Annotated in this window: 46 protein-coding genes (2 of these 46 cut by a window edge); 23 read left to right on the top strand and 23 right to left on the bottom strand. The window is 72.3% G+C overall.

The annotated features are described in order from the left end of the window. The 7 genes from araB to ACFZBB_RS00690 form a co-directional block, all read left to right on the top strand. On the top strand, window positions 1–1,535 hold the 3' portion of the coding sequence (gene araB / locus ACFZBB_RS00720; RefSeq protein ID WP_391116432.1) for a ribulokinase. The gene continues 142 nt to the left of window position 1, outside the view; only the last 1,535 of its 1,677 coding nucleotides appear in the window; the start codon falls outside the window, past its left edge; it ends in the stop codon at window positions 1,533–1,535. A gap of 75 nt (window positions 1,536–1,610) precedes the next feature. Then, window positions 1,611–2,450, top strand: a complete 840-nt coding sequence (locus ACFZBB_RS00715) for an L-ribulose-5-phosphate 4-epimerase (protein ID WP_391116430.1) — start codon at window positions 1,611–1,613, stop codon at window positions 2,448–2,450. Beyond that, a complete protein-coding gene (gene araA / locus ACFZBB_RS00710) occupies window positions 2,447–3,952 on the top strand; it encodes an L-arabinose isomerase (RefSeq protein WP_391116428.1) in 1,506 nt (501 codons plus the stop codon). The genes ACFZBB_RS00715 and araA overlap by 4 nt, the downstream gene beginning before the upstream one ends. A gap of 452 nt (window positions 3,953–4,404) precedes the next feature. After that, entirely contained in the window at window positions 4,405–5,556 is a 1,152-nt protein-coding gene (locus tag ACFZBB_RS00705; protein ID WP_391116426.1) for a substrate-binding domain-containing protein, read from the top strand. Then, window positions 5,556–7,280, top strand: coding sequence for an ATP-binding cassette domain-containing protein (locus ACFZBB_RS00700; RefSeq protein ID WP_391116424.1), 1,725 nt, complete (start codon window positions 5,556–5,558; stop codon window positions 7,278–7,280). Before ACFZBB_RS00705 ends, ACFZBB_RS00700 begins: the two co-directional genes overlap by 1 nt. A 61-nt stretch (window positions 7,281–7,341) precedes the next feature. Beyond that, a complete protein-coding gene (locus ACFZBB_RS00695; protein ID WP_355334606.1) occupies window positions 7,342–8,358 on the top strand; it encodes an ABC transporter permease in 1,017 nt (338 codons plus the stop codon). A gap of 366 nt (window positions 8,359–8,724) precedes the next feature. Continuing rightward, window positions 8,725–12,867 carry a beta-galactosidase gene (locus ACFZBB_RS00690; RefSeq protein ID WP_391116422.1) on the top strand — a complete coding sequence of 1,381 codons (4,143 nt, stop codon included), beginning with the start codon at window positions 8,725–8,727 and terminating at the stop codon, window positions 12,865–12,867. A gap of 184 nt (window positions 12,868–13,051) precedes the next feature. Here the strand turns inward: ACFZBB_RS00690 and ACFZBB_RS00685 are convergent, their stop codons facing one another. Together ACFZBB_RS00685 and ACFZBB_RS00680 are read right to left on the bottom strand one after the other, a co-directional pair. Further along, window positions 13,052–14,047: an acetylxylan esterase gene (locus tag ACFZBB_RS00685; RefSeq protein ID WP_391116420.1), complete on the bottom strand. Its 996-nt coding sequence runs from the start codon at window positions 14,045–14,047 to the stop codon at window positions 13,052–13,054. Window positions 14,048–14,100: 53 nt separating this feature from the next. Further along, window positions 14,101–14,940 (bottom strand): polysaccharide deacetylase family protein, encoded by an 840-nt coding sequence (locus ACFZBB_RS00680; protein WP_391116417.1) that lies wholly within the window; start codon window positions 14,938–14,940, stop codon window positions 14,101–14,103. Window positions 14,941–15,149: 209 nt separating this feature from the next. Between ACFZBB_RS00680 and ACFZBB_RS00675 the strand changes: the two genes are divergently transcribed. After that, window positions 15,150–15,968, top strand: coding sequence for a methyltransferase domain-containing protein (locus ACFZBB_RS00675; RefSeq protein WP_391116414.1), 819 nt, complete (start codon window positions 15,150–15,152; stop codon window positions 15,966–15,968). Between the two features lie 18 nt (window positions 15,969–15,986). Here the strand turns inward: ACFZBB_RS00675 and ACFZBB_RS00670 are convergent, their stop codons facing one another. Continuing rightward, window positions 15,987–16,847: a PhzF family phenazine biosynthesis isomerase gene (locus tag ACFZBB_RS00670; RefSeq protein WP_391116412.1), complete on the bottom strand. Its 861-nt coding sequence runs from the start codon at window positions 16,845–16,847 to the stop codon at window positions 15,987–15,989. A 67-nt stretch (window positions 16,848–16,914) separates the two neighbouring features. Next, a complete protein-coding gene (locus tag ACFZBB_RS00665) occupies window positions 16,915–17,670 on the bottom strand; it encodes an SDR family NAD(P)-dependent oxidoreductase (RefSeq protein WP_391116410.1) in 756 nt (251 codons plus the stop codon). 78 nt (window positions 17,671–17,748) lie between these two features. Between ACFZBB_RS00665 and ACFZBB_RS00660 the strand changes: the two genes are divergently transcribed. Continuing rightward, window positions 17,749–18,078, top strand: coding sequence for a 4a-hydroxytetrahydrobiopterin dehydratase (locus tag ACFZBB_RS00660; protein WP_391116408.1), 330 nt, complete (start codon window positions 17,749–17,751; stop codon window positions 18,076–18,078). 97 nt (window positions 18,079–18,175) lie between these two features. Here ACFZBB_RS00660 and ACFZBB_RS00655 read toward each other — a convergent pair whose 3' ends face one another. Then, window positions 18,176–19,192 carry a Gfo/Idh/MocA family oxidoreductase gene (locus ACFZBB_RS00655; RefSeq protein WP_391116406.1) on the bottom strand — a complete coding sequence of 339 codons (1,017 nt, stop codon included), beginning with the start codon at window positions 19,190–19,192 and terminating at the stop codon, window positions 18,176–18,178. Between the two features lie 145 nt (window positions 19,193–19,337). Here ACFZBB_RS00655 and ACFZBB_RS00650 point away from each other — a divergent pair, with 145 nt between their 5' ends. The 3 genes from ACFZBB_RS00650 to ACFZBB_RS00640 all read left to right on the top strand — a co-directional run bounded on the left by ACFZBB_RS00650 (window position 19,338) and on the right by ACFZBB_RS00640 (window position 22,007). Next, the gene (locus tag ACFZBB_RS00650; RefSeq protein ID WP_391117445.1) at window positions 19,338–20,600 is read left to right on the top strand and encodes a Bcr/CflA family efflux MFS transporter; all 1,263 of its coding nucleotides are present in this window, start codon (window positions 19,338–19,340) and stop codon (window positions 20,598–20,600) included. A 71-nt stretch (window positions 20,601–20,671) separates the two neighbouring features. After that, window positions 20,672–20,941 (top strand): hypothetical protein, encoded by a 270-nt coding sequence (locus ACFZBB_RS00645; RefSeq protein ID WP_391116404.1) that lies wholly within the window; start codon window positions 20,672–20,674, stop codon window positions 20,939–20,941. Next, window positions 20,907–22,007 carry a serine hydrolase gene (locus ACFZBB_RS00640; RefSeq protein ID WP_391116402.1) on the top strand — a complete coding sequence of 367 codons (1,101 nt, stop codon included), beginning with the start codon at window positions 20,907–20,909 and terminating at the stop codon, window positions 22,005–22,007. Before ACFZBB_RS00645 ends, ACFZBB_RS00640 begins: the two co-directional genes overlap by 35 nt. Before the next feature lie 112 nt (window positions 22,008–22,119). Here the strand turns inward: ACFZBB_RS00640 and ACFZBB_RS00635 are convergent, their stop codons facing one another. Continuing rightward, window positions 22,120–23,397 (bottom strand): hypothetical protein, encoded by a 1,278-nt coding sequence (locus ACFZBB_RS00635; RefSeq protein WP_391116400.1) that lies wholly within the window; start codon window positions 23,395–23,397, stop codon window positions 22,120–22,122. Beyond that, on the bottom strand, window positions 23,397–24,218 hold the full coding sequence (locus ACFZBB_RS00630) for a polysaccharide deacetylase family protein (protein ID WP_391116398.1): 822 nt from the start codon (window positions 24,216–24,218) through the stop codon (window positions 23,397–23,399). The genes ACFZBB_RS00635 and ACFZBB_RS00630 overlap by 1 nt, the downstream gene beginning before the upstream one ends. A gap of 634 nt (window positions 24,219–24,852) precedes the next feature. Here ACFZBB_RS00630 and ACFZBB_RS00625 point away from each other — a divergent pair. Then, window positions 24,853–25,548 carry a CDP-alcohol phosphatidyltransferase family protein gene (locus tag ACFZBB_RS00625; RefSeq protein WP_391117443.1) on the top strand — a complete coding sequence of 232 codons (696 nt, stop codon included), beginning with the start codon at window positions 24,853–24,855 and terminating at the stop codon, window positions 25,546–25,548. Here ACFZBB_RS00625 and ACFZBB_RS00620 read toward each other — a convergent pair. Next, window positions 25,526–25,984 (bottom strand): adenylyltransferase/cytidyltransferase family protein, encoded by a 459-nt coding sequence (locus ACFZBB_RS00620; RefSeq protein ID WP_355334575.1) that lies wholly within the window; start codon window positions 25,982–25,984, stop codon window positions 25,526–25,528. The two genes, ACFZBB_RS00625 and ACFZBB_RS00620, sit on opposite strands and share 23 nt — an antisense overlap. A gap of 218 nt (window positions 25,985–26,202) precedes the next feature. On the opposite strand from ACFZBB_RS00620, the gene ACFZBB_RS00615 reads away from it, so the two are divergent. The 3 genes from ACFZBB_RS00615 to ACFZBB_RS00605 all read left to right on the top strand — a co-directional run bounded on the left by ACFZBB_RS00615 (window position 26,203) and on the right by ACFZBB_RS00605 (window position 30,814). Beyond that, entirely contained in the window at window positions 26,203–27,519 is a 1,317-nt protein-coding gene (locus ACFZBB_RS00615; protein ID WP_391116396.1) for a glycosyltransferase, read from the top strand. Then, entirely contained in the window at window positions 27,516–29,231 is a 1,716-nt protein-coding gene (locus tag ACFZBB_RS00610) for a lipopolysaccharide biosynthesis protein (RefSeq protein WP_391116394.1), read from the top strand. The genes ACFZBB_RS00615 and ACFZBB_RS00610 overlap by 4 nt, the downstream gene beginning before the upstream one ends. A 221-nt stretch (window positions 29,232–29,452) precedes the next feature. Beyond that, window positions 29,453–30,814 (top strand): hypothetical protein, encoded by a 1,362-nt coding sequence (locus tag ACFZBB_RS00605; RefSeq protein ID WP_391117441.1) that lies wholly within the window; start codon window positions 29,453–29,455, stop codon window positions 30,812–30,814. A 5-nt stretch (window positions 30,815–30,819) separates the two neighbouring features. Here the strand turns inward: ACFZBB_RS00605 and ACFZBB_RS00600 are convergent, their stop codons facing one another. Next, the gene (locus ACFZBB_RS00600; RefSeq protein ID WP_391116392.1) at window positions 30,820–32,334 is read right to left on the bottom strand and encodes an O-antigen polymerase; all 1,515 of its coding nucleotides are present in this window, start codon (window positions 32,332–32,334) and stop codon (window positions 30,820–30,822) included. Between the two features lie 152 nt (window positions 32,335–32,486). On the opposite strand from ACFZBB_RS00600, the gene ACFZBB_RS00595 reads away from it, so the two are divergent. Then, entirely contained in the window at window positions 32,487–33,632 is a 1,146-nt protein-coding gene (locus ACFZBB_RS00595) for a glycosyltransferase (protein WP_391116390.1), read from the top strand. A 104-nt stretch (window positions 33,633–33,736) separates the two neighbouring features. Here ACFZBB_RS00595 and ACFZBB_RS00590 read toward each other — a convergent pair whose 3' ends face one another. From ACFZBB_RS00590 to gmd, 4 genes are all read right to left on the bottom strand, one after another. Beyond that, window positions 33,737–34,561 (bottom strand): glycosyltransferase, encoded by an 825-nt coding sequence (locus ACFZBB_RS00590; RefSeq protein WP_391116388.1) that lies wholly within the window; start codon window positions 34,559–34,561, stop codon window positions 33,737–33,739. A 50-nt stretch (window positions 34,562–34,611) separates the two neighbouring features. Next, window positions 34,612–35,364: a hypothetical protein gene (locus ACFZBB_RS00585; protein WP_391116386.1), complete on the bottom strand. Its 753-nt coding sequence runs from the start codon at window positions 35,362–35,364 to the stop codon at window positions 34,612–34,614. Then, the gene (locus tag ACFZBB_RS00580; protein WP_391116383.1) at window positions 35,361–37,583 is read right to left on the bottom strand and encodes a LamG-like jellyroll fold domain-containing protein; all 2,223 of its coding nucleotides are present in this window, start codon (window positions 37,581–37,583) and stop codon (window positions 35,361–35,363) included. The genes ACFZBB_RS00585 and ACFZBB_RS00580 overlap by 4 nt, the downstream gene beginning before the upstream one ends. A gap of 119 nt (window positions 37,584–37,702) precedes the next feature. After that, a complete protein-coding gene (gene gmd, locus ACFZBB_RS00575) occupies window positions 37,703–38,716 on the bottom strand; it encodes a GDP-mannose 4,6-dehydratase (RefSeq protein WP_188285703.1) in 1,014 nt (337 codons plus the stop codon). A 95-nt stretch (window positions 38,717–38,811) separates the two neighbouring features. Between gmd and ACFZBB_RS00570 the strand changes: the two genes are divergently transcribed. Beyond that, window positions 38,812–39,774, top strand: coding sequence for an NAD-dependent epimerase/dehydratase family protein (locus ACFZBB_RS00570; protein WP_391116381.1), 963 nt, complete (start codon window positions 38,812–38,814; stop codon window positions 39,772–39,774). Here ACFZBB_RS00570 and ACFZBB_RS00565 read toward each other — a convergent pair. Further along, on the bottom strand, window positions 39,771–41,267 hold the full coding sequence (locus tag ACFZBB_RS00565; protein ID WP_391116379.1) for an exopolysaccharide biosynthesis polyprenyl glycosylphosphotransferase: 1,497 nt from the start codon (window positions 41,265–41,267) through the stop codon (window positions 39,771–39,773). The genes ACFZBB_RS00570 and ACFZBB_RS00565 overlap by 4 nt on opposite strands. A 286-nt stretch (window positions 41,268–41,553) precedes the next feature. Here ACFZBB_RS00565 and ACFZBB_RS00560 point away from each other — a divergent pair, with 286 nt between their 5' ends. Beyond that, window positions 41,554–42,549: a small ribosomal subunit Rsm22 family protein gene (locus ACFZBB_RS00560; protein ID WP_391116377.1), complete on the top strand. Its 996-nt coding sequence runs from the start codon at window positions 41,554–41,556 to the stop codon at window positions 42,547–42,549. Between the two features lie 57 nt (window positions 42,550–42,606). Here ACFZBB_RS00560 and corA read toward each other — a convergent pair whose 3' ends face one another. The 6 genes from corA to ACFZBB_RS00530 all read right to left on the bottom strand — a co-directional run bounded on the left by corA (window position 42,607) and on the right by ACFZBB_RS00530 (window position 49,914). Then, window positions 42,607–43,770, bottom strand: a complete 1,164-nt coding sequence (gene corA, locus ACFZBB_RS00555) for a magnesium/cobalt transporter CorA (RefSeq protein ID WP_391116375.1) — start codon at window positions 43,768–43,770, stop codon at window positions 42,607–42,609. After that, complete coding sequence (locus ACFZBB_RS00550) at window positions 43,767–45,344, bottom strand: FAD-dependent oxidoreductase (RefSeq protein WP_391116373.1); 1,578 nt, start codon at window positions 45,342–45,344, stop codon at window positions 43,767–43,769. Before ACFZBB_RS00550 ends, corA begins: the two co-directional genes overlap by 4 nt. A gap of 147 nt (window positions 45,345–45,491) precedes the next feature. After that, window positions 45,492–46,313 (bottom strand): dimethylargininase, encoded by an 822-nt coding sequence (gene ddaH / locus ACFZBB_RS00545; protein WP_391116371.1) that lies wholly within the window; start codon window positions 46,311–46,313, stop codon window positions 45,492–45,494. A gap of 468 nt (window positions 46,314–46,781) precedes the next feature. After that, window positions 46,782–47,612: a heme ABC transporter ATP-binding protein gene (locus tag ACFZBB_RS00540; RefSeq protein WP_391116369.1), complete on the bottom strand. Its 831-nt coding sequence runs from the start codon at window positions 47,610–47,612 to the stop codon at window positions 46,782–46,784. Next, window positions 47,609–48,865, bottom strand: a complete 1,257-nt coding sequence (locus ACFZBB_RS00535) for an iron chelate uptake ABC transporter family permease subunit (RefSeq protein ID WP_391116367.1) — start codon at window positions 48,863–48,865, stop codon at window positions 47,609–47,611. Before ACFZBB_RS00535 ends, ACFZBB_RS00540 begins: the two co-directional genes overlap by 4 nt. An 8-nt stretch (window positions 48,866–48,873) precedes the next feature. Further along, entirely contained in the window at window positions 48,874–49,914 is a 1,041-nt protein-coding gene (locus ACFZBB_RS00530; protein WP_391116365.1) for an ABC transporter substrate-binding protein, read from the bottom strand. Between the two features lie 561 nt (window positions 49,915–50,475). On the opposite strand from ACFZBB_RS00530, the gene ACFZBB_RS00525 reads away from it, so the two are divergent. Next, window positions 50,476–51,966 (top strand): HtaA domain-containing protein, encoded by a 1,491-nt coding sequence (locus ACFZBB_RS00525; RefSeq protein WP_391116363.1) that lies wholly within the window; start codon window positions 50,476–50,478, stop codon window positions 51,964–51,966. Window positions 51,967–52,148: 182 nt separating this feature from the next. Then, on the top strand, window positions 52,149–53,723 hold the full coding sequence (locus ACFZBB_RS00520; RefSeq protein WP_391116361.1) for an HtaA domain-containing protein: 1,575 nt from the start codon (window positions 52,149–52,151) through the stop codon (window positions 53,721–53,723). 139 nt (window positions 53,724–53,862) lie between these two features. Here ACFZBB_RS00520 and ACFZBB_RS00515 read toward each other — a convergent pair whose 3' ends face one another. Continuing rightward, window positions 53,863–54,561: a biliverdin-producing heme oxygenase gene (locus ACFZBB_RS00515; RefSeq protein WP_391117439.1), complete on the bottom strand. Its 699-nt coding sequence runs from the start codon at window positions 54,559–54,561 to the stop codon at window positions 53,863–53,865. A gap of 221 nt (window positions 54,562–54,782) precedes the next feature. On the opposite strand from ACFZBB_RS00515, the gene ACFZBB_RS00510 reads away from it, so the two are divergent. Continuing rightward, window positions 54,783–55,523 (top strand): bifunctional DNA primase/polymerase, encoded by a 741-nt coding sequence (locus ACFZBB_RS00510; RefSeq protein ID WP_355334526.1) that lies wholly within the window; start codon window positions 54,783–54,785, stop codon window positions 55,521–55,523. 19 nt (window positions 55,524–55,542) lie between these two features. Here the strand turns inward: ACFZBB_RS00510 and ACFZBB_RS00505 are convergent, their stop codons facing one another. Both ACFZBB_RS00505 and map read right to left on the bottom strand, forming a co-directional pair. Next, a complete protein-coding gene (locus ACFZBB_RS00505; protein WP_391116359.1) occupies window positions 55,543–56,517 on the bottom strand; it encodes a hypothetical protein in 975 nt (324 codons plus the stop codon). Beyond that, window positions 56,514–57,371: a type I methionyl aminopeptidase gene (map, locus tag ACFZBB_RS00500; protein WP_391116357.1), complete on the bottom strand. Its 858-nt coding sequence runs from the start codon at window positions 57,369–57,371 to the stop codon at window positions 56,514–56,516. Before map ends, ACFZBB_RS00505 begins: the two co-directional genes overlap by 4 nt. Window positions 57,372–57,452: 81 nt before the next feature. Here map and ACFZBB_RS00495 point away from each other — a divergent pair, with 81 nt between their 5' ends. Then, window positions 57,453–57,671, top strand: partial view of a hypothetical protein gene (locus ACFZBB_RS00495; RefSeq protein WP_391116355.1) — the 5' portion only. Its footprint extends 39 nt past the window's final position; the window shows 219 of its 258 coding nt (coding positions 1–219); the start codon lies at window positions 57,453–57,455; its stop codon lies off the right edge, out of view.

Here is a 57,671-nt window from a genome sequence, read left to right as displayed (position 1 = left end):
TGCCGAACGGCTCTGAGCTGCCGCCTGATTGGGCGTTGCAGATTCCGCAGGACTGGCGGGACGTGCTGCGCTTCGCCGTGCCGCGCGCGCTGGAGGCCGCCGGGGTGCGGGCGGAGCAGGTCGTGGGGGTGGCGACGGACTTCACCGCCTGTACGGTGCTGCCCGCGACGGCGGACGGCACGCCGCTGTGCGAGCTGCCGGGCATGGCCGAACGCCCCCACGCCTACCCGAAGTTGTGGCGGCACCACGCGGCCCAGCCGGAGGCGGAGCTGATCGTGCGCCGCGCTGAGGAGTCCGGGCAGCCGTGGCTCGGCCGCTACGGCGGGCGGATCTCCAGCGAGTGGCAGTACGCCAAGGCGTTGCAGGTGCTGCGCGAGGACCCGGAGGTCTACGCGGCGGCCGACCGCTGGATCGAGGCGGCCGACTGGATCGTCTGGCAGTTGACCGGGGCCGAGAACCGCAATCTGTGCACGGCCGGTTACAAGGGCATCCACCAGGACGGCGGTTATCCGGACGCCGCGTTCCTGGCCTCGCTGCACCCGGACTTCGCCGGCTTCACGGCGAAGCTGGACCACCCGCTGTCCCAACTGGGCACCGTCGCCGGGGGTTTGAGTGCTTCGGCCGCCGCGCTGACCGGGCTGCGCGCGGGCACGGTCGTGGCGGTCGGAAACGTCGACGCGCATGTCACCAGCGCCGCCGCGCGGGCCCTGGACCCCGGCCATCTGCTGGCGATCATGGGGACCTCGACCTGTCACATCATGAACTCCGACGTGCTCGCCGAGGTGCCGGGCATGTGCGGGGTGGTCCGCGACGGCGTGGTCCCCGGCCTGTGGGGCTACGAGGCGGGCCAGAGCGGGGTGGGGGACATCTTCGCCTGGGCGGTGCGGACCGCGACACCGCAGCCGTACGCGCTGGAGGCCCGGCAGCGCGGCATCAGCCCGCACGAGCTGCTGACGGAGAAGGCCGCCGCCCAACCGGTCGGCGGACACGGGTTGTTGGCGCTCGACTGGCACAGTGGCAACCGCTCCGTGCTGGTGGACCACCACCTGTCGGGGCTCCTGGTGGGGCTGACGCTGGACACCCGTCCCGAGGACATCTACCGGGCGCTGGTCGAGGCGACGGCCTTCGGCACGCGGACCATCGTGGAGGCGTTCGAGGGCGCGGGGGTGCCGGTCACCGACTTCACGGCGGCGGGCGGCCTGCTGAAGAACACCTTCCTCATGCAGACCTACAGCGATGTGCTGAACCGGCCGGTCAACGTGCTGTCCTCGGAGCAGGGCCCGGCGCTGGGCGCCGCGATCCACGCGGCCGTCGCCGCGGGGGCCCACCCCGACATCCGCACCGCCTCGGCCGCGATGGGCCGCCTGCACCGTAATGCCTATCTGCCCGACCCCGAACGCGCCGCCGCCTACAACGACCTCTACGCCGAATACCGGGCCCTGCACGACCACTTCGGCCGGGGCGGCAGCGATGTCATGCACCGCTTGCGGGCGCTCCGAGGGCGGGCGCAGGCGGACGCGCCGGCTCAGCCGTAAGGGGGCGTGTCATGGCACCGTCTTTTGTTAGCGCTCATCCCGAATGTTAACGCTCACTCCTTGTCGAGGTCCCGTATGAGCAGTCACCCCTTTCCGCCCCCTGCCGCAGAGGCCGTCGTGCGCCTGCGGCAGCAGGTCAGCGACCTGCATCAGGAGCTGGTCCGCTACCGGCTGGTCGTCTGGACTGCGGGCAATGTCTCGGCGCGCGTGCCGGGGCACGGCCTGTTCGTGATCAAGCCGAGCGGTGTGGACTACGACCGGCTGACACCGGACGCGATGATCGTGTGCGATCTCGACGGGCGGGTGGTGGAGGGCGACTTGTCGCCGTCCTCGGACACCGCCGCGCACGCCTACGTCTACCGGCACCTGCCGGAGGTCGGCGGGGTGGTGCACACCCACTCGACGTACGCGTGCGCGTGGGCGGCGCGCGGCGAGCCGGTGCCGTGCGTACTGACCGCGATGGCCGACGAGTTCGGGGCCGAGATCCCGGTCGGGCCGTTCGCGCTGATCGGTGACGACTCGATCGGCAGGGGCATCGTGGAGACGCTGGCCGGGCACCGCTCGCCGGCGGTGCTGATGAAGAGCCACGGGGTGTTCACCATCGGCAAGGACGCCCGTGCGGCCGTGAAAGCGGCGGTGATGTGCGAGGACGTGGCCCGTACCGTGCACATCTCCCGGCAGTTGGGCGATCCGCTGCCCCTCACCCGCGCCGACATCGACCGGCTCCACGACCGCTACCAGAACGTCTACGGGCAGCAGGCGGCAGCCGATTGCGCTGATTCCGCCGCTTGCGCCGATTCCGGCGGCCCCGCCGGGCCGCCCCCCGCCGGCCAGGAGACGCAGGCCGTCGTGCGCGACGGCCCGGCCGCCCCCGTTGAAACCGCCGATCCCGCCGACCGAGGAGCCCTTGCATGACACCGTCCGACGAGCGTGAGGTCTGGTTCCTCACCGGCAGCCAGGGCCTGTACGGCGAGCAGACGCTGCGGCAGGTCGCCGAGCAGTCGCGCGCCATCTCCGACCGGCTCGCCGCCGACCCCGGCGGCCCGGTGCGGATCGTGTGGAAGCCGGTGCTCACCGACGCCTCCGGCATCACCGGCACGGTCGTCGACGCCAACTCCAGTCGGGCGTGCGTGGGTCTGATCGCGTGGATGCACACCTTCTCACCCGCGAAGATGTGGATAGCGGGCCTCGATCTGCTGCGCAAGCCGCTGCTGCATCTGCACACCCAGGCCAATGTCGAACTGCCGTGGTCCACCATCGACATGGACTTCATGAACCTCAATCAGGCCGCCCACGGCGACCGCGAGTTCGGCTATCTCCAGGCCCGGCTCGGCATCGCCCGCAAGACGGTCGCGGGCCATGTCTCCGATCCCGCCGTCGTGGCCCGCGTCCACACCTGGATGCGCGCCGCCCTCGGATACGACGCGTTGCGCCGTCTGAAGGTGGCCCGCTTCGGCGACAACATGCGCGACGTCGCCGTCACCGAGGGGGACAAGGTGGAGGCACAGTTGCGGTTCGGCGTCTCGGTGAACACCTACGGCGTCAACGACCTGGTGGCCGTCGTGGACGAGGTGGACGACGCGGCCGTCTCGGAGGTGGTCAAGGAGTACGCGAGCGCCTACCGGCTGGCGGGCGAGCTGGCGGTGGGCGGCGAGCGCCACGACGCGCTGCGGTACGCGGCCCGGATCGAACTGGGCCTGCGCGCCTTCCTCACCGAGGGCGGCTTCTCCGCCTTCACGACCAACTTCGAGGATCTGGGCGGCCTTCGGCAACTGCCGGGCCTCGCGGTGCAGCGGCTCATGGGCGACGGGTACGGCTTCGGCGGCGAGGGCGACTGGAAGACGTCGATGCTGCTGCGCACGGTGAAGGTCATGGGGGCCGGCCTGCCGGGCGGCACCTCCTTCATGGAGGACTACACCTACGACCTGACGCCGGGCAGTGAAGTGATCCTGGGCGCCCACATGTTGGAGGTCTGCCCGACGATCGCGGCGCACCGGCCCTCGTGCGAGATCCACCCGCTGGGGATCGGCGGCCGGGAGGACCCGGTACGGCTCGTCTTCGACGCCCGGCCGGGGCCCGCGGTCGTCGTGGGCCTGGCCGACATGGGCGACCGCTTCCGGCTGGTCGCCAACGAGATCGAGGTCGTCGCGCCCGCGGAACCGCTGCCCCGACTGCCCGTGGCCCGCGCGGTATGGCGGCCCGCGCCCGATCTGCGGACCTCCACCGAAGCCTGGCTGACCGCGGGCGGCCCGCACCACACCGTGCTCTCCAGTGCAGTCGGCGGCGAGGAGCTGGCGGACCTGGCCGACATGCTCCGCACCGAACTCCTCCTCATCGACCACGACACCCAACTGCGCCGCTTCACCCAGGAGATCCGCTGGAATCAGGCGTATTACCGCCTGGCGGGCGGCCTCTGACCCACCCGCCTGGCGGGCGGCCTCTGACCCACCCGCCTGGCGGGCGGCCTCTGACCCACCGTCGGACCCGCCCCCGCCCCCGCACCTGCCCCGCGCCGTACGGCCGACCGTGTACGCGGGTGCGGTCCTGTCCGCGCGCCCCGCCGCGGGGGAGCCGCACCGCGACGGCCACCGTGCCGGAGGCAGGTTTTCTCTGTGCAACGTCTTGACGACCGATCAGTGAGCGCTAACACTCATAGGCGACAGCTGACGGCGCGCCTGGCGATCGGGTCAGCGGGTCCGGCCTGTTCAGCAGCTCGCTCAGCAGCCGGAACACCCGTTGGTGCTGTAAAAGATCGGCAAGTTACCGCGAGGAGAGAGCATATGTTCCGCTCTGCGTGATTCCGTTCCTCACTTTTTGTTAGCGCTCACAAAACTGGCCTGAGAGGCCACTGCCCGAACAGGATGCAGCCATGCGCGATGCCCGAAAGGCCCTTGCCCGGCACGGACGATGGGGAGCCGCAGCGGTGACGCTGGCGGTGGCCCTGTCCGCGACGGCATGCAGTAAGAGCGGTGCCGGTGACTCGTCCGCAGCGGACGCGGCGAGCGGCGGGAGCCCCGCGGCGGTGACGATCAAGGGCGACATCGCGTTCAACGACGCGAATCTCGCGAAGCTGGACGCGGCGCTGAAGGCCGCGCTGGCCGGGAAGGACCTGTCGAAGCTGCACGAGGCCATGGTGGTCAACGTGGCGGTCGACTACTGGAACGCGGGCAAGTCCGGCTTCACCAAGGGCCTGGCCGACCTCGGTGTGAAGGGCGTCTACCAGGCGCCCGCCAACGGCCGTCTGGACCAGCAGCTCTCCCTGATCCAGACCCTGCGCGGCCAGGGCATCACGGGCTTGAGCGTGTCGGCGATCGACCCGACGGCTATCAAGGCGCCGATCGCGTCCGCGAAGAGCGCCGGGATACCGGTGCTGGCGATCGACTCCCCGCTGCCGCCGGAGGACGGCGCCGACCTGTATCTGGGCACGCCCAACTACCAGGCGGGCCAGAAGGCCGGTGAGGCCATGAAGCAGGCGCTCGGCGGCAAGGGCCAGGTCGTCGTCCTCGTCGGCTCGCTGACGACGTCGAACGCGGTGGAGCGGATCCAGGGCTTCGAGGACGCGCTCAAGGGCACCGACATCAAGGTCGCGCAGAAGCTCAGCGACGGCATGGACGCGGCGAAGGCGCTCACCAACGCGCAGACCGCGATCCAGACCAACCCGAACATCAACGGCCTGTACGGCGTCTATTCCTATGACGGACCGTCAGCCGGGCAGGCGGTGCAGGCCGCGGGGAAGTCGGGCCGAGTCAAGATCATCTCGGACGACAGCGACCCGCAGACGCTGAAGTTCATCAAGTCCGGTGTCATCCAGGCCACCGTCCTCCAACAGCCCTACCAGCAGGGCTACACCGGCGCCTATCTGCTGGCCGCGTTCAAGGTGCTCGGCAAGGACGCCACCCTCCGCATCGTCAAGCCGTATCTGGAGTCGGACGGCACCACGCTCAGTTCGGGCGTCGGCCTGGTCACCCAGGCGAACCTGGCCGCGTACCAGACCAAGCTGACCGACCTGGGCATCGGCTGATGGCTTCGGGTCCGGCCCCGTCCGAGGCTCCGCGGTCCCCGGCCCCGGCTCAGACCCCGGCGCCGGCCTCCGCCCCGGACGCGGCCCCGGCCCCCGAGGTCGCCGTCCGGCTGCGGTCGGTGAGCAAGTCGTACGGGCCGGTGAAGGTGCTCGACATCCCGAGCCTGGACCTGGCCCGTGGACAGATCGTCGCGGTGGTGGGGGAGAACGGCGCAGGCAAGTCCACCTTGATGGGCGTGCTGTCCGGCACCGTCACCCCCACCACCGGCAGCATCGAGATCGCCGGTACGCCGCTCCACGCCGGACGGCCCGACCACTCCAAGGAGTTGGGCGTCGCCCTGGTGGCCCAGGAGTTCCCGCTCGTCGGGCAGTTGAGCGTGGCGGAGAACCTGCTGCTGGGCCGCCGTCCCGCGCGGGCGGCGTCCCGCCCGCTGGGCCGGGTCGTCTACGACCGCGCCGGTACGAGGGCGGAGGCGCGCGCACTGCTCGCCGAAGTCGGTGTCAGCGGGGTGGACGTGGACCGGCCGGTGGAGCGATTCCCGGTCCCCGTACGGCAGATGATCGAGATCGCCAAGGCGTGGGGGCACCATCCGCTGGTGCTGATCCTGGACGAACCCACCTCCTCGCTCGGCCCGGTCGAGGCCGAGCGGGTCCTCGGCCTGGCCCGTACGCACGCGGCGGCCGGCGGGGCGGTGCTGTTCATCGGCCACCGCCTGGACGAGGTCCAGGCCGTCGCGGACCGGGTGATCGTGCTGCGCAGCGGCCGGATGGTGGCCGATCTGGCCCCGGCGGAGGCGAGCGAGGAGCGGATGATCCGGGAGATGGTCGGCAGCGAGCTGGCCCGCGCCGACCTTGCCCCGCCGTCCTCCGTCGAGCGCACGACGACCCTGTCGGTACGCGGGCTGACCGCGGACGGCCTCGGGCCCGTCGACCTGGAGGTGAGGGCGGGGGAGATCGTCGGCGTGGCCGGGCTCATGGGCTCGGGGCGCAGCCGCCTGCTGCACACGCTGATGGGCGCGCAGCCGCGTACCGGTGGCACGGTCGTCTTCGACGGCGCCGACTTCCGCCCGCGCCACCCCGCCGACGCGGTGGAGGCGGGGATCGGGCTGGTGCCCGAGGACCGCAAGGTCCAGTCGCTGCTCCCGACGCACTCGGTGCGCTGGAACGTCACGCTGGCCACGCTGCGCCGGATCAGCGCGCGCGGAGTCCTGCGGCCGAAGGCGGACAAGGCGCACGCGGCCCGGATCGTCCAGGACCTCGGGGTGCGGCTGCGCAGCCAGGAACAGCTCATCTCGGACCTGTCGGGCGGCAACCAGCAGAAGGTGGTGTTCGGGCGCTGGCTGGCGACCGAGCCCCGGCTGCTCCTCCTGGACGAGCCGACCCGCGGCGTGGACGTCGGGGCCAAGGCGGAGATCTACAGCCTCATCGACACCGCGGCGCAGGACGGCCTCGCGGTGCTGGTGGCCTCCTCGGAGCTGGAGGAACTGCTGTGGATCTGCCACCGGATCGTGGTGATGGCGCACGGCCGGGTGGTCGCCGACCTCCCCCGTGACCGGTTCGGCAAGGAAGCGATCATGACCGCCGCGGCCGGTACGCGGAACGGCGCGCCCGGTACGCGGGACGGAACTGGGAGACAGGCGGGGAAACAGGCGGGGAAACAGGCGGGGGCGCTCGGGCCGCGGACCGGCGCCGTCGCCGACCGTCAGGGGAAGGCACGCGCATGAACGACAACAGGCCCCTGCCGATGACCGCCGTCGGCGTCGGCACTCACGGGAAGGCGAGACCATGACCACCAGCACCGCACCGATCGAGGCCACGGAGGACGCCGCGAGCGGCGGCCGTACGTCGCCGGTCCGCCGCCTGGCCGAGACGCCCGAGGTCGGCGTGGTCGCGGCCTGCGTCGTGGTCTTCGTCGCGCTCGCGCTGGACAAGTCGACGTTCGCCAGTGCCGTCAACCTCCAGGGCATGGGCTTCGACCTGTCCCAGTACGGGCTGATCGCGATCGGCGAGTCCCTGGTCATCCTGACCGGCGGCATCGACCTGTCGGTGGGCGCGCTGCTGGGCACCAGCGTCATCCTGATGTCCTGGTTCAACGTCCGCGCGGGACTGCCCGCGCCGCTCGCGATCCTGCTCACGCTGGCCGTCACCGGCACGGTCGGCCTCGTCCACGGCCTTGCCGTCACCCGGCTGAGAATGCCGCCCTTCGTCGTCACTCTGGTCACCTACACGGTCGCGCAGGGCGTCACGCTGGCCATCACCTCCGGCACCTCCATCACCGGCATCGACGGCACTTTCGGCGACCTGGGACAGACGTACGTGGCGCAGATCCCCCTCCCGCTGATCGTCTTCGCGGTCGTGGCCGTGGCGGCCTGGTTCTTCCTGGAACGCACCTACACCGGCCGCCAGGTGTACGCGGTCGGCGGCAATCCCGAGGCGGCCCGGCTGGCGGGCATCCGCGGCGACCGCCGTATCGTCTCGATGTACGTGACCAGTTCGCTGCTGTCCGGCTTCGCCGGGATCTTCGTGCTCGGCCGGATGGGTGTGGGCTCGGCCAGCGGCGTCGGGGTCGGGTGGGAGCTGTCGGCCATCGCCGCGGCCGTCATCGGCGGGGTGAGCCTGGTCGGCGGACAGGGCCGGATCCTCGGCATCGTGGCGGGCACGATCCTGCTCGAACTGATCAACAACGGTCTGACGACGCTTCAGATCAACTCCAACTACACGAATATCGTGCTGGGTTGTGTGCTCGGGCTGGCCATCACCGCCGACCGGCTGCGGGCGAGAAGCGTGGCCCGCCGCGGCTGACCCGGCGTTCAACCGACCGCTGACCGGCCACTGACCGACCGCCGTCACGCCACGGACCGCCCGCCGCCGGGCTACTGACCGGCCCCTGACCGCCCGCCGCCCGACCTCCGGTCAGCGGCTGATCAGGGACTGTTCCGCCCCGGACGCGCGGCCGTCCGGGGGCCGCCCCGCGTGGCGCCGCCCTCCTTCGAATCCGGCTGAATCGTTTCGGCCCGAATGGTTGCGTTACCCATCGGAGACTGCGACACTTCCCGTCGCTATGCGACTCGTTCGCACATATATCAACAGGGAATTTGCTCTTTCCTGGCTGTTCATGAGCGACCGCTGAAGCTCGCGACCACTCCCGCACGTGACGTGGAGGTAGGAATGGCTGTTCATCGCACGTACCGATGGGTGCTGCGGCGCTGTCTGGCCCTGGGGGTCACCGCCGCGCTCATGGTCGGTCTCGGCGTCGGCGTGGGGGCCGCGGCCGAACCGCCGGGGCGGGCGCCGGACACGGCGCACGCGGGCGCCCCGCACGCCACCCACTCGGTCACCTACGACGGCTATTCGTTCATGATCGACGGAAAGCGCACCTACCTGTGGGGCGGCGAGTTCCACTACTACCGGCTGCCGAGCCAGGACCTGTGGCTGGACGTGCTCCAGAAGATGAAGGCGGCCGGATTCAACGCCGTCTCCCTCTACTTCGACTGGGGCTACCACTCGCCCGCCCCGGGCGTCTACGACTTCACCGGCGTCCGCGACGTGGACAAGCTCCTCGACATGGCCGACGACCTCGGCATCTACGTGGTCGCCCGCCCCGGCCCGTACATCAACGCCGAGGTGGACGGCGGCGGCTTCCCCGGCTGGCTCTCCACCAAGGCGGGGGACACCCGCACCGGCGACCCGGCGTATCTGAAGTACAGCGACGAGTGGCAGACGCAGATCGACCGGATCATCGCCCGGCACCAACTCACCGACGGCAAGGGCTCGGTGATCGAGTACCAGGTCGAGAACGAGTACTACAACGGCAGCGCGGCGGGCCGCACCTACATGAAGCACCTGGAGGACAAGGCCACCGCTGACGGCATCAAGGTGCCGCTGGTCGGCAACAACAACGGCACCTTCAACTCCGGTGACGCCGAACTGGCCGTCGACGCGGCCGACTCCTACCCGCAGGGCTTCAACTGCTCCAACCCCACCCGGTGGAACGGCGTGCCCGACATCAGCTACGACCACGTCCCGGGCAAGCCGCTGGCCACCGCCGAGTTCCAGGGCGGCGCCTTCGACCCGTGGGGCGGCCCCGGCTACGACAAGTGCGCGCAGCTCATCAACGACCAGTTCGCGGACGTGTTCTACAAGCAGAACATCGCCGTCGGCGCCACCTCGCAGAGCTTCTACATGCTCTACGGCGGCACCAACTGGGGCTGGCTGGGCGAGCCGCAGAACTACACGTCGTACGACTACGGCGCCGCGATCCGTGAGAACCGGCAGCTCGACCCGAAGTACGACCAGGACAAGCTGATCGGCTACTTCACGCAGGCGCTCGCGCCGCTCACCAAGACCGACGCGCTGCCCGCCACCCCGACCGACAACGCGAAGATCGTCGACACCGCGCGCCGCAACCCCGACACCGGCACGCAGTTCCACGTGCTGCGGCACTCCGACTCCACCGCGACGTCCACCGACAGCGGGCACGTGACGATCGACCTCGGCGCGCACCCCGGCTACACGTACGACGACGTCGACCCGGCGCTCGCGTACACCGGCGCCTGGTCGCACGTCGGCGCGGAACAGAACTACACCGGCGGCGACTACCAGCACACCGAGTCGTTCTCCGACACCGCGGGCGACAGCGTCTCGGTCGGCTTCACCGGCACCGGCGTGAAGTGGATCACCAACCTCGACGGCAACCACGGCATCGCGGACGTCTACCTCGACGGCGCCAAGGTCAAGACCGTCGACCTGTACGGCGCGACCAAGCAGAACCAGTACGTGGCCTACCGGGCGACCGGGCTCGCCGCCGGGGCGCACACCCTGAAGATCGTGGCCACCGGCACCAAGAACACCGCCGCGTCAGGGCAGTTCGTCACCATCGACGCGATCGACGTCGACAACGGCCAGGGCTCCACCGCCCCCGTCTACACCGTCCCGCAGCAGCCCGGCACGGCGCTGACCCTCAACGGCCGCGAGAGCAAGATCATCGTCGCGGACTACAGCCTCGGAGGGAACCAACTCCAGTACAGCACCTCGGAGATCATGACGAACGCCACCATCGGCGGCCGTGACGTCGCGGTGCTCTACGGCGACCACGGCTCCGACGGCGAGACCGTGCTGCACTACGCGACCCGCCCGAAGGTCACCGCCACCGGCGGCGCCGTCACCTCCGCCTGGGACCCGGCCACCGGCGACCTGCGGCTCAACTACGCCCACACCGGCCTGACCCGCGTGCGGATCAGCGGCGGCGCGCACCCGCTGCTCCTGCTGCTCGCCGACACCGACACCGCCAAGACCTTCTGGCGGCAGGACACCGCCGCAGGACCCGTGCTGGTGCGCGGCACCCACCTGCTGCGCGGCGCGGTCTCGAACGGCTCGGCGCTCGCCCTGACCGGCGACGTCGCCACCGACGGCGCGATCGAGGTCTTCAGCACCGCCAACTCCGTGACGTGGAACGGCAAGAGCGTCCGTACCGCCACCACGGCCACCGGCAGCAGGACCGGCACCGTACCGACCGCGGCGGCCGTCAGCCTGCCCGCGCTGACCGGCTGGAAGCACATCCAGGAGTCGCCCGAGTCGGCCGTCGGCTTCGACGACTCGACCTGGCAGGTGGCCGACAAGACCACCTCGAACAGCCGCACCACGCCCGCCACCTTGCCGGTGCTGTTCGCCGACGACTACGGCTTCCACACCGGAAGCACCTGGTACCGCGGCCGGTTCACCGCCACGGGCAACGAGACCGGCATCACGCTGTCCGCGCAGAGCGGCGGCGGCGCCGCGGCCTCGTCGGTCTGGCTCAACGGCACCTTCCTCGGCAGCGCGACCGCCGACGGCCAGAAGACGTACGCGTTCCCGGCCGGAGTGCTCAAGACGACCGGCGACAACGTCGTCTCGGTGCTCACCGTCAACATGGGCCACGAGGAGGACTACAACCCGCCCAACGGCAACAAGGCCGCCCGCGGCCTGACCGGCGCCTCACTGGCCGGCGCGCCGCTGGACACGATCACCTGGCGGCTCCAGGGCGTACGCGGCGGCGAGACCCCCGTCGATACCGTGCGCGGCCCGCTCAACTCCGGTGGCCTGTACGGCGAGCGCGCCGGATACCCGCTGCCCGGCCACCCCACCGACGGCTGGACGCCGGTCACCCTGCCGACCACCGACACCACACCCGGCGTCTCCTGGTACACCACCGACGTCAACCTCGACCTCCCCAAGGGCCAGGACACCTCGCTCGGCCTCACCTTCACCGACGACCCGACCCGCAAGTACCGCGTCGAGATCTACGTCAACGGCTGGAACATGGGCAACTACGTCAACTACGTGGGCCCGCAGCACAGTTTCCCGCTGCCCAACGGCGTCATCGACCCGCACGGCAGGAACACCGTCAGCCTCGCCGTGTGGAATCTCGACGGCACGACCGGCGGACTCGGCAAGGTCGCGCTGACCGACTACGGCAGCTACGCCTCCTCGCTGACCGTCGCCCAGAACCAGAGCCCCCGCTACAACAAGGCCCGTTACGCCATGCCGAGCGCCCCGGCCTCAGCGGTCTCCCTCCAGGTCCCCGGATCGGTGGGTGGCGGCGCGACGTTCACCGCGACCGCGACGGTCACCGTGCCCAAGGGCGGGCCGACCGCCACCAAGGTCACGGCGGCACTCGACGTACCTACGGGGTGGACCGTGAGCCCGCGGTCCGCGCCCGCCGCCATCGACCGGATACGCGGCGGCTCCTCGGCCGCCTTCACCTGGAAGGTCACCGCGCCGCAGAGCCCCGCCAAGGTCAACGCCCTGACGGTGAAGGCCCGTCTGACACAGGGCCGGTCCACCGCGGCCCCGCGTGACGTACGGATCGTCGGGGCGGTGCCCGCGCCGCCGCCGGCCGGGGACAACCAGGTCAGCGACCTGGAGTTCCTGTCCGCGACCAACGGCTGGGGACCGGTGGAACGCGACCAGAGCGTCGGCAACACCGCGCCCGACGACGGCACCCCGCTGAAGCTGGGCGGCGTCACCTACGCCAAGGGCCTGGGCACCAACTCGCCCAGTGACGTGCAGATCTACCTCGACGGGCGCTGCACCAGGTTCACCGCCCTGGTCGGCGTCGACAACGGCGATCCGGGCACGGTCACCTTCTCCGTGACCCTCGACGGCAAGGTTCTCACCACCACCCCCGTGCTGAACGGCGGTTCGGCGCCGGTCGCGATCGACGTGCCGGTCACCGGCGGCCAGGTCATCGACCTGGGCGTCGGCGACGGAGGCGACGGCAACGGCAACGACCACGGGGACTGGGTCAATCCGACCCTGACCTGCACGGGCTGACCGCGGCCGACAGCGGGGACGACGAGCCCGCGCCACCGCGACCGCGGTGCGCGGGCTCGTCGTCGCGCTGCCTCTTCTCCGTGGAGCGGCTACTCCTCCAGCGGGCCGAGGTCCGGGGTGTCGCGCAGGTCGTCCTCCTGCGCGGAGTCGAGGCGAGGATTCGCGGCCCTGACGGGGTGGGGTTCTAGTCCTCGGAGGGGGTCGGGCGGCGGGGGGTGAGGTGGTTGGGGAGCCAGTCGAGGCGGGTGGCCTCTTGGTGAGGGCCGCCGCCCTCGTGACCGTTGAAATCGTAGATCTCGATCTGCTTGTCGGCGTGCGCGTAGGCGTTGAAGGCGGCGAAGACGGTGGACGGCGGGCACGTCTGGTCTTCGAGCGCGGTGGAGAAGAGGGCGGGGGCGTTGGCGCGAGCCGCGAAGTGGACGCCGTCGAAGTAGGACAGGGTCCGGGTGACCCGGTCGACGCTCGCGCGGTGGGTGTTGAGGTAGCGGCCCACCTCGCGGTACGGGTCGCGGTCGGTGAGCCGGATCGCGCGCGGGAAGTCGCACAGGAAGGGGACGTCGGGGGCGACGGCCGCCAGGTCCGGTACGAGGCCCGCGACGGCCAGCGTGATCCCGCCGCCCTGGCTGGTGCCGAGCGCGACCGTACGCGCGGCGTCGGTCAGCGGGTGCGCGCGGCCCGCCTCGACGGCGCGCACCGCGTCGGTGAACACCCGGCGGTAGTAGAAGGATCGCGGGTCCTCGATGCCACGGGTCATGAAACCGGGGACGGCGGGCCCGCTGCCCGCCTCGTCGGGGGTGTCACCGACCGACCAACCGCTGCCCTGGCCGCGGGTGTCCATCACCAGGTGCGCGAAACCGGCCGAGGCCCACAGCAGATGGGTGTGCGGCAGGCCGCGGCCACCGCCGTAGCCCACGAACTCGACCAGCAGCGGCAGGGGTTCGGCCGCGTGGGCGGGCGCCACGAACCAGCCCCTGACCGGCTGGCCGCCGAAGCCCGCGAAGGTGACGTCGTACACGTCGACCGTCGAGAGCCCGGTCCGCACCGGCTCGAACCGCGCGTCGAGCGGGTGCGCGCGGGCCTCCTCCAGGGTCTGCGACCAGAAGGCGTCGAAGTCGGCGGGCTCCGCGGACCGGCTGCGGTACGCGCGGAGTTCGTCGAGGGGCAGGTCGAACAGGGCCATCGGGTCCGCCTTCGTCAGTCGGGGCTTCGCTGTGAACGTCGTTCGGGGCGTGGCTACTTGTAGACCTTGCCGGGCTGCGGTGTGCCCGGCGCGAGGAGTTGGGAGACGGTGACGAAGGTGTAGCCGCGGGCCTGGAGCGTGGAGATGATCGGCGCGATCGAGGCGACCGTGCCGTTGTAGCCCTTGTTCGTCGGGTCGACCAGATCGTGCAGCAGGATGATGCCGTCCGGCTTGGTCTCCTTGAGGATGCGCTTGGCGATCAGCGCGGAGTCGGTGGTCCGGTAGTCCTGGCCGTTGGCGCTCCACACCACCTCCGCCATGCCCAGGTCCCGCGCGATGGCCGTCACCTTGCTGCTCGTACGGCCCTGCGGCGGGCGCAGCAGCATCGGCCGGACGCCGGTCACCTTCTGCACCGCGTCCCGCCCCTCGGTGATCTCCTTGCGGATCTCGGACGAGCTGATCTTGGTGAGGATCTGGTGGGACCAGGTCAGCGTCTCCACCTCGTCGCCCTGCGCCACCATGTCCCGCACCATCTGCGGGTGCTTCATCACGTGGTTCTTGCCGAGCGTGAAGAAGGTCGCGTGCACGTGGTACTTCCGCAGAATGCTCAGGATCTGCGGCGCCCGCACGCTCGGCCCCGCGTCGAAGGTCAGCGCCACACACTTAGCCTTCCGGCAGTCCACGGGCCCGTCCGCACCCTGCGCGAAGGCGACCGTCCTGCCGTCCGCCGCCACATGCTTACGCGCGGCCGACGGCGACGTGCTCTGGTACCCGTCGCACCCGGCAAGCCCGAGCCCCAGCGCCGCCGTGACCACGACCGCGGCCCCGAGCCGCACCCGCCGCCCGGCCTTGGCCCCGATTCCGGCCCTGCGTGCCCCGGTCGTGCTGCGCATGCGCGAGTTCCCCCTCGTCGTGACGGACGCCCGCTCGCGCGGAACGTCCAGCACTCTATCCACGCCGTATCCGCCCACCTCACGGCCCCCCGGCGCGAACAGCGCGGGCGACCGGGGCGCCGGAGCAGGTCGGAGCAGATCGGAGCAGGCCGCGGCGGCCGGGAATAATCGGGCGCGGGCGCGCCGGGGACCGGGTTAGCGTCCGGCGCGTGAGCACTGACGACGGACATGACGACGGGTACTTCGGCGAAGACGTGGCCGGGCGGTACGACGCGGACACGAGTGAGGAGTTCGATCCGGGGGTGGTGCGGCGGACGGTGGACTTTCTCGCGGACCAGGCCGGCGGCGGGCGGGCGCTGGAACTGGCCATCGGGACCGGCCGGATCGCGGTGCCGCTCGCCGAGCGCGGTGTGCCGGTGGCGGGCATCGACATGTCGCGCGCGATGGTGGCCCGGCTGCGGGCCAAGCCCGGCGGACGGGACATCCCCGTCACGATCGGGGACATTGCGACGACGGCGGCGGAAGGGTACGCGGCGGGGACCGCGGACGGGAACGGGGACAGGGACGGGAACGGCGAAGGTGACGACGGCGGATACGCGCTGGCCTACCTGGTGTTCAACACCGTCATGAACCTCGCCACGCAGGAGTCACAGGTCGCCTGCTTCCGCAACGCGGCGGCGCACCTGCGCCCCGGCGGGCGGTTCGTCGTGGAGGTCATGGTCCCCGAGCTGCGGAAGATCCCGCACGGACAGAACGTCGTGCCGTTCCACACCGGCCCCGACGGCTGCTCGTACACCGTCTACGACACGGTCACGCAGGACGCGACCTGCCACTACGTGACGGTCACCGAGGACGGCAGGGGGCAGGTCACCTCGACGCCGTTCCGCTATGTCTGGCCCGCCGAGCTGGACCTGATAGCCCAACTGGCGGGCATGCGGCTGCGGGAGCGGTGGGCGGACTGGTCGCGCGAGCCGTTCACGCAGGACAGCACCCGGCACGTCTCGGTATGGGAGAAGGAAGCGGTCTGACCCGCCAGGACGGTGGCCCTACGCCGGGATCGGGACGGCCGTGCCCGTGACCTGGATGTACGGGGTCGCGGGCGGCGGGACGGTGACCGTGAGGGTGGCCGGGCGGCCGAGGTCGTGGCCCTGGTGGAGGGTGAGGGTGGCCGGCGGGGCGACCAGGCCGAGGTCGCGCAGGTACGCGCCGAGGGCCAGCGCGGCTGCGCCGGTCGCCGGGTCCTCGACCACACCGCCGACCGGGAACGGGTCGCGGACGTGGAAGACCGACGGGCTCTCGCGCCACAGGAGTTGGACGGTGGTCAGGTCCACGGCGGTCATCAGGGCGGCGAGCCGGTCGAAGTCGTAGGCGAGGTCGGCCAGCCGCTCGCGGGTGGCCGCGGCCAGCACCAGGTGGCGGGCGCCCGCGTACGCGACCCGGGGCGGGAAGGCCGGGTCGAGGTCGGCGGCGGGCCAGTCGAGGGCGGCCAGCGCCTCGGCGAGGGCGTCGGGCGCGATGTCCTCGACGTACGGCTCGACGCTGGTCATCGTCGCCAGCGGCGTACCGTCCGGGCCGGTCGAGACGGTGACCGGGACGTCGCCCGCCTGGGTGCGGAACAGCAGGTCGCCCGGGCCGAGGCGGTCCGCCACCGCCACGGCGGTGGCGAGGGTGGCGTGGCCGCAGAAGGAGACCTCCGCCTTCGGGCTGAAGTACCGCACGGTCAGCGTGCGGCCGTCCGTCGCCGTGACGAAGGCGGTCTCGGAGTAGCCGACGTCTGCGGCGACGGCCAGCATGCCGGGGGCGTCGAGCGCCGAGGCGTCGAGGACGACCCCGGCGGGGTTGCCGCCCGCAGGGTCGTCGGAGAAGGCCGTGTAGCGCAGGATGTCGGGCCCCGTGGGTGTCGTCATGACCGCTCCAACCCGGCGCCGTCCCGCGCGTATTCCCGCGGCTGTCGCCGCCGGGCGCGGTGCGCCCTCAGCCGCGTCCGATGAACGGCATCGTCGTCGCCGTCACCGTCGCGAACTGCACGTTCGCCTCCAGCGGCAGCTCGGCCATGTGCCGCACCGTACGGGCCACGTCGGCGACGTCCATCACCGGCTCGACGGCCGTGGTGCCGTTCGCCTGGAGAATCCCGGTCCGCATCCGGGCCGTCATCTCGGTCACCGCGTTGCCGATGTCGATCTGGCCGCAGGCGATGCGGTACGGGCGGCCGTCCAGCGACAGCGACTTCGTCAGGCCGGTCATGGCGTGCTTGGTCGCGGTGTACGCGATGCTGTGCGGGCGCGGGACGTGGGCCGAGACGGAGCCGTTGTTGATGATCCGGCCGCCGGACGGGTCCTGGTCCTTCATCCGCCGGAAGGCCGCCTGCGCGCACAGGAACGCGCCGTGCAGATTCACGTCCACGACGGCGCGCCACTCGTCGTACGACAGGTCCTCGACCGGGACCGGCGGGCCGAACATTCCGGCGTTGTTGAACAGCAGGTCCAGGCGGCCGGGGGCGGTGTCCCGCGCGAACAGTCGCTCCACGTCCTCCGGACGGGTGACGTCGGTCGGTACGGTCAGCGTCCGTCCGGGGCCGGCCGCCGCCAGCTCCGCCGTCTCGGCCAGCGCCTTTTCGCGGCGTCCCGCCAGCAATACCGTCCAGCCCGCCGCCGCCAGTTCCACCGCGACGGACCGGCCGATGCCCGAACCCGCACCCGTGACGACCGCGACTCGCTCGTTCTCGCTCATGGCACCGCAGATTATGCGCTGGGCGGTGCGAGGATGAATTCGCCCGCCCGCCCGCCCCTTTTCCGTGGAGGCCACCGGATGCCCTACGCCGAACCGCTCTCGTCCGACCAGGTGGCCGCGCGGCTCGCCGGGCTTCCCGGCTGGGAGGTGCTGCCCGGTGGTGACGGGGCCGACGCCGCCGCCACGCTCCGGCGGGTCTACCGGTTGGCGCACCTTCCCGCCGCGATCTTCGCGCTGCACATCGCGGGAATCCAAGCCGAGCTTGACCATCACTCGGACCTCACCCTCGGCTACGACACGTTGACGGTGGCCCTCACCACCCACGCCGCCGGTGGGCGCCTCACCGCCAAGGACTTCGACCTCGCCTCCCGCATCGAGGCCATCGCCCCGACCCACTCCGCCGCCTGAGCCGCGCTCAGGCGGCCTGGCCAGGCGTCGCGTTGGCGCTGGGCGAGCGGACAGGGGGCGCGCCCCAAGAAAACGGGCCCTGCGCGGAGGGGCGCGGTTAGTCGATGCCGGGGTAGGTGACGCCGGTGTGTTCGCGGATGGTGTCGAGGGTTCGCATGATGGAGAGGGAGCCGGCGAGGGGGACGAGGGGGGATTCGAGCTCGTCGGCGCGGAGGCAGCGCATGACTTCGGCGGCCTCGTAGGCCATGGTGCCGCGGGTGAGGCCGTCGGCGACGACGTCGGAGAAGAGGACGGTGCGGGGCTCCTCGCCCTGGCGGTGGACGATGAAGCGCTCGGGGTTGAAGAAGCCCTCGGGGAGCTCGATGCGGCCGGCGCTGCCGGTGACGACGGCGCGGGCGCCGGTGTCGGCGGTGATGGAGCAGGTCAAAGTGGCGACGGCGCCGTCGTTCCAGCCGAGGACGATGCCGGTGTTGTCGTCCACGCGCTCGGGTGTGAGGTGGGACCACGCCTGGACCTCGTCGGGCTCGCCGAGCAGGAGCTGGGCGAAGGAGACCGGATAGACGCCGAGGTCGAGCAGGGCGCCGCCGCCCTGGTCGGGGTCGCGCAGCCGGTGGGTGGCGGGGAAGTCCCCGGAGAAACCGAAGGCGGCCGAGACGTCCCGCACCTCCCCGATCAGCCCCTCGGCGATGAGCGCGAGCATGTGCCGGATCAGCGGGTTGCAGTACATCCACATGGCTTCCATGAGGAACAGACCGCGGTCGCGGGCGAGGTCCACCAGCTCGTGCGCCTCACGGGCGTTGATGGTGAACGCCTTCTCGCACAGCACGGCCCGCCCGGCCTCCAGACAGATCCCGGTCGCCTCGCGGTGCGCGGAGTGCGGCGTGGCGACGTACACCACGTCGACCCCGTCGTCCGCGGCCAGCTCCGCCCAGGAGCCGTACGCGCGCGCGATCCCGTACCGCTCGGCGAACGCCTTCGCGCCCTCGAGGGTGCGCGAGCCCACGGCGACGACCTCCGCGTCCGGCAGCGTCAGCAACGCCTCGGTGAAGGTGGCGGCGATCCCGCCGGTCGCCAGGATGCCCCAGCGGATGGTCCGTACGCCGTCGTCGCTCATCGGTCGGTCTCCCACTCGTCGGTCAGGGTCAAAACGTGGTCTCGGTCGTGCGCGATCACTGGAAGGATAGAGAACGGTTCAACTACCACCTACGGAGAGTGCCGTGCAGGACGCCGGGCCGCCCATACCCGCGCACACCGCTGACATCACCGATGTCACCACCACCCACACCACCACCCCTACCCCGACCATCGGCACGCAGCGCCGTACCGGCCTGCTCGTCACGCTCGTTCTCGGCGGCCTCACCGCGGTGCCGCCGTTGTCGATGGACATGTATCTGCCCGCGCTGCCCCAGGTCACCGACGCCCTGCACAGCACCGCGGCGACGGCGCAGCTCACCCTCACCGCCTGCCTCGCGGGCATGGCGCTCGGCCAGCTCGTGGTCGGGCCGCTCAGCGACCGCTGGGGACGCCGCCGTCCCCTGCTGACCGGCATGGTCATCTACATCCTCGCCACCGCCGTCTGCGCCTTCGCGCCCTCGGCGGGCCTGCTGATCACCTTCCGGCTGATCCAGGGCCTGGCGGGCGCGGCGGGCATCGTCATCGCCCGCGCGGTCGTCCGGGACCTCTACGACGGCGTGGAGATGGCCCGTTTCTTCTCCACCCTGATGCTGATCTCCGGCGTCGCCCCGATCGTCGCCCCGGTGATCGGCGGCCAGATCCTGCGGATCACCGACTGGCGCGGCGTCTTCGCCGTCCTCACCGTGATCGGCGTCCTGCTCACCCTGGTGGTGTGGCGCTGGCTGCACGAGACGCTGCCGCCCGAGCGCCGGCACTCCGGCGGGCTGCTGGGCACATTCGGCGCGGTCAAGCGGCTGCTCGGCGACCGGATCTTCACCGGGTACGTGCTCTCGGGCAGCTTCGCCTTCGCGGCGCTGTTCACCTACGTGTCCGCGTCCGCCTTCGTCATCCAGGACATCTACGGCGCCTCGCCGCAGACCTTCAGCCTGCTGTTCGGGCTGAACTCCATCGGCATCGTCGGCGTGGGCCAGCTCAACGGCAAGGTGCTGGTCGGCCGGGTCGCGATGGAGAAGATCCTCACGATCGGGCTCGCGCTGATCACCGTAGCCTCGGTGGCGCTGGTGCTGCTGACCACCGGCGTCTTCGGCCGGGCGGGACTGCCCGCCGTCTCCGCCGCGCTCTTCGTGCTGATGGCGTCGATGGGCCTGACCCTGCCCACCGCGAACACGCTGGCACTGCTGCGCGTCAAGCGGGACGTGGGCTCGGCGTCCGCACTGGTGGGCACCTCGTCCTTCCTGATCGGCGCCCTCGCGTCGCCGCTGGCCGGAGTGGCCGGTGACGGCACCGCGGTGCCGATGGCCCTCGTGCAGTTGACCTGCGCACTCGTGGCCGTCGCCTGTTTCGTCGGGCTGTGCGTGCGCGGGCGTCGTACCGTGGAGGGACCCTAGGCGGCACGCGGGCCATCAGGCGGCTCGCGGCGCGGACCATCAGGAGGCCCGCGGGCCATCAGGAGGATGCGATGTCCGATACCACGGACGAGAGCCCCGGCCAGAGCGTGGGCGCGCGTACCGACCGGCTCGCCGAGCCGGGCGACGACGAGCGCACATGGGCGTTCAAGAGCGCCGACAGCTCCCTGCACACGGGCGCGGAGGGGGCGGCCGACGGCTCGGTGAGCCCGGAGGACCTGGTACTGCTCTCCGGCCGTGAGCCCACGCCGGAACGGATCGAGAAGGCCCGCAGAGCACTGGAGGAACATGGCGCCGCCGCTGTCGAGAGGTACCTGCCCTGAGGCGGGCCTCGACGCCGCAGAGCTGAGCCGTATCGTCCCCGCGCTGGCCGCGTACACGCGCCCGGCGCCCGCGCACCCCTGGTGCGCGGGCGCCGTCGTGCTGGCCGGCCGGGGCAGGACCGTCGCGTTGCACGAGGCGGTCGGCTGGGCGGTGCGCTACGGCGCGTATGACGAGAGCGCGGACGTCGGCGTCGAGCTGCCGCCCTGGCAATGGGTGCCGATGCGCGAGGACACCGTCTTCGACCTGGCCTCGCTCACCAAGGTGTTCACGGCCACCGTCGCCGCCACCCACCTCGACCAGGACCGCGAGGTCGCCGCGTACGTGCCGGAGTTCGGCGCGGCGGGCAAGGGCGCGATCACCGTACGGCAGCTCCTCGACCACACCTCGGGCCTGCGCCCCGAACTGCCCTTCTACGACCGGCCGACAGCGCAGGGCCGGGCGCGGATGCTGTGGGACGAGGAGCCGGTGCACCCGCCGGGCACCCTGCGGGTCTACTCCGACCTGAACCTCATCGCGGTCCAGTACGCGCTGGAGGCCGCCACGGGACGCCCGCTCGCGGTGCTGATCAGCGAGGAGGTCACCGGCCCCCTCGGCATGCTCGACACCGGCTTCAACCCGCCGCCCGCCGCGCTGTCGCGGATGGCGGCCACCGAGGACCAGCGGCGGCCGTGGGGCAGGCTCGACCGCGGCATGGTGCGCGGGAGCGTGCACGACGAGAACGCGTACGCGATGGGCGGGGTCAGCGGGCACGCCGGGCTGTTCTCGACGGCCTGGGACCTGGCGCTGTTCTGCCGGGCGCTGCTCGACCGGGGCGGTCCCTGGGGCGGCTTCGAGACCGACCAGGCTTGGTTCATGGGCGAGTTGGCCGGGCGCGGCGCGTACGGGCACACCGGTTTCACCGGCACGAGCCTCGTGGTCGACCCGGAGAGCGACAGCTTCCTCGTGCTGCTCGCCAACTCCGTCCACCCGACCAGGACCTGGCGCGACGGCAGCGCACCACGCGCCGCCGCCGCGACCGGGCTGGCCAGGGCGATCCTCAAGGCCGAAACCGGGGGGCCCGTGTAGCGGTCCCGTTCAACGCGGGGCGCCCGTGCGGCCGTTCAACGCGGGGCGCCCGTGCGGCCGTTGAACGCGGGGCGCCGTGCGGCCGTTCAACGGACGACGCCCGTGCGGCCGTTCAGCGGAAGATGCCGGTGTGGCCGAGCGAGTAGCGGCCCGGCTGCGGGTAGACGGCCAGGCCGTGCGGTCCCGAGCCGACCGGGATCTTCGCCAGGGTGCGCCCGTCGGCGGTGTCGATCGCGTACACCTCGCCGTCGTACCGCCCCGACAGCCACAGCACCTTGCCGTCCGCGGACACCCCGCCCATGTCGGGGCTGCCGCCGCCCTCGATGTGCCACTTGCGGACCAGCTTGCGGGTGGCGAAGTCGAGCAGCGAGATCGAGCCCTCGCCGCGGTTGGAGATGTACATCACCTTCGAGTCGCGCGAGACGTACAGGCCGTGCGCGCCCTTGCCGGTGCGCAGCAGCGTCGGCTTGGAGAAGGTGTCGCCGTTCATCACCCACACGCCGTCGGCCATCATGTCGGCGATGTACCAGGTTTTGCCGTCCGGCGAGATCTTCACGTCCTGCGGCATCGCGCCCTCGAACGGCAGCCGCTGCTGGCCGACGACCTTCATCTCCGCCGTGTCGACCTTCAGCAGCTCGCCGGAGAACTCGCAGGACACGATGAAGTACCGGCCGTCGGGCGAGAAGTCCGCGTGGTTCACGCCGTAACAGCTCACCGGCACGGTCTTCTTGACCGCCATGGTGTGCGCGTCGCGGAAGACCAGCTCGCGGTCGAGCGACGCCATCACCACCGCGTACTTGCCGTCCGGCGTGAAGTACAGGTTGTACGGGTCGTGCACGTCGACCGTCGGACCCGCCTTGCCGGTGGCCGGGTCGAGCCGGGTGAGGGTGTTGCCGACGTCGTTGTTGACCCACAGCGTCTTCAGGTCCCACGACGGCACCACGTGCTGCGGCTGCTCGCCGACCGGGATCGTCTCGATGACCTTGTACGTCTTCGGGTCGATGACCGAGACCGTGTTGGAGTCGGTGTTCGGCACGTAGACCCGCGAAGGGAAGTTCCGCACCACGGGGGACAGCGCGTTCGGCCGGTCGGCGGCGTAGACGTCCTTCGGGTCGAGCGGCGGCGGCATGCCCGGCAGGCCCTGCCCGGCGGCCGGGACGTGCGGCGCGGACTGCGGTGTCGCCCCGGCCGCGGCTTTGGCGGCCTTGGCGGAGGCGGTCGCGTGCGCGTGCCCGCCCGTGGCCGTCGTACCGCAGCCCGCGGTGAGCACACCGCCCGCGAGTACGGCGACGGTGGCGGCGCCCGCCACGAGGAGCGTGCGGGCGGAGACCGTGGGCGGGTGGGAGTGGCCGGGGGCCGGGTGCGGGGAACGGAACGGGATGCGGCGCATCAGGTCAGCAGCTCCGAGGTCGTGACCGCGCGGAGGCCCCGGCGGTGCAGGTCGTCGAGGATCCCGGGCAGCGCGGCGACCGTGCCGGAGTGCCCGAAGTGCAGGGAGACCACCGAGCCCGCGCGGGCCTGGGCGGCCACCGCGGCGCGCACCCGTTCGGCCCCCGGGTCGGTGTAGTCGAGCGGGTCGACGTCGTACGACAGCACGTGCGGGTAGCCCGCCTCGCGGGCGAGGCTCACCACCAGCGGGGTCGCCATCCGCGCCTGGGACGGGCGGAACCAGCGGCCCCGCGAGCCCGTGAGCTGGGTCAGCCGCCGGGCGCAGCCCTCGATCTCCGCGGTGGCCGCGGCGGCGTCCATCGCGCCGATGTCGCCGTGCGTCTGGGTGTGGTTGCCCAGTTCGTGGCCGCCGTCCAGAATCCGGCGGGCGAGCCGCGGATACGTGTCGAGCCAGGCGCCGACCGCCAGCACGGTCACCCGCGCCCCGGCCTTCTCCGCCTCGGCCAGCAGCGCCGTGGCCAGCGCCGGTTCGCCCTGGCCGTGGAAGGTGAGGGCGAGCCGCGCGCGGTCGCGCGGGCCGTGCTCGATCTGGTCGGGCAGGCCGGGCGGCAGCGGCGGCGCGGACGTGGCGGGCTCCCCTGCGGGCGCGTGCGGCGGGGGCGAGGGCGCGCCGGTGGAGGCGGGGGACGCGGGGGACGAGGGCGAGGACGACGTGCCGGGTGCGGGGGCGGGTGCGGCGCCGGACGGACGGCCGTCGGAGCACCCGGCCAGCAGCGCCCCGGACGCGGTCACTTGCAGCAGATTTCGGCGGGAGATGGACATCGGGCACCACCTTATGACGTAACGCCACTTTCGGCCCATGTCGCCGGGCCCGCGTCGCACGGAGTCGCACGGATGAGTCAGTCCGCTGGGCCGCCTGCCATCATGGGCCGACGAAGGCACCGCGCCGCGGTGACCGGGGGGTGGACCGCGGGTGACCGCGAAGAGGTGCGTGGGGGGCTGCGTGGCCGAGACAACGGCGGGGACGGGTGCCGGGACGGACGGCGGCACGGGTGCCCGTGCGGGCGACGGTGCCGACATGGGCGCCGGTAGCGGCGTAGGCATGGACGCGGGCAGCGCCGCGGGCGCCGGGACGGCGCCGACGAACGGCGGTGCGGGCGAAGGTCCGACCCCCGTGACGGACGACGGCGCGGGTACGGGGACGAGCGCCGCCATCGGCATCAGTGCCGGCACGGGCGCGAGCGTCGGTGCGACGCCCGGGGCGTACGGCGGCGCGGGTGTCGGTCCGGCCGCCGGGGCGTACGGCGGCGCGGGTGTCGGTGCGACGCCCGGGGCGTACGGCGGCGCGGGTGTCGGTCCGGCCGCCGGGACGGACGGCGGCGCGGTCCCGGTGGTGGCGCGCGGCACGCGTACCGCGCCCGTCCGCGACGCCGGATTCCTGACCGCCGTCCGGCGGCTGCGCGCCGCGCAGAAGACCGCCAAGGGCGTGTCGCTCTACTCCCGTTACGTGAACCGGCCGGTCGGCCGGGTGCTCGCCGCGGGGGCGTACCGGATCGGACTGACGCCCAATCAGGTGACCCTGGTCAGCGCCGTGTTCAGCGGCGCGGCCGTCGCCGCGCTCGCGCTCGGCCGCCCCTCGTGGCCGCTGGCCCTCGCCGTGTGGGCGGGCCTGGTGATCGGCTTCGCCTTCGACTCCGCCGACGGACAGCTCGCCCGGCTGCTCGGGGCGGGCAGCCCGGCGGGGGAGTGGCTCGACCACGTCGTCGACTGCGCGAAGATCACCGCCGTGCACGCGGCCGTACTGATCACCTTCTACCGGCACTTCGACCTGCCGGGCGACGGCTGGCTGCTGCTGCCGCTGGGCTTCCAGCTCGCCGCCGTCCTGATCTTCTTCGGCGGCCTGCTCACCGACAAGCTCAAGCCGAAGGAGCCGAAGAGCCAGGGGGCGGCCCCCGGCAGCCCGGCGCCCGCGCCCTCACGGCTGCGCGCGGTCGCCCTGCTGCCCGTCGACTACGGCGTCTTCTGCCTGGTCTTCCTGCTGCTCGGCAGCCAGAGCGCCTTCAGGACCGGATACCTGGTCCTCTTCGCCGTGCACGCGCTCTTCCTCGCGGCCTTCCTCACCAAGTGGTTCAGAGAGCTTCGGAGGGTCTGACCGAGGGCTGCGCCGGCTCGGTCAGCACGTCGAGCGCCTTGCGGAGCTGGGTGCTCGACGTGTGCACGGTGTACGGGAAGTAGACGATCTCCACGCCCACCGTGGCGAAGTCCCGCTCCAGACGGCGCCCCTTGTCCGTACCGCGCCAGTCGTCGCCCTTGAACAGCACGTCGAAGCGGACCTGCTGCCAGGTCTCCAGCTTGTCCGGCACCGTCTCGACGAAGGCCGCGTCCACGAAGCGCACACTGCGGACGATCTCCAGCCGCTCCACCAGCGGCACCACAGGACTGCGGCCCTTGGCGAGCTGCGCCATCTCGTCCGAGACGACGCCCGCGACCAGGTAGTCGCACTGGCTGCGGGCGTGCCGCAGGATGTTGAGATGCCCCACGTGGAAGAGGTCGTAGACCCCAGGCGCGTAACCGACCCGATGTGACATAAAACGACCCCCCGGTCGTACGGTGAACTGTGCGACGCTCCCCAGCGTCGCGGAGTCTCAGACGATAGCCGTGCCGTGTTGCGGTCAAGCGGCGATTAGCGAAAGTACAACCGATGGTAAGCGGGCGTGTGCTCTCCTGGTGAACAGCTAGGGTGGGCACTTGTTCGTCATTGGCGGTCTCTGGGGGGTCTGGGGACGCCGGGGGAAGGGAACACTCCGTGGCTGAGTCCGGCGCGCGCCGCCGTCTGCTGCTGGTCTCCACGAATTACGCGCCTGAGCACGCCGGGATCGGTCCGTACGCGACACAGATCGCCGAACACTGGGCGGCGAACGGCGACGAGGTGCACGTCCTGGCCGGTATGCCGCACTACCCGGCATGGCGGCTCGACCCGGAGTACGCCCGGGTGTGGCGCACCGAGGAGCGCCGCGCCGGGGTCAGCGTGCACCGCCGCAAGCACCTCGTGCCGCCGCGCCAGAGCGCCGTCACCCGTGCCCTGTTCGAGGCCACCGTGCTCGGCCACGGCCTGCTCGCACCGCCCGCGATGGACCGCCCCGACGCGGTGATCGCCCAGATGCCCAGCCTCGGCGGCGGCCTGGTCGGCGCCCGGATCGCCCGGCGGCACGGCGTCCCGTACATCCCCGTCGTGCAGGACCTGATGGGCGCGGCGGCGGCGCAGAGCGGCATACGCGGCGGCGGCAGGGCGGCCTCCGCGGCGGGCGCGGTCGAGGCGTACGCGCTCAAGCGCGCCACGCTGGTCGGCGTCATCCACGAGAGCTTCGTCGCCAAGGTCGCCGCAATGGGCGTGCCCGAGGAGCGAATACGGCTGGTGCCCAACTGGTCGCACGTCAAGCGCCCGAGCAGGCCGCGCGAGGAGATGCGCGCCAGGCTCGGCTGGCGTCCGAACCAGACGGTGCTGCTGCACTCCGGGAACATGGGCCTCAAACAGGGCCTCGAAGTGCTCGTCGAGGCCGCGCGCCTCGACCCGGCGCTGCGCGTGGTGCTGATGGGCGACGGCAACCAGCGCGAGCACCTGCGCTCGCTGGCCGGCGGCCTGCCCAACCTGGAATTCGCGCCGCCCGCCGATGACGACGCCTTCCCCGACATGCTGGCCGCCGCCGACGCGCTCGCGGTCACCCAGCGCGCCTCCGTGCTCGACATGAGCATCCCCTCCAAGCTCACCTCCTACTTCGCCGCCGGGCGGCCGGTCGTCGCCTCCGTCGCGGCCGAGGGCGGCACCGCCCAGGAAGTGGAACGCTCGGAGGCGGGAATCGTCGTACCGCCGGAGGATCCGCGTGCACTGCTGGACGTAGTACGCGCTCTGGCCGATGATCCTGGTAGGGCCGACGCGCTGGGGGCGCGCGGGCCCGAGTACGTGGACGCGCATCTCAGTCGCGAGGCGGGTCTCGCGCGGATCGACGCACTGCTCGCGGAGGCGCTGGGGGCGCCCCGCGAGACGCCTCCCGAGGACGGGGAGGCCCGGGAGCCCGGGACGGCCGGGGGAACCGGGGAGATCGAGGGGGCAGTGGGCAAGTGAGCGACACGACGCGCGCCACCGAGGCGCAGGACGAACCGGATCTGCTCCGCGACCAGTTCCGCCAGCTCATCCGCTACCGGGCGCTGATCGTGGCCGGTGTGCTGGTCGGCCTCTTCGGCGGCGCCTGGCTCGCGCTGACCGGCGCCGACTCCTACGCGGCCACCAGCGAGGTACGGATCAGGGCCGCCACCGTCGACCCGTTCGCCACCGGCGCCTCCGCCGACAAGGGCATCGACATCGGCTCCGAGCGGCAGACCGCGGTCAGCAGCACCGTCTCCGACGCGGCGGCGAAGATCGTCAAGGCACCGGCCGACGCCATGGAGCACTGCCTCCAGGTCACCAACCCGCCCAACACCCTCGTCCTGCGCTTCACGTGCAGCACCGGGAACGCGGCCAAGTCCGCGCTGTGGGTCAACGCCTTCACCAAGGCGTATCTGGAGAACCGGCAGGCGCAGACCAAGTCCACCATCAACACGATGGTCAACGGCTACAAGGCCCAGCTCGACCCGCTCAACAAGCAGCGCGACGACCTGCTCAAGCAGATCGACCACACCGTCAACGCCCAGGTGATCAGCTCCCTGACCACCCAGCAGACAAATTTGCTCTCGCGCATCCTCGAACTCAACGGCAACATCAGCGGCCTGCGCGCCCTGGACACCACGCCCGGCTCGATCATCAGGCCCGGTGTGGCGCCCAAGGCCCCCGCGGGTCCCGGACTGCCGATGATGCTCGGCCTCGGCGGCGGCGTCGGCATCGCGCTCGGCCTGCTGGGCGCCTGGGTCAGGCTGGTCTTCGACCCGACCGTCCGCTCCGAGGGCGAGGTCACGCGCACGCTCGGCGCCCCGGTGCTCGGCACGCTGCCGCGCAGCCGCCGCCAGCGCGGCAGCGGCCCCGCGTCGCTGCTCGCCGAGGGGCAGAGCGGCGGACGGCTCGCCGAGGAGTACCGCGCGGTCGGCTTCCGGCTCGCCCACGACAAGCGCTTCGCCGACCGGCGGCGGCTGCTGGTCGTCGCGCCGCGCGGCAGCAGCGACACCGCGGCGGGCGTCGCGGTCAACCTGTCCGCGTCCTTCGCCGAGATGGGCATGGAGGTGCTGCTGGTCGAGGCCGACCTGCGCACCCCGTCGCTGTCCGCCCGGCTGCGCACCGCGGACGGCGGCGCGCGCCCCGGCTGGGCCCGCTCGCCGGGCCTCGGCGAGGGCGGCTGGCCCGCCGGGCTGCAAGTCTCCATCGACGCGGGCGAGTCCGGCTCCTTCGACCTCGTGCCCGGCCGCCGGGTGCGCAATGTGGCCCGCGCGCTCACCTCGGCCCCGGCCACCAGGCTCTTCTCCGAGGCCGACACCCCCGGTGCCGCCGTGGTCGTACTGGCCCCCGCGGTCCTCGCCTACGCCGACGCGCTGGCGCTCGCCGACCGGGTCGACGGCGTGGTCGTGGTCTGCGACCCGCGCGAGGTGCACCGCGCCGACCTCGTCCGCGTCCGCGAGCTGGTCAACGCGGCGGGCGGCGCCGTACTCGGCGTGGTCCTGCACTCGGCCGCGGAGACCGGCGGCGGGCACCGCTTCCGCCTCGGCCGCCGCAGGACCGCCACCGGCCGCACGGGGAACGGCGGTTCCGGCGGTGGCGGCGGGATCCCGCAGCAGCCCCGGCCCCACGACGGGGAGCCGTCCGCCCAGTCCCACAGCCCGGCCGCTCCGGAACGACACCCGGTCCCTTGACGGGCCCCGACCCGCGGCGCCCCGTCACCCACCCGGTCACGACGGCGGCCGTGGGCCCCGGGGCCGAGTTCACGTACGCGGGCCCGCCCGATCCCCCGGGCGCCTCAGGGCCGTCCGGCCCGTCCGAGGCGTCGGCGGACGGCGAGGACGAGTCCGGCGACCCGGCCGGGTCCGGCACGTCCAAGGGCGGGCCCGGCACCAAGGCCGCCATCATCAGCTCGGTGGCCGACCAGGGCGTCGCCGCCTTCACCAACATCATCGTGCTCGTCGTGGCCGCCCGGCTGTCCAGCGCCGCCGGATTCTCCGTGTTCTCCATGGTCTACATGGTGTTCACGGTGCTGCTGGGCGTCGGCGTCTCCTACGTGGGACAGGCGCTGGTGCTGGAGCGCGGCGCCGCGCAGGTGCGGGCGGCCTGCCGCAGCGCGGCCACCTTCACCGCCGTGGCGTCCACCGTGATCGGCTTCTCGATGGCCGCGGGGCTCGCCTTCGTGCCCGGCGGCACCGCGCGCGGCCTCGCGGTCCTCGGCCTGGTGCTGCCGATCGTGCTCACCCAGGACGGCATGCGGTACTGCTTCTCCGCCCTGCGGCTGCCGCACTACGCGCTCGCCGCCGACACCGTACGACTGGCCGTCGCCGTACCGGCGCTGGCCATGCAGCCGCACGGCGCGGGCGCGGTCCGGCTCGTCGCCGTCTGGGGCGTGTCCGCCGTGCCCGCGCTGCTCGTGGGCGCCGCCCTGCTGTGGCCGAAGGTCAAGGGCGCACCGGTGGACCTGCGCAAATTCGTCCGCCGCGGGCACCTCGGGCAGCGCTTCGTCATCGAGTTCGGCGTCGGCAACGCCACCAGTCAGCTCGCGGTCGTCGGCCTCGGCCTGTTCGCCGCGCCGCTGGCCGTCGGCGCCCTGCGCGGCGCCACCACGCTCTTCGGCCCGATGAACGTGCTCTTCAACTCCGCGACCGCCTTCGGGCCGCCGCTGCTCAACCGGGTCCGCGGCGCCGACGACAAGGTGCGCGCGACCGCCGTCCTCGCCACCGTCCTCGCCTGGATCGCGGTGTCCTGGACGGTCGTGCTGATGCTGCTGCCCGCCCATGTGGGCCGCCAACTGCTCGGTGACACCTGGGCGTCGTCGTCCGCGCTGCTGGCCGCCTCCGGCAGCCAGTACGCGTGCATCGCGCTCGGCACCAGCGCCCTGCTGACGCTGCGCGTGCTGCGGCCCCGCGCCACGCTGCCGATCCAGGTGGTCTTCTCGCTCGCGTCCGTGGTCTTCATGCTCGCCGGCTACCAGTGGGACGGGGTGATGGGCGCCGCCTGGGGCCTGGCCCTCGGCTCCGCGCTCAAGGCGGTGGCGCTGTGGCTGCGGATCGTCGCCGTCAAGCGCGCGCCCGCCGCCACCGACCCTCACACACCCGACGCCTCCGCCGAGGGCGTCACGCCCTCAGCCCCGATGGCCAGCGGCGACGCGGTGTCCGGGACCTCCGCCTCCGGCGTTGTCGTCAGTCGCGATGGCTCCGCCATCACTCCCTCCTCCGCCTTGGACTCGAAGGCCCCGGACACCGCTCCTGCCTCCACTGACCATCGCGGCTGAGGGCGTCACCGCAGGATCTTCCGCCGGTCCGCGCTGAAGGTCGTCACCAGCAGCAGGCACACCGCGGCGATGCCGATCCGGCCCGACGCCTGGAGCAGCGGGCCGCGCAGCAGGATGAAGGAGTAGCCGCACACCAGCGGGATCACCACGGCCATCACCGTGCCGGGGCGGCCGTCGTCCAGCGTGCGCTGGGCGTATCTGCGGTCGCCGCGGGCACAGAAGTAGCCCAGCAGCAGGAAGCCGCCGGTCATGCCGACCGGGCCGAAGTCCAGCCACAGCTCCGCCCACAGCGGCGACGACAGGTTGGTGTTGGTCATGCCCATCCACTGGCCGACCTGCACACCGGAGTCCAGCGGCTTGCCGTGCCAGATCGAACGCGGCACGAAGAAGAAGACGTCCGCCGCGAGCTGCCGCCCGTGGGAGTGGCCCTCGCCGGACCGCACGAAGGTGATGGTGTTCGCGAACATCCCGATCTGGTCGTAGTCCTTGAGCGTCAGCGGCTCCAGCGCCGACGTCGTCTCCACCGGGTGGTAGCCGCCCGAGTCGTACCGGAAGCGGTCGAGGAACGGGAAGAGCAGCAGCGCCGCCACCACGCCCGTCACCAGGGCCGTGCGGTACATCACCGGGCTCTTGGGGAAGGCCGTGAAGAGCAGCGAGAACACGACGGTCAGGAACCAGTACCGCGGGTTGGAGATCGGGTTGTTCACGATCACGTTGATCAGCACCAGGCCGGTGAGCGCGGCGATGGCCAGCGGCCTGCGGCGGGCGATCCGGGACGTGATCATCCAGCGGATCAGGAAGAGCATGGCCAGCAGCGCCGGTACGGTGCCGAAGCCGCGGATGAAGGCCGAGCCGACATGGCTGTCGCCGCCGCTGCCCGCCAGACCGCTGGCCTGCACCGACTCGCTGATGCCCTGACGGCTGGAGAAGAAGACGGTCGGGCCGCCGAGCTTCATGATGCACAGCGCGCTGCCGAGGTACGCGACCACGATCAGCAGCCACAGGCGGCGCCGCGACACGGACGCCTGCGGGCGGGCCTTGCGGATACGGGCCGCCGGGCGGTGCCGGGCCAGCAGCGCGCCGACGTCGAAGGCCACGCAGCCGATCAGGACGAGCGTGATCGCCGTCGTCGTGTCGGAGCGCGGGCCCACCACCGGCGTCGGGACCTGCCCGATGACCGCCTGCGCCAGCGGGGCCACGCCCATCGCCACGTACACGAACAGCCAGAACGCGCCCTGGATCAGCCGCCGTCGCCGGGTCAGCACCATCGCCGCCAGCCGGCCGCCGCCGTACACCGTCAGCGTCAACTGGAGCCAGTACGCGGTGTCCCGCACGCCCGTGCCGGGCTGGGCCGCCACGTACGCGGGCAGGAACCCCACCAACGCGATGACCAGCGGCACCGCCAGTGCCCGCGACAGCGCCGCACGCGGTACCGATGTCGTGGCCTGCGCCTCGTCCGGGCCGGGCCGCTCCAGCGGCCCGCCCGCACCGGCCTGGTCCTGTGCCACGTCCAGGGCCATGGCCCACCCCCTTCATGCTCCCCGCGCCGAGTCTATGGCCTCCGGCCGGGAGGATCAGGGCGTCCGGGGCCGGAAGTGCCCCGATGAGGGGTCGGTGTCGATAATGTGAACCCGAGGCGCGGGGGCGCCGAAAATCAGGGGTGGGGAGCCATATGAAGGTGCTGCATGTCGTCACGCTGCATACGCCGACGAACGACTTCGGCGGCCCGACACGGGTGGCGCTGAATCTGTCCAAGGGCCTGCGGGCCCAGGGCGTCGACGCCCGGATCGCGACGCTGGGCGACGGTTTCACGGGCCCGCTGCCGACGGAGCTGGAGGGCGTGCCGTCGTTCGTGCACCAGGCGCGCCACGTGCTGCCGTTCGAGGTGAGCGGCATCACGTCGCCGGGGCTGCTGGCGAAGGCGCGCCGGATGGTGAAGTCGGCGGACGTGGTCCATGTGCACCTGATGCGGGACCTGATCACGCTGCCGTTCGCGCTGTTCGCGCTGGAGGCAGGGGTGCCGCTGGTGATCCAGACGCACGGCATGATCGACCCGACGGAGAAGCTGTTCGCGAAGGCCGTCGACGTCCTGGGCATGAAGCGGGTGCTGCGCAAGGCGGACGCGATCTTGCACCTGACGCGGATGGAGCGCGACGGTGTGCAGGCGGTGGTGCCCGACACCCCGCTGACCACCTTCCACCGGCTGGTCAACGGAGTGACGTTGCAGGACCGCAGGCCCGCGCGGGCCGACCGCCCGCCGACCGTGCTCTATCTGGCGCGGGTGCAGAAGCGCAAGCGCCCCGAGGACTTCGTGTCGGCGATGCCCGTGGTGCTGGCCAAGTACCCGGACGCGCGCTTCGTGCTGGCGGGCCCCGACACCGGTGATCTGACCGGCCCCATGCGGGAGCTGGCGGCGAAGCTGGGAGTGGCGGACTCGCTGGAGTGCGTCGGCGCGCTGGGCCACGAGCAGGTGCTGGAGCAGCTCAGGAAGTCCGATGTGTACGTGCTGCCGTCGGTGGTCGAGCCGTTCGCCGTCTCGATCCTGGAGGCGATGTCGGTCGGCCTGCCCGTGGTGGTGACCCGGACCGGCGGCCTGTCGCCCGACGTCGAGGCGGCGGGCGCGGGGCGGATCACCGACAGCGACCCCGACGCGGACAACGGGCCGCTGGTCGGCCAGGCGATCCTGGAACTGCTCGACCCGGCCGCCAACGAGGAGGCGTCGGACGCCGCCTGGCAGCTCATCCGCGACCGCTTCTCCATCGGCGCCGTCGTCGACACGCTCATGGAGGTGTACGGGGGCGTCACCCGCGCCGGGTGACGCCCCCGCGTGCGCTTCCGGACCCCGGGTCCCGGAGCGCGGTCCGCGGGCCGGCCCCAGGAGGACCGGGGCCGGCCTCGGGCGGCGCGATCAGCGACCGCGGGTCAGGGCTCGCGCCCCTCCCGCGTCTTGAGGCCGATCTGCCAGCGGTAGAAGCTCATGGCGAGCGCGTAGTCGAAGCCCGCCCGGCCGTCGAGGAAGCCGCGCTTGTAGACGTAGGCGTAGGTGAAGGACACCAGCGGCTTGAACGGCGCCTTGTGGAAGAGCTGGCCCTGGCGGGTCTTGACCTGCCGGATCTCCTCCTTCACCCGGGGGTTCAGCTCCAGCCACGCCTCCCAGTCGGAGTAGCGGTTGTGCCGCTCGAACCAGGTGCGCACCGGGTCGAGATCCTCGTGCTCGATCGGTGAGCGCAGCCGGGCGGCCGACGGCGCGACCGGCTGGTAGTGGCCCTCCTGCTCGCCCATGCCGGGCGCTTCGAGGTCGCCGACCTCGGGGAAGTGGCAGCGGGTGCGGTCCAGCAGCGCGCGCTTGACGATGGTGTAGCCGTGCCGCAGCCGCCGCCCCGCGAACCAGTAGCCCAGCGGGATGTCGAAGGCGGCGACCGACGGCGGCCCGGCCGCGAAGGCGGCCTTCAGCTCGGCCAGCAGCTCGGGGCTCGGCGTCTCGTCGCCGTCGAGGAAGAGCAGCCAGGGAATCTCGGTGCGCACATGGTCCAGACACCACTGCTTCTTCTTGGGGTACTTGCCGTCCCACGCGTACTCGACGATCTCCGCGCCGAGGCCCTCGGCGATCTTGCAGGTGTCGTCGGTGCTGGCCGAGTCGACCACCACCACGGCCTCGACGTGGTCGATGACCGACGACACCGTACGGGCGATGTTCTCCGCCTCGTTCTTGGTCGGTATCGCCACCACGATCGGGAGCTTGCTCATGCGGTCCCTCCGTTCATCTCGGTCTCGTCCTGCGGCTCACGGCGCATCGCTCACCCCGTGCCCGCGAGCCACACGTAGCAGCCGCTGGAGGTGACGCCGCGCGCGGCGGCGGGGACTGTCATCCGGGCGCCGCTGCCTGCCGACAGGGTGCCGTTCGAGCTGGTCACCCGCCAGGTGCAGTGCGTCGACGGGTGCGGCGCGCGGTAGGTGCCGGGCGCGACCGACGTGCCGGGGACGGCCTTCGCCGCCACCGTGAACGTCCCGTCGGCGAAGCCCCGCGCGGCGGCGTCGATCACCGACTGCTGGTCGGGGCAGAGGCTGCGGACGGCCGCCGCCGCGCCGGACCTGCTGATGTCGCCGGTGACGATCGCCCCGGCCGCCGCGTCCTTGTCGATCTTCGCGGTACGGGTCAGCCGGTCGCAGATCTCCTGGCCGCCCTCAAGGACGGCCACCGGGTCGGTGCCCTTGGGCACCCGCCCCGACAGATACGACTTCTGGGGCTTGCTGAAGGTCCCGCCGCCGGGCGGGGTGAGCTGCGCGTCCGGCACCTTCGGGGCGTTGGCCGCGGACCCCGGCGCCTCGGTGCTGTCGTCCGAACCGGCACCGGCGTCGGGGCTCGTGGTCGCGGACGGTCCCGAAGTGCCGCCCGTGGCCGTCGCGGAGACGCCGGGCGACGCCTTCGCGTCGTTCCTCGCCGTGTCGTGACCGCCTCCGCCACCCCCGCCGCCGCAGGCGCCGAGCAGCACCGCCGCCGCCGTCACGAGGACGGCGGCGGCAGTGGCGGAGCGGTGTTTCCGGGTCACCCGGCGGTCCCGAGCGCGTACTGGTTCGCGATCTGGGCCGGGCTGAGGACCGTCGGGAAGACGGCCGCCTCGTCGATCGAGCCCGCGAAGAACTGGCTCGTCGGCTGGGAAGGCCAGCCGTTCAGGTTGTCGCCGCCGACCCGCCAGAAGCCGTCGTAGTTCTGGCTGGTGGTGACGGCGGCGTCGCTGCCCTTGAGGACGCCGTCCACGTACAGCCGCATCCCGTTCGCCCCTTGCGTGGCGACGACCTGGTGCCAGTTGCCGTCGTTGTAGCCGCCGGTGGGCGTGGAGACGATGCGGGTGCTGCCGGTGTAGGCGCCGAAGATGAGCTGACCGCTGTTGGTCATGTAGACGTGCTTGTCGTAGTTGCCGCTGGTCTCGGTCGCGAGGTTCCCGAAGCCGATCAGCTTTCCGCCGGAGGTCGTGGTGGTCTTGAACCACGTCTCGACGCTGTACGCGGACGGTGTGGGGTGCGAGCGGTCGCTGTACGTCCACTGGGTGGAGCCGTTGAAGGTGTAGGCCTTCGAGCCGGGCACCGCGCCCGGCGAGACGGCGTGCACCGGGCCGCCGACGCTGATCCCGCTGTCGTCGGCCGGTGAGGCGTCCGCGTTGTACGAACCGGCGGCGGCGTCGTAGCGCCAGTACAGATTCGCGCCGTCGGCGAGGACCTGCGTGGCGTACGGCTCGGCCGTGGCCGGGACGGTGGCCGCCGCGTTCGGCGACTGGGCGCTGGTGTTGACGCCGTCACTGGCCGACACCCGGTAGGTGTACTTCACGCCGGGCGTGACATTGGTGTCGGTGAACGTGATCTGCGGGCGGATCCAGGGCTTGGAGTCGCCGCTGACCGTGTAGACGGGGGTGGCGGCGCCGTTGCGGTACACGTTGTAGATCAGCGTGCCGTCGTCGTTGTCGGTGCTCGACTGCCAGGTCACCTTCACCGCGCCGGGGTCGATGCTGCTCACCGCGGTCTGCGGCAGCGTCGGGGCGCCGGTGTCGGGGCCGTCGGCGAAGCGGGTCAGGCCCTGCTGCGCGCCGCCGTTGACGGTGGTGAACTCGCCGCCGACCCACATGTAGTCGTGGCCGCCGGACGACGAGATCGCCATCACGCGCGGGCCGATCTTCTCGCCGATCCCGTCGTTGGTGTCGGGGTACCACGAGAGCAGGTGCGGGTCGGTGACCGACTCGGCGAGCAGGTGCTTGCGCGTCGAGTTGGGGAATTCGCCCATGCTGGAGCAGTCGTGGGCGTGCGAGCCGCTGTAGAGCACGGTGCCGTGGACCACCAGGCTCTGCGTGGCGCCCAGGCAGGTGTCCCGCCAGATCTGGTTGAAGTCGGTGAGGCTGAGGGCCACCCGGCCGTCGAACACGCCGCCGCCGGTGCCCTCGTTGGCGGTGTAGAAGGCGTTGCTCGCCGGGTCCACGATGATCGACTTCGTCACCGAGGTGGCGTCGAGGAACCCGGGCGGGTACGCCTTGGTCAGCGCGCCGGTCGTGGTGTCGACCACGGCGAGCGAGTGCGAGTAGGTGCCGCCGACGTAGTTGAAGTCACCGCCGATGATGGCGTTCTGGCCGTCCGGGGTGATCGCCAGCGCCCGGCCCGGCAGGTCGGCGTTGGGCGACCACGGCAGCAGGGTGCCCGCGGTGTTCACCGCGGCGAACTTGCCACGGGACTGGCCGCCGACCGACGTGAAGTCGCCGCCGAAGTACACGGCGTCCGAGGTCGCGGCGATGGTGCGCACCGTGCCCGAGGCCGCCGGGTGGAAGGTCGTGCTGACCGCGCAGGTGGCCAGGTTGATCGCGGCCAGGCTGCTCACCCCGACGCCGTTGACCGCGCCGAAGAAGCCGCCCGCGTAGAGCGTCTGGCCGTCGGGCGAGACGGCCAGCGCGCGCACGGTGGCGTTGTTGGAGCCCACCGTGAAGTTGAGCTGGCAGCCGGTGGGCGCGCCGGTCGCGGCGTCGAAGGCCGCGAAGTTCGCGACGGACGTCTCGTTGGTCCCGGCCGCGGACCCGGCGGGCCGGATCGCGGAGAAGGTGCCCCCCGTGTAGACCACGCCGTTCGCCTGGGCCATGGCCCACACGATCCCGTTGGTCTGGTACGTGCTGAGATTGTCGGCGGTGATGCCGACCGGTGGTTGGAGCGCGGTCGCCGATGGCGACGACATCACTCCCAGCGTCGCGGCTGCCAGCAATGTGGCAGCCGAGAACACCGGCAATTTACGCATGAGTTGCCCCCCAGGCCCCTGATGTGTTGCAACGGCCGATACGGCCGTCGTGATGCACGGCAGAGTAGGGGGTTCCGCTTAGCCCGGTCTGCCTTTTTGACGAATAAAGTGACATCACATCATCTGTCGATGCGAATCGTGGCCCCCGACAACTGGTCCGCCACCTGTCGGATGTCCGCGTCGACCATGATCCGGGCCAGCTCCGCCACCCTGACCTGCGCCTTCCAGTCCAGCAGGTCCCGTGCCTTGCTCGCGTCGCCGATGAGCGCGTCGACCTCGCTGGGCCGCTCGTATTTCGGGTCGTACCGGACATGTTCGGCCCAGTCCAGACCGGCGTGCTCGAACGCGACCTCAAGGAACTGCCGTACGGTCGCGGCCTCGCCGGTCGCCACCACGTAGTCCTCCGGCTCGTCGCGCTGGAGCATCCGCCACATCGCGTCCACGTACTCCGGCGCGTAGCCCCAGTCGCGCACCGCGTCCAGATTGCCCAGGTAGAGCCGGTCCTGGAGGCCGGCCTGGATACGCGCGATGGCGCGGGTGATCTTGCGCGTGACGAAGGTCTCACCGCGCCGCGGGGACTCGTGGTTGAACAGGATGCCGTTGACGGCGTACATCCCGTACGCCTCGCGATAGTTCACCGTCGCCCAGTAGGCGAAGACCTTCGCGCAGCCGTACGGGCTGCGCGGGTGGAACGGGGTGCGCTCGTTCTGCGGCGGCGGGGCGGCGCCGAACATCTCCGAGGACGACGCCTGGTAGATCCGCGCCTCGATGCCGCTCGCCCGCAGCGCCTCCAGCAGCCGCAGCGCGGACAGCCCGGTGACGTCCCCGGTGTACAGCGGCGCGTCGAAGGAGACCCGCACATGGGACTGCGCGCCCAGGTTGTAGATCTCGTCCGGCCGCAGGTCACGCAGCAGGCTCACCAGCGCGATGCCGTCGGTGAGGTCCGCGTGATGCAGCACGAAGGAACGGTTCTTCTCCTGGGGGTCCTGGTAGATGTGGTCGATCCGTTCGGTGTTGAACGTCGACGAGCGGCGCACGAGGCCGTGCACGGTGTAGCCCTTGGACAGCAGCAGCTCCGCGAGATACGAGCCGTCCTGGCCGGTGACGCCGGTGATGAGCGCGGTCTTGCCCATGTGAGTCCCCCCAACTGGTCGGGTTGTGCTGTATTTCGTACGTAAAGATGGGTTGGCACCTGATCGGGTGAAGTGTGCTGGCAGAATGCCGTTCCATGACAGACCTACTGCCGGACGCGGCCCGGATCTTCGTCGCGGGACACCGCGGCCTCGTCGGCTCCGCCGTGGCGCGCCGCCTCACCGCCGACGGCCACCAGGTGCTCACCCGGGGCCGAGCGGAACTGGACCTGCGGGACGCGGCGGCGACCGCCGCGTATCTGCGCGACATCCGGCCCGACGCGGTGGTGCTCGCGGCGGCCAAGGTCGGGGGGATCATGGCCAACTCGACCTACCCCGTGCAGTTCCTGGAGGACAACCTCCGGATCCAGCTCAGCGTCGTCGCCGGGGCCCACGAGGCGGGCGTCGCCCGCCTGCTCTTCCTCGGCTCCTCGTGCATCTACCCCAAGCTGGCCCCGCAGCCGATCCACGAGGACGCGCTGCTCACCGGCCCCCTGGAGCCGACCAACGAGGCGTACGCGCTCGCCAAGATCGCCGGCATCGTCCAGGTGCAGTCCTACCGCAAGCAGTACGGCGCCTCGTACATCTCCGCGATGCCCACCAACCTCTACGGCCCCGGCGACAACTTCGACCTCGCCACCTCGCACGTGCTGCCCGCCCTCATCCGCCGCTTCCACGAGGCCGAGCAGGACGGCGCGGCCGAACTGACCCTGTGGGGCAGCGGCACACCGCGGCGCGAATTCCTGCACGTGGACGACCTCGCGGCGGCCTGCGCGCTGCTGCTGCGGGTCTACGACGGCGCCGAGCCGGTCAACGTCGGCTGCGGCGAGGACCTGACCATCCGCGAACTGGCCGAGACCGTCAGGGACGTCGTCGGCTACCGCGGCACGATCGGCTGGGACACCACAAAACCCGACGGCACGCCGCGCAAGCTGCTCGACGTGTCCCGTCTTCAGGCGCTCGGCTGGCGGCCGGAGATCGCGCTGCGGGACGGGATCGCCGCGGTGTACGCGGACTGGCGGGCGACCGCCGGGTCTGTGGCCGAAGCGGTGACTCACTAGTACGCTCCGCGTCCGTCGACCACGGCCCGCAGGGTGCGGGCCATCACATCCGCGTCGCCCGAGAGCGACCAGTTGTCGACGTACCGCAGATCGATCGCGAGGGTCTCGTCCCAGGACAGCTCCGACCTGCCGCTGACCTGCCACAGACCCGTGATGCCCGGCTTGACCGCGAGGCGCCTGACCTCCACCTCGTTGTACCGCGCCACCTCGTCGGGCAGCGGCGGACGCGGGCCGACCATCGACATCTCGCCGCGCAGCACGTTCACGAGCTGCGGCAGCTCGTCCAGCGACAGCCGCCGCAGCAGCCGCCCGACGCGGGTGACCCGGGGGTCACGGCGCATCTTGAACATCAGGCCGTCGTTCTCGTTCGACCCGTGCAGATCGGGCTTGCGCTGCTCCGCGTCGACCACCATCGTGCGGAATTTCCACATGGTGAACGGCACACAGCCCTGCCCGTACCGGATCTGCCGGTGGAAGGCCGGGCCCTGCGAGGTCAGCCGGACCGCCGCCGCCACCAGGCCGAAGACCGGGGAGAGCAGCAGGAGTCCGAGCCCCGCGCCGACCCGGTCGAGGGCCGACTTGAGCACCGGCTGGACGCCGCGCCTGGACGGCGGGGCGATGTGCAGCATGGCCAGGCCCGCGGGCGCGTCCAACTGCACCCGGCGCACGGCCACATCGATCAGCCCCGGCAGCACCGCGAGCGGCAGGCCCGCGTCGTGCAGGGACCAGGACAGCCTGCGCAGCCGTTCCGCGGACAGCCGCGGTCCTGGCGCCACCAGGACCAGCTCCGCCCCGTGGTCGCGGGCGGCGCCGAGCACGATGCCCGCGTCCTCGGCGAGACCGGACGGCGCGACCGCGCCGAGCCGTGCGGTGACCGGGGCCCCGCACTCCAGCTTGGCGTTGCCCACCGGGACCACCCCGACCACCACATACGCGTGTTCGGTACGGGCCGCGAGGTGGCCCACCACATGGTCGGCGGAGCTCGGCTCGCCGATGACCAGCACCCTGCGCACGGCGTGGGCCTCGCGTCGGGCGGCGATCAGGTGGTGGTGGGTGAGCATCCGGCAGGCCGCCGTCAGCACGGGACCGGCGGTCAGCCCGGCCAGCGCGTACGACGGTTCCGCCACCTGATCGAAGGCGGTCCTGATCACGGCGAGCACCCCGAGCAGCATCAGCCAGTCCCGGAGCACCGCCCCGGCGCCGCGGTGCTCGCCGAGGACGTCCGCCGCGTAACGCCGCCTGACCGCCTGGACACCGACCCAGGCGAGCGCCGCCACGGCGGCGCAGACCAGCGGGTGCGGCTGGCCGGTGGCATGGAAGATCGCCGCGACCGGGAACGCGATCCCGAGCACGTCGACGGTGAGCGCGAGCGGCAGATACCACCGCGCCTTGTCACTGAACCTGCCGTGCCCGCCGTAAGGGCCGGGCGCAGCGAGGGCATCGGTGGAACCCGATGCCCTCCTGCCGAACGCGTGCGCGGCTCTCGCGCGCACGGGTCTCGTATCGGCACTCATGGGTATGACCGGTAGAACCGGGTTTGCTTCGACACGCCGCATGGACCCCCCTGGCACATCGCGACCGACGAGGCGCTCTACCACTTCCCCAAGGGGTAGTGCGCCTGGATAAGAGCGAACGCTAGGCCAACACGAGGGCTTTCCGCTGCGGTTTACGCAGATTCGAGCCGTTGTTATGACCGAGTTAACACAAGTATGGATATCGAATGGCCACAGAGTGTAAGGAGGCCGTTACGGGTGTGCACGACCCTTACAGTTGGGACTTGTGTCCACTGTGCACCTACCCGACGACCTGCGTACAGCCCTGTCGGCGCGACTGAGCGCCACGGCCCCCACCAGGGCTTCTGCCGAGGTGGAACGCCTCATCGAAACATATCGTGGCAAGTCGCCGACGTCAGCGCCCATTCTGCGGGACGCGGCGTCGGTGGCGGCTTACGCGGCCTACCGTATGCCCGCCACGTACGCGGCCGTCAGGGCCGCGCTCGAGGCATTCCGTTTGCAGGCCGGCCAGTGGTCGCCCGCGACCCATCTCGACCTCGGCGGCGGGACCGGCGCGGCGACGTGGGCGGTGGCCGACGCGTTCGCGGGCGGTCCCTCGGCGAGCGCGCACACCTCCACCGTCCTCGACTGGTCGCAGTCCGCCCTCGACCTGGGCGGTGAACTGGCGCGCACCGCCGAGTCGCCCGCCCTGCGCGCCGCGCGTTGGACCCGGTCGCCGCTCGGCGGCGGACCCGCGCTGCCCACCGCCGACCTGGTCACCGTCTCGTACGTGATCGGGGAGTTGACCGCCGCCGACCGCACCGCGCTGATCGACGCGGCCGCGGTGGCGGCCACCGGGGCGGTGCTCGTCGTCGAGCCCGGCACCCCCGAGGGGTACGCGCGCACGATCGCCGCCCGCGACCGGCTCCTCGCCGCCGGGCTCACCGTCCTCGCGCCCTGCCCGCACGACGCGGCCTGCCCAATCACCGGCGACGACTGGTGCCACTTCGCCGCCCGCGTCCAGCGCAGCTCGCTGCACCGGCAGGTCAAGGGCGGCTCACTGCCCTACGAGGACGAGAAGTTCAGCTACGTGGCCGCCGCGCGGTTCCCCGCGGCCCCCGCCCCCAGCCGGGTCGTGCGCCACCCTCAGATCCGCAAGGGCCTGGTCCTGCTCGACCTGTGCACCGCCGACCGCGGCCTGGTCCGCGACACCGTCAGCAAACGGCACGGCGACACCTACCGCGCGGCCCGCGACGCCTCCTGGGGCGACCCCTGGAGCTAGGGCTTGTCGTGCCGGGCGCCGGGACGCCGGGGAGATCCACACGACACGCCTAGGGCCCTACAGCCAGCCGTAGCGGTGGAAGGCGCGGTAGCACAGGAAGGACAGCGTGGCCATCACGCCCACCATCAGCGGGTAGCCGAAGGACCAGCGCAGCTCGGGCATGTGGTCGAAGTTCATGCCGTAGAAGCCCGCGATCATCGTCGGGACGGCGAGGATCGCGGCGCCCGCGCTGATCCGCCGCATGTCGACGTTCTGTTGCACGGCGAGTTGGCTGAGATTGGCCGCCAGCAGACCGTCGACCAGCTCGCCGTAGCCCACCAACCGCTCGCGGACGTGGGTCAGGTGGTCGGCGACGTCGCGCAGATAGCGGGCGACCTCGGCGCCGATGAGCCGGTCCGGCTCCTCGCTCAGCCGCTGCAAGGGCCTGGCCATCGGGTGCACGGCCCGCTTGAACTCGATGAGCTCCCGCTTGAGCTGGTAGATCCGCTCGGCGTCGTCGTGGTGCGAGTCGGCGAAGACGTCGGCCTCCAGGTCGTCCACGTCCAGCTCGACCTCGTCGGCCACGTCCAGGTAGTCGTCCACGACCTGGTCGACGATGGCGTGCAGGACCGCCGAGGGGCCGTGCGCCAGCATCTCCGGGCTGCTTTCGAGGGCGTGCCGTACGCGGGTCAGCCCCGGCGCGCTGCCGTGCCGTACCACCACGACGAAGTCCGCGCCGAGGAAGATCATCAGCTCACCGGTGTCGACCACCTCGCTGGTCGCGGTCAGCTTCTCGTGCTCGACGAAGACGATCGTCTTGACCACCATGAACAGCGAGTCGCCGTACCGCTCCAGCTTGGGCCGCTGGTGCGCGGTCACCGCGTCCTCGACCGCCAGCGGATGCAGCCCGAACACCTCGGCGATCTCGGTCAGATGCTCCGCCTCCGGTTCGTGCAGCCCGATCCAGGCGAAGCCGCCGGTGTGCTTCCTGGCCTCCGCCAGCGCCTCGCGCGGCGGCAGCGACGCCACCCGCGAGCCGTCCGCGTACACCGCGCAGTCGACCACAACGTCCGCGGTGCAGCGCCGCTGCTCGGGCACCGTGCCGTCCTCGCCGAGGGTGTGCCAGGTGCCGCCGCGCCGCCACTGCCTGCGGCCGCCCGTGCGGCGGGCGAGCCGCCTGGGGTCGATCAACCGCGGGTCCAGATGCCGACCAGGGGTGATGCCGCGTTCGTCGGTGGTCATCGTGCCTTCTCCAGTACCGCCATGGCCGCGTTGTGCCCGGGAACGCCGCTCACACCGCCGCCGCGGGCCGCGCCCGCGCCGCAGAGGAAGACGTTCTCATGCGGGGTTCCGACGCCCCAGCGGCCTGTGGCGTACGTCACCTGATCCGCGTCCGGTGCGGCGTACGGCCACGACAGGTCGCGGTGGAAGATGTGGCCGCCGGGCAGGCCCACTTCGCGCTCCAGGTCCAGCGGCGACTTCGCCTCCAGACACGGCCTGCCGTCGCCGTCCAGCAGCAGGCAGTCCGCCAGCGGCTCGGCGAGCACCGCGTCGAGCTGCGCCAGAGTCGCCTCCAGCAGCGCGTCCTTCGCCCCCGCCGGGTCCGCCGCGAACAGCCGCGCGGGCGTGTGCAGTCCGAACAGGGTCAGCGTGTGGACGCCCCGCCCGGCCAGTTCCGGCGAGAGGATCGACGGGTCGGTCAGGCTGTGGCAGTAGATCTCCGACGGCGGCGCGTCCGGCAGCCGCCCCGCTGCGGCCTGCTCGTACGCGGTCGCCAACTGCTCGTAGCCCTCGGCGATGTGGAAGGTCCCGGCGAACGCCTCGCGCGGGTCCACCGAGGTGTCGCGCAGCCGCGGCAGCCTGCGCAGCAGCATGTTGACCTTGAGCTGCGCGCCCTCGGGGGCCGGCCCCGGCGCCGCCTCGCCCAGCAGCCCGGCCAGCGTGTGCGGCGCCGCGTTGACCAGCACGTCACGCGCCCCGACCGTCTCCTGCCGCCCGTCGCGCTCGTACGTCACCTCCGCGCGTACGCCGTCCGCCGCGATGCCCGTGACCTCGGCGCCGGTGACGATCTCGGCGCCCGCCGCGCGGGCCGCGTCCGCCAGCGCGTCGGTGAACGCGCCCATCCCGCCCACCGGCACGTCCCAGTCGCCTGTCCCGCCGCCGATCACGTGGTAGAGGAAACAGCGGTTCTGCCGCAGCGACGGGTCGTGGGCGTGCGTGAAGGTGCCGATCAGCGCGTCGGTGAGGACCACGCCCCGCACCAGGTCGTCCGCGAAGGCCGCCTCCACCGTCTCGCCCAGGGGCCGCTCGAACAGCGCCTCCCAGGCCGCGGAGTCGCCGATCGCGCTCTCCAGCGCGGCCCGCGAGGGCAGCGGCTCGGTCAGCGTCGGGAACACCGCCTCCGCGACCCGCCCGGTCATCGCGTAGAACCGCTGCCACGCCTCGAAGTCCCGGTCGTCGCCGGTCAGCGCGGCGAACTGCTCCCGGGTACGGGCCGCGTCGCCCGCGTCCACCAGCAGGCCGCCGGTGCCGCGCGGGGTGTACGAGGAGATCCGGCGGCGGCGCACCGCGAACCGCAGCCCCAGCTCGTCGGTGATCCGCGCGGGCAGCAGGCTCACCAGGTAGGAGTAGCGCGACAGCCGCGCGTCCACCCCGGCGAAGGCCCGGGTCGACACGGCCGCGCCGCCCGTCGCGGGCAGCCGCTCGAGCAGCAGCACCCGGCGGCCCGCGCGGGCCAGATAGGCGGCGGCGACCAGCCCGTTGTGGCCGCCGCCGACGATCACCACGTCATGCCGTGCCCCGCTCGAAACGTCCATTCCCGCACCCTATGACGCGGCGGCGCACGGCAGGGCGCGGTCGGGACCGGGCGGTTCAGCCGGTCGGCGGCCGAGCCGGCACCACGCCGAGGCCCCCGGCCGGGAGGACCTGCGGCGTGGCTTGCGCGGGCTCGTGCCACGCGCCGGTCAGTCGACGGCCGGGCGCAGCTCCATCGTGCAGCACTTCACGCTGCCGCCGGCCTTGTGCAGCTCCGACATGTCCACGGGGACCGGCTCGAAGCCCCGGTCGCGCAACGGCCCGAGCAGGCCGGTGGCGGTACGCGGCAGCAGGACGTTGCGGCCGTCGCTGACCGCGTTGAGGCCGAGCGCGGCGGCGTCCTGCGCCGTCGCCAGCAGCGCGTCGGGGAACAGCCGGGCCAGCACGGCGCGGCTGCCGGGGGAGAATGCGCCGGGGTAGTACATGATCTCGTCCCGCGCGTCGTCGAGCACGGCCAGCGCCGTGTCCAGGTGGTAGTAGCGCGGGTCGGTCAGCTCCAGGCCGATCACCGGACGGCCGAAGAACTCCTGCGCCTCCGAGTGCGACAGCGGGCTGCTCCGGAAGCCCTGGCCCGCCAGGATCCACGTCGCCGTGACCGCGAAGTCGCCCTCCGCCTCGTTGATGTGCACCGGCTCGCGCGGATCGGGAAAGCCGTTGCTCCTGAACCACGCCAGGTGCGCCGGGGCCTCGGCCTCGCGCTCGGGGTTCGCGAACCTCGCGCCCAGCACTTTCCCGTCCACGACGGTCGCGCCGTTCGCCGCGAACACCATGTCCGGCAGATCCTCCACCGCGTCCAGCAGCTCCACGGTGTGGCCCAGCGCCCGGTACCTGTCGCGCAGGTCCTCCCACTGGAACAGGGCCAGTGCCGGGTCCACCGGCTTCGTCGGGTCCATCCACGGGTTGATCGAGTACGTCACTCGGAAGTGCGCCGGTGGACACATCAGGTACCGGCGGGGTGTCGCAGTGCGCAAAGAGGGCTCCTCGGGGGGTGGTGAAGGGCCGCCTCCGGCGGACGGTCGGCCCCCCGGAGTTCGTACGTACGCCCCGATTCTGCGCCTCCCGCTGGGGTCCCGCACCACCAAGTTCCCCAAAGGGTCACCCCCTTTCCCCGCGCCTCGCGGAGGTGGGCGCCCCTCCGGGTGCGCGACCCCCCGTACGGTTCCTCCACGCAGGGCGTGTCTTTCGGGGCGCTGCACGACGCTGCCGCAGGTCACCACCGGCCCGGTGGGGCAGTTCGGTTGGGTTCGGACCACCGGCCCGGTGGGGGCGGGCCGCGCGGTTCCTCCCCCGGCCTTCGGCCGGGAGGTGCCCCCGGCGCCCCTGGCGGGGCGACCGTCTTTCGTCGGGGCGGTGAGCCGGTCTTTTGAGGGGCGCGGGGAACTGCGCGACAAGCCACGGCGCTTCCGCAGGTCACCACCGGTCCCGGTGGGTGGGGGGGCTCAGCGGTGGGGGAGGATCAGCGGAGCGCCGCCGCGGGGGTGGGGGAGGACTTCGACGGGGTGGCGGTAGACGGCGGAGAGCCGTTCGGCGGTGAGCACCGCCGCAGGCGAACCGTTGGCCGTGACGCGGCCGGAGGACAGGATGGCGACGCGGTCGGCATGGGCGGCGGCGAGACCGAGGTCGTGGAGGACGACGACGACCCCGCGCCCGAGAGCGGCCTGCTCGCGGCAGACGCGCAGGACGAGCTCCTGGTGATGAAGGTCAAGGGCGGCGGTCGGCTCGTCGAGCAGAAGCAGCGGCGCGCGTTGGGCGAGCACCCGCGCGAGCGCGACGCGGGCGCGCTCGCCGCCCGAGAGCGCGGGATAGGCCCGCTCGGCGAAGCCCGTGACCTCGGTGGCGCGCATGGCCGCCGCCACGGCGGCCTCGTCCTCGTGGGCGAGGACGGTCCCGGCCCACGGCGCGCGCCCCATCCGTACGACCTCGCCGGCGGTGAAGGGGAAGGCGAGCGGCGAGGACTGGGGGAGCACGGCCCGGCGCAGGGCGAGCTGACGGGCGGTCCAGCGGCCGAGGGGCGCGCCGCCGACGCGCACCTCACCGGAGTCGGCGGGCACGTCACCGGCCAGCGCCCCCAGCAGCGTGGACTTGCCCGCGCCGTTGGGCCCGACCAGGGCGAGCACTTCGCCCGCGTGGACGGCGAGGCCGACACCGTCGAGCACGGGGCGCCCGCCGAGCCGTACGACCAGGTCGTCGGCCTCGGCCAGGACGTCGCCGGGGGCGGGCGGCGGCGGGAGGGACGTACGGGCGCGGCGTCGTACCGCGAGCGGCCTCATGCCCAACCCCCCTGCCGGCCGCGGGTCCTGCGCAGCAGCCAGAAGAAGAACGGGCTGCCGACGAGGGCGGTCAGCACACCCAGCGGCAGCTCCGCGGGCGAGGCGAGCGTACGGGCGGCGAGGTCGGCCGCGACCAGGACGAGCGCGCCGCCGAGGGCGCTGCCCGGCACCAGGAAACGGTGTCCCGGCCCCGCGGCCATCCGCAGCAGGTGCGGTACGACGAGCCCGACGAAGGCGACGATCCCCGCGACCGCGACGGCCGCGGCCGTCAGCAGCGCCACGATCAGGATCACCGCGATCCGCATCCGTTCGACGTCCACGCCGAGGTGCTTGGCCTGGCGTTCGCCGAGCGCCAGCAGGTCCAGGCGGCGGGAGAAGAACGGCGCCACGGCGAGACCGGCCAGCGCGCAGGGCAGCACCGCGAGCACCTTCGGCCAGCTCGCCTGGGCCAGCGAACCGAGCTGCCAGAAGGTGATCTGGGTGAGCTGCGAGTTGTCCGCGAAGAAGACGAACAGGCCGATGAGGGCGCCCGCGAAGGCGTTCACCGCGATGCCGGTGAGGACGAGGGTGACGACCTCCGTCCGGCCGCCGGACCGGGACAGGCCGTACACGACGAGGACGGTCAGCAGCCCGGCGACGAAGGCGCACACCGTCACCGACCAGGTGCCCGCGAAGGTCAGGCCGAGCGCGATCGACCCGACGGCGCCGACCGCGGCGCCGGACGAGATCCCGATCACCCCCGGCTCGGCCAGCGGATTCCCGAACACGCCCTGCATCAGCGCCCCCGCGCACCCCAGCGAGCCGCCGACCAGCAGCGCCAGCACGATGCGCGGCAGCCGTACGTCCCACAGCACCGACTCCGCCACCCGGTCCAGCCGGTGGCCCCCGAGCCCGCAGCGGTGCGCCACCGACGCCAGCACGTCCTCCGCCGGAATCCCGTACGCCCCGATCCCGGCCGACACGACGCTCAGCACGACCAGCCCCGCGGCCAGCACCCCGATCAACACGGTTGCCCGGCCACGCCGGTTGGCCTGACGGCCGGTCGGCCGCGGCCCGTCGTGCGCGATCCCCGCGGGCCTGTTTGTTTCCTTGGGCCCCGTTTTCGTATGCGCCGCCTCATCGTGCGCCGGTACGGAGTCCTGGGCTCCTGGGCCGACGTCCCGAGCGGGAGCCGGAGTCGTGGTCGGCTGGGTGTCGTCGTCCGTCCCGGTGGGCGCCGTGTGTTCTTCGTTCGGGGAGGCCGTGGTCGTCATGGGCCGGGTCACCGGGCCTTTTGGTGGATGCCGGTGGTGAGCCGGCGCAGGACGGAGTCGGTGCGGGGGCCGAAGTTGAGGAGGGTGCCGTCGTCGATGGCGACGACGCGGTGGTCGAGACCGGCGGGGGTCTGGGCGACGCCCGGGACCTTTTCGAGGCCGCTGACCCCGCCGACGGAGTCGAGCCCCTTGGTCATGACGAGGATGACGTCGGGCGCGGCCTTCACCAGGGCCTCGCTGGTGATGGGGGTGAAGTCCTTGTCGAGGCCGGAGGCGGTCCCGGCGTCGACGCCGCCCGCCGCCGCGATGAGGGAGTCGGCGCCGGAGCCGCGCCCGCCGATCAGGTAGACCGACGCGGTGCCGCGCAGGTAGAGGAAGGCGACGCGCGGCTTGTCGGCCGTGCTCGGAATCGTCGCGCGGACGGCGTCGATCCGCTGCGCCGTACGCGCGCGCAGTGTGTCACCCGCGGCCTTCACGCCGAGCGCGGCGGCCACGGCGTCGATCCGCGGGCCCACGTCGTCGAGCGAGGTCGCCGTCCTGACGACGACGAGCGGGACGCCCGCGTCGCGGATCTGGCGGATCGCCTCGGCCGGGCCTGTGGTGTCCTCGGCGAGGACGAGGGTGGGGTGCAGGGACAGGACGCCCTCGGCGGAGACGTCGTGGGCGCGGGTCACCACCGGCAGCTTCGCCGCCTGCGCGAAGGTCGCCGTGATGTCGCGCGCGACGACGTTCTTGCCGAGGCCCAGCGTGAAGACGATCTCGGACAGCCCGCCGGTGAGCGGCACGATCCGGTCGGCGGCGGTGACGGTGACCTTCCGGCCGTCCGCCGAGGTGACGGTGGCGGGCAGTACGGGCACGGGCGCCGCACCGGCCAGCGGTTCGATCCGGTCGGCGTCCGCGGTTCCGCTCGCGCTCGACGTCGCCCCCGAACCGCTCGCGGACGGCCCCGCCTTCCCCGCCGAGCCGCCGCACGCGGTGAGCGCGAGCGCCAGCAGGCCGCCGAGCAGCGAAAACGCCACGCCCTGCGCGGCGCACGCGTTCCGCGGCACGGGAGCGCGGCGCCGCGAGCGACCGCGCCCCGAGGCGTCGGCTTCCGGGGCGGCTCGGACGGCGGTCGGTTGTGAACGGGCGGCAGACGAACGGGGGGTGTGTGACGCGGCGAGATCCGGGGCGGCTCGGACGGCGGTCGGTTGTGAACGGGCGGCAGACGAACGGGGGGTGTGTGACGCGTCGGCTTCCGGGGCGGTCCGGACGGCGGTCGGTTGTGAACGGGCGGCCGGTGAACGGGTGGGTTCCGGCGCGGTGCGATCGCCCAAGTCGGCCTGGGCACGGCTGCGTTGCGGAGTGTCGGCGTCCGAGACGCCCAGGAAGCGCCCGGCCTGCGAGGCCGTGCCCGGGAGGCCCGCGGCATGCGGCTCGGCATCCGCTCGGTCGGGACGTCGTTCGGAACCTGTTCGCACTGCCATCCCGCCCCTTGCCGTGGTGCCGTCACGTCGTGATGCCGCTGTGCCCGCGCGCCAGCGCGTTCGGCGACGTCGCGGGAGGGTTCCCGCCGGTCGGTGATTAGCTTAGGTTAGCCTTACCTTAATTCGCCAGTCCTGGAGGGGTCCATGCCGCTGTTCCGTCATGCCCGCGTGCGCCGTATCGGCGGCTGGGCCGTCTCTCTCACGGCCGTGAGCACCGCGCTGCTCGGCGCGGTCGCGCTGACCGCGCTGACCGCGGTGCTGCCCGCGTCAAGGGCGGACGCCGCGACGAGCCGTACGGTCGCCGGGGGACGGCTGGACTGGGGAATCAAGGCGTCGTTCCAGAGCTATGTCACCGGGCCCATCGCGAAAGGCAGTTGGGCGATGACCGGCGGCGCGGGCACCTTCGGCAGCAACCAGTTCCGCTTCCCTTCGGCGCGGGGCTCGTACGATCCGGGCAGCGGCGCGCTGACCGCCGCCTTCGCGGGCGGCGTCCACTTCCTGGGGCACCGGCAGGCGAGCGGCGCCTATCAACTCGACCTCACCGTCAGCCGTCCCACCGTCAAGATCTCCGGCGGCCACGGCACCCTCTACGCCGACATGCGCAGCAAGGACAAGAACACCGGTCGGGTCACCACCACCGCCCAGCTGCCGCTCGCCTCGCTCGCCGTCGGCGGCGTCAACACCCGTGGGGTCACCGGGTCGCAGATCACCCTCAGCGGCATCCCGGCCACCCTCACCTCGCAGGGCGCCCGCGCCTTCGCGGGCTACTACACCACCGGCACCCCGCTCGACCCGGTCAGCCTCTCGGTCGACCTGCGCGCACCCGCCTCACCGACCACCGCCCCGCCGCGGACCCCGACCGGCGGCGCGAGCGACAAGGCGTCGGGGAAGCCGACCGCCACCTCGACGACCGTGCCCGGCACGGTCGTTGACGCCGCCGCCGACTGGGGCGTACGCCGCACCTTCCGCGAGTACGTGACCGGCGACATCGCCAAGGGCCGCTGGACGGTGGCCGGCGGCGCGCGGGACGGCGGCGCCCTGTTCCGCTTCGGCGCGGGCCGCGGCACGTACAACGCCTCGCACCACTCGCTGGACGCCCGGTTCGGCGGGACGGTGCGCTTCGTCGGGATGAAGGCGGCGGACGGCACGTACGGGCTCGACCTGTCGATCAGCGCGGTCCGCGTCACGGTCGCCGACGGCAAGGGCACGTTGTACGCGGACGGCGAGCCGTTCATCACCTTCGCCGCGCCCGCCGCGCTCGCGCCGAAGAACGGCCTGATCTCCCTGACCGAGGTCCCGACCACGCTGACGGCGCAGGGCGCCACGGCGTTCAACGGCCTCTACACCGCGGGTACTTCGATGGACCCGCTCACCCTCTCCGTCGCCCTCGACAAGGCGGCGGCCCTGCCCGCGCTGCCCGACATCGGCTCCGACCCCACGGCGTCCGCCACCCCGGCGGCGTCCCCGGCGCCGAGCACCGCACCCGCCGCGCCGCGCACCGCACCCGCCGCGGACAGCTCGCACGGCGGCGCGCCGGTCGGCCTGCTGGCCGGCGGTTCGGCCGCGGTCGTCGCCGCGGCGGCGGTCGTCTTCACCGTCGTACGGCGCAAGCGCCGTACCGGAGACGGTGGCTGACGGCGCGTCACCTCCCCCCGCACCTCGCACCACCCGCTCGAATCGCAGCACAGCAGGACGCGTACGGCCGCACGCACCGTGCGGCCGCAGGGCCCGTACGTCCTCCGTACGGCCGCATGCCCGCACCGGGCACCACCGCACCGAGCACCACCTTCCGAGGAACACAAGGAGCACACCACCCCATGACCGCCAGCCTCAGCTCCCGCGCGCTCGCCCTGGCCATAGCCACCGCCACCGCGGGGGCGGCCACCGCCCTGCTGGTCCCGGCGTTCGCCGCCGCCGACTCGCCGTCGTCCCCGGCCGTACCGCTCACCGGCGGCACCTTCGACTGGGGCGTCAAGCAGTCGTTCCGCTCGTACGTGACCGGCCCCGCGGGGGGCACCATCACCACCGCGGACGGCGCGACCGCCAACTCCAACGGCACCTTCCACTTCACCAACGGCGAAGGCTCGTACGACACTTCGACGCACGGCGTGACCGTCGGCTTCGACGGCAGCGTCGAGTTCGCGTCCACGCTGCACGGCTTCGACATCAAGCTGGCCGACCTCAAGGTCGTCACCGTCGGCACCACCGGCAAGATCACCGCCGATGTGACCGCCGCGGGCAGCACGTCGAACGACGTGGAATTCGCCACGCTCGACCTGGCGAACGTCAGGCCCGGTGGCGGCGCGGGCGGCGCGATGACCTTCAACGGCATCCCGGCCACGCTGACCGCCGACGGGTCGAGCGCCTTCAACGGCATGTACCAGCCCGGTACGGCGCTGGACGCCGCCGACCTGTCCGTCACTCCGGGCGCCGCCCCGACGACGACGCCGCCCACCACCCCGCCGACCACGGCCCCCACCACGCCGCCGACCACCGCCCCGACCACGAACCCGCCGACCGGCGAGCCCACCGGTGAGCCCACGGGCGAGCCGACCGCCACGCCCACCACGACCGCGCCCGGCGGGCCCGCCGCCGTCGTGGACGGCAACCTCGACTGGGGCGTCAAGCAGTCCTTCCGCTCCTACGTCACGGGACCGATCGCCGACGGCAAGGTGGAGCTCACCGACGGCGCCACCGGCACCGCCTCCGGCTACCGCTTCCCCAAGGGCGCCGGCACCTACGACGCCGACACCAAGACCCTCAACGCCTCCTTCTCCGGGGGTGTCCGTTTCCTCGGCCACCTCCAGCAGGGCACGTACGCGCTCGACCTGAAGTTCGGCAACTTCGCGGTGGCCACCAAGGGCGCCACCGGCACCCTCACCGCCGACGTGTCAGCCAAGGACATGACCTCGGGCAAGGTCACCGACTACAAGGGCATCGCCGTGGCCACCCTGAGCGGTGTCGCGCCGACCGCCGACGGCGACGTCGTCACGGTCTCCGGCGCCTCCGCCGTGCTCACCGAGGACGGCGCGAAGGCGTTCAGCGGCTTCTACAAGGCGGGCGACGCCCTCGACCCGGTGACGGTCGCCGTCTCGCTGGACGACAGCGCCACGCTGCCGACCGGTTCGCCGAGCCCGTCGGCCGGTTCGTCGGCCGGTTCGTCGGCCGGTTCCTCCGACGGCGGTACGACGGGCGGCTCCACCAGCGGCGGTACGACCGGCGGTTCCGGCAGCACGGTCGGCGGCACCGGCAACGGCTTCACCACCGACGGCGAGCTGGCCTCCACCGGCTCCGGCACCCCGTCCGCCGCTCTGCTCGCCGCCGCGGGCGCCCTGCTGGTGACCGGCGCCGCCGCGACCGTCACCGTGGCCCGCCGCCGCAACAACGTCTGACGCAACAACGCCTGACGCGAAGACGTCTGACGCGGCACCGTCCGACGCGAAGACCTCAGACACAGCCGAAAGCCGGGCGGCCCACCATGAGTTCAGGTGGGCCGCCCGGCTTCGCGGATGTCGTACGGACAGTGCGCCCTCACGCGGAGAGCGGGAAGGCGTCCCCCAGCTCACGGAAGACCGCGATGTTCAGCGCGAAGGCGGTCCTGCACTCCTCGACCACCCGCTGCTTCTCCAGGTCGTCGACCGCGAGGCCGTCCAGCAGTTCGCGGTACTCGCGCTTGAAGGCGGCCGGGTTGTCGATGCCCTCGAAGACGTAGAAGCGGACACCGTCGCCCTTGCGGGCGAAGCCCCAGGTCTTCTCCGCGACACCGCGGACGACCTGGCCGCCGGAGAGGTCGCCGAGGTAGCGGGTGTAGTGGTGCGCGACATAACCGGCGGGCCACTCGCGGGCGACCTCGGCCACCCGGGCCGCATACCGGGCGGTGGCGGGCAGCGCGGTCGCGCGGTCCTTCCAGCCCTCGCCGAGCAGGTGGTCGAGGTCCTGTTCGAGGGAGGCGACGCGCAGCAGCTCGGTGCGGGTGAAGGGCGCGGCCACCGAGTCGTCGGCCAGCAGGTGCGCGCCCTCCTCCAGCGCCCGGTAGACGAACCAGAGCTGCTCGGTGTAGCGCGCGTACGCGTCCACGCCGAGCCGCCCCCCGAGCAGGTCGTCCATGAAGGTCGAGTCGTGCGCCTCCTGGTGCTGGGCCCGGGTCGCGGCGCGGATCACGGCGGAGAAGGGGGATGCGGCGGACGGTGCGTCCGCAGTGGCCGACGTGTCCGAAGTGGCCGACGGAATCGACGTGGTCAAAGGAACCTCCTGGTCAAGGCTGTGCGCCGACCTCGATCCTCCCAACTTAGGCTTACCTAAGTCAATAGGTTGCCGACATGATGTCGGAAACGGCCGCCATGGGAACACTTCCACCCCGGGTGGGTGTTCATTCCTGGCAAGAGGGAGGATGTGCTCCACCGTCCGCGTACCGTGGTCCGCGGGACGGGAGTGGCGAGGAAAGGAGCCCGATGGCAGGCAAGAGCAGGGTGTCCGACTGGTTGCGCCGCCGTACGGAGAGCGCTTCGGGCAACAGCCGGGCGGCCAGGGCGGCAGCCGCCGCTGCCGCCGACGACCTGCGCCGTGACGAGCTGATCCAGGCGGCCGTCGCCGCCTCGTATCCCGTCGCACCGGCCGTGCACCCCGAGGGCTTCGGCTGTTCCTGCGACCGGATCGGCTGTCACATCCCCGGTGTGCACCCCGTCTCGCAGGCGTGGCAGACCCAGGCGAGCACCGACCCGCAGCGGGTCGCCCAGTGGCTCAGCGGCCAGCCGCTCGCCAACTTCATCACCGCCACCGGGCTCAACCACGATGTCCTCGACGTCCCCGCGGAAGCGGGCCGCGTCGCGCTGGAACGGCTGACCGCCGACGGCGCCACCATCGGCCCGGTCGCCCTCCAGGGCGAGGACCGGATGCTGTTCTTCACCGCCACCCGCGGCACACCCGCCGACGAGGACGAGTGGTGGCCCTGCGCCCTTGACTGCAATCCCGAGACCGCCGACGAGCACCCGGGCATCCGCTGGCACTGCCGCGGCAGCTATGTGCTGCTGCCCCCGGCCCGGCTGCCCTCCGGCGGCACGGTCGTCTGGCTCCCCGATCTCGGCCCCGACCTCCCGCTGCCCGACCCGCTCCCCGTCCTCGACATCCTCACCGACGCCTGCGCCCAGTTCGCCTACGAACCCGAGCCGGAACCGGTCGCCCGCACGCGCTGAGCCCGCCCCCGCTGAGCCCCTACGCGCCCGTCGCCGAGACCAGGCCCGCCAGGCGGCTGAGGACGGCCGTTTTCGCGTCCGGTCCCGCGCCGCGGGCGGGGACCGTGGCGGCCTGCTGGGACATACGGGAGAGGGTGACGGATGTGCGGGGGGTGCCGGTCATCAGGGCCTTGGTGTCCTGGTCGATGCTGAGCTGGTAGCCCTCGCGGTACGTGGCGCGGGTCTGATGGCGACTGGCGAACAGCACGAGCGCGCCGCCGGACCTGGTACGCAGCGCGACCGGGGTGAAGTCGCCGCCGTCGGCGGGCTGATCGGCGTACTGCGTCACGGAGTTGGCCGTACGCCGGTTCTTCTCGCGCCCGGCCAGCAGCTCGGAGGTCGCCGGACCGTCGGCGAACGCCGGTGCGGCGGGGGCCTGTTGGAGATACGAGGTGTACGCCGTGCTCAACCGGCCCGGCTGCACGAGCAGATCGGTGCCCCCGGCCGGCAACGCCTCGGCCAGACCGTCCTTGTCGGTGGCGAGGGCGGGCAGCGCGTCCGGTGCCATGACGGCCAGGAAGGACGCCTTCCACGGGTCGCCCGCGGTGAACCGGCGGAAGACCAGCAGCCACCGCGAGTCGCCGCCGCGGTTGGTCGCGGTGTCCGCCACGAAGAACTTCGGCCAGCCGCGCTGCCTCGGCACCAGGAAGCGCGAGTCGGAGAAGGCCAGCGGCGTGAACGACGCGTTGCCCTCGGGGTGGTTGGCGTGCTTGGCCCGCACCCCCGCCTCGTCGATGGCGCCCAGCGCGCCCGACTCGATCTCGGCGACCAGCGACTCGTCGTACGCCTTCGTCGCCGCGTTGTTGACCTTCGCGAAATTCGCCAGCACCTCGGCCGCCTCCGCGGGCCGTACCGACGCGATGTCCGCGCGCTCACCGTGCACGGTGACACAACCGGCCAACGGCACCGCCAGCGCGGTCGCCGCCGCCGCCAGACACAGGCTCCGACGGTTCATGGCAGGGTCAGCACCTCCGCGCCGTCCGCCGTGACCACCAGCGTGTGCTCGAACTGGGCGGTGCGCTTGCGGTCCTTGGTGACCACGGTCCAGCCGTCGTCCCACATGTCGTACTCGTGCGTGCCCAGCGTCAGCATCGGCTCGATGGTGAACGTCATGCCGGGCCGCATCACCGTCGTCGCCCGCGGGTCGTCGTAGTGCGGGATGATCAGCCCCGAGTGGAACGCGGTGTGGATGCCGTGCCCGGTGAAGTCCCGCACCACGCCGTACCCGAAGCGCTTCGCGTACGACTCGATGACCCGGCCGATCACATTGATCTGCCGCCCGGGACGTACCGCCTTGATCGCCCGGTCGAGCGACTCCCGTGTGCGCTCCACCAGCAGCCGCGACTCCTCGGCGACGTCCCCCACGAAGTACGTGGCGTTGCAGTCCCCGTGCACCCCGTGGATGAACGCGGTCACGTCCAGGTTCACGATGTCGCCGTCGCGCAGCACCGTCGAGTCCGGGATGCCGTGGCAGATCACCTCGTTCACCGACGTGCACAGCGACTTGGGGAAGCCGCGGTAGCCCAGGTCCGAGGGGTACGCCTGATGGTCCACCATGTACGCGTGCGCGATCCGGTCCAGCTCGTCGGTCGTCACCCCCGGAGCGATGGCCTTCGCGGCCTCCTCCATCGCGCGCGCCGCGATCCGCGAGGCGGTCCGCATCTTCTCGACCGTCTCCGCGTCCTGCACCTCGGGCCCGGTGTACGGCGTCGGCCCCGGCTTGCCCACGTACTCGGGGCGCGGGATCGAGGCCGGCACGTGCCGGGTGGGGGAGAGCTTGCCGGGAACGAGCAGCGACTGACCAGACATGCCGACGAGTGTATCCGCGCCCGATCGGGGAACATGGCCGCAGGCGGCCACCCGCGGCACCCCCGACCACAGGAGACGATCATGGCGCTGTTCAGGGCGAAGAAGCCGGCCGGAAAGCCCGGCGAATGGTTCTACTGCCTCGAGCACCACAAGGTCGAGGAGGGGCCCGAATGCCCCGCCAAGGACCGCTTCGGCCCCTACCCCACCCGCGAGGAGGCGCAGCGGGCGATGGACACCGCCGCCGAGCGCAATCTCCAGTGGGACACCGACCCGAAGTGGCACGACACCGCCGACGGTGAC

It is taken from the genome of Streptomyces sp. NPDC008139 (assembly GCF_042957025.1).
Lineage (GTDB): Bacteria > Actinomycetota > Actinomycetes > Streptomycetales > Streptomycetaceae > Actinacidiphila.
Note: the sequence above shows the minus strand (reverse complement) of the source record. Positions and strands in the feature narration are given on the sequence as shown.

Coding starts and splice junctions, on each gene's coding strand:
- ACFZBB_RS00715 (WP_391116430.1), top strand. CDS start 1,611: ATGAGCAGTCACCCCTTTCCGCCCCCTGCCGCAGAGGCCGTCGTGCGC.
- araA (WP_391116428.1), top strand. CDS start 2,447: ATGACACCGTCCGACGAGCGTGAGGTCTGGTTCCTCACCGGCAGCCAG.
- ACFZBB_RS00705 (WP_391116426.1), top strand. CDS start 4,405: ATGCGCGATGCCCGAAAGGCCCTTGCCCGGCACGGACGATGGGGAGCC.
- ACFZBB_RS00700 (WP_391116424.1), top strand. CDS start 5,556: ATGGCTTCGGGTCCGGCCCCGTCCGAGGCTCCGCGGTCCCCGGCCCCG.
- ACFZBB_RS00695 (WP_355334606.1), top strand. CDS start 7,342: ATGACCACCAGCACCGCACCGATCGAGGCCACGGAGGACGCCGCGAGC.
- ACFZBB_RS00690 (WP_391116422.1), top strand. CDS start 8,725: ATGGCTGTTCATCGCACGTACCGATGGGTGCTGCGGCGCTGTCTGGCC.
- ACFZBB_RS00685 (WP_391116420.1), bottom strand. CDS start 14,047: ATGGCCCTGTTCGACCTGCCCCTCGACGAACTCCGCGCGTACCGCAGC.
- ACFZBB_RS00680 (WP_391116417.1), bottom strand. CDS start 14,940: ATGCGCAGCACGACCGGGGCACGCAGGGCCGGAATCGGGGCCAAGGCC.
- ACFZBB_RS00670 (WP_391116412.1), bottom strand. CDS start 16,847: ATGACGACACCCACGGGGCCCGACATCCTGCGCTACACGGCCTTCTCC.
- ACFZBB_RS00665 (WP_391116410.1), bottom strand. CDS start 17,670: ATGAGCGAGAACGAGCGAGTCGCGGTCGTCACGGGTGCGGGTTCGGGC.
- ACFZBB_RS00660 (WP_391116408.1), top strand. CDS start 17,749: ATGCCCTACGCCGAACCGCTCTCGTCCGACCAGGTGGCCGCGCGGCTC.
- ACFZBB_RS00655 (WP_391116406.1), bottom strand. CDS start 19,192: ATGAGCGACGACGGCGTACGGACCATCCGCTGGGGCATCCTGGCGACC.
- ACFZBB_RS00645 (WP_391116404.1), top strand. CDS start 20,672: ATGTCCGATACCACGGACGAGAGCCCCGGCCAGAGCGTGGGCGCGCGT.
- ACFZBB_RS00640 (WP_391116402.1), top strand. CDS start 20,907: ATGGCGCCGCCGCTGTCGAGAGGTACCTGCCCTGAGGCGGGCCTCGAC.
- ACFZBB_RS00635 (WP_391116400.1), bottom strand. CDS start 23,397: ATGCGCCGCATCCCGTTCCGTTCCCCGCACCCGGCCCCCGGCCACTCC.
- ACFZBB_RS00630 (WP_391116398.1), bottom strand. CDS start 24,218: ATGTCCATCTCCCGCCGAAATCTGCTGCAAGTGACCGCGTCCGGGGCG.
- ACFZBB_RS00620 (WP_355334575.1), bottom strand. CDS start 25,984: ATGTCACATCGGGTCGGTTACGCGCCTGGGGTCTACGACCTCTTCCAC.
- ACFZBB_RS00600 (WP_391116392.1), bottom strand. CDS start 32,334: ATGGCCCTGGACGTGGCACAGGACCAGGCCGGTGCGGGCGGGCCGCTG.
- ACFZBB_RS00595 (WP_391116390.1), top strand. CDS start 32,487: ATGAAGGTGCTGCATGTCGTCACGCTGCATACGCCGACGAACGACTTC.
- ACFZBB_RS00590 (WP_391116388.1), bottom strand. CDS start 34,561: ATGAGCAAGCTCCCGATCGTGGTGGCGATACCGACCAAGAACGAGGCG.
- ACFZBB_RS00580 (WP_391116383.1), bottom strand. CDS start 37,583: ATGCGTAAATTGCCGGTGTTCTCGGCTGCCACATTGCTGGCAGCCGCG.
- gmd (WP_188285703.1), bottom strand. CDS start 38,716: ATGGGCAAGACCGCGCTCATCACCGGCGTCACCGGCCAGGACGGCTCG.
- ACFZBB_RS00570 (WP_391116381.1), top strand. CDS start 38,812: ATGACAGACCTACTGCCGGACGCGGCCCGGATCTTCGTCGCGGGACAC.
- corA (WP_391116375.1), bottom strand. CDS start 43,770: ATGACCACCGACGAACGCGGCATCACCCCTGGTCGGCATCTGGACCCG.
- ACFZBB_RS00550 (WP_391116373.1), bottom strand. CDS start 45,344: ATGGACGTTTCGAGCGGGGCACGGCATGACGTGGTGATCGTCGGCGGC.
- ACFZBB_RS00540 (WP_391116369.1), bottom strand. CDS start 47,612: ATGAGGCCGCTCGCGGTACGACGCCGCGCCCGTACGTCCCTCCCGCCG.
- ACFZBB_RS00535 (WP_391116367.1), bottom strand. CDS start 48,865: ATGACGACCACGGCCTCCCCGAACGAAGAACACACGGCGCCCACCGGG.
- ACFZBB_RS00525 (WP_391116363.1), top strand. CDS start 50,476: ATGCCGCTGTTCCGTCATGCCCGCGTGCGCCGTATCGGCGGCTGGGCC.
- ACFZBB_RS00520 (WP_391116361.1), top strand. CDS start 52,149: ATGACCGCCAGCCTCAGCTCCCGCGCGCTCGCCCTGGCCATAGCCACC.
- ACFZBB_RS00510 (WP_355334526.1), top strand. CDS start 54,783: ATGGCAGGCAAGAGCAGGGTGTCCGACTGGTTGCGCCGCCGTACGGAG.
- ACFZBB_RS00505 (WP_391116359.1), bottom strand. CDS start 56,517: ATGAACCGTCGGAGCCTGTGTCTGGCGGCGGCGGCGACCGCGCTGGCG.
- map (WP_391116357.1), bottom strand. CDS start 57,371: ATGTCTGGTCAGTCGCTGCTCGTTCCCGGCAAGCTCTCCCCCACCCGG.